At 73.8% G+C, this 57,489-nt stretch carries 49 protein-coding genes (2 of these 49 running past the window's edge); 25 read left to right on the forward strand and 24 right to left on the reverse strand.

Features of this window, described 5'->3' with window-relative positions; genetic code table 11:
* Window positions 1-440 carry the 5' portion of an SDR family NAD(P)-dependent oxidoreductase gene (locus BLW47_RS17500; RefSeq protein WP_091558507.1) on the reverse strand. The gene continues 367 nt to the left of window position 1, outside the view, so only the first 440 of its 807 coding nucleotides appear in the window; the start codon lies at window positions 438-440; its stop codon lies off the left edge, out of view.
* Between the two features lie 31 nt (window positions 441-471).
* Window positions 472-1,026, reverse strand: a complete 555-nt coding sequence (locus BLW47_RS17505; RefSeq protein ID WP_245736716.1) for a TetR family transcriptional regulator — start codon at window positions 1,024-1,026, stop codon at window positions 472-474.
* Between the two features lie 53 nt (window positions 1,027-1,079).
* Here BLW47_RS17505 and BLW47_RS17510 point away from each other — a divergent pair, with 53 nt between their 5' ends.
* The gene (locus tag BLW47_RS17510; RefSeq protein ID WP_091558824.1) at window positions 1,080-2,762 is read left to right on the forward strand and encodes an FAD-dependent oxidoreductase; all 1,683 of its coding nucleotides are present in this window, start codon (window positions 1,080-1,082) and stop codon (window positions 2,760-2,762) included.
* A gap of 72 nt (window positions 2,763-2,834) precedes the next feature.
* Here the strand turns inward: BLW47_RS17510 and BLW47_RS17515 are convergent, their stop codons facing one another.
* Window positions 2,835-3,866 carry an extracellular catalytic domain type 2 short-chain-length polyhydroxyalkanoate depolymerase gene (locus tag BLW47_RS17515; protein ID WP_245736717.1) on the reverse strand — a complete coding sequence of 344 codons (1,032 nt, stop codon included), beginning with the start codon at window positions 3,864-3,866 and terminating at the stop codon, window positions 2,835-2,837.
* Window positions 3,867-4,262: 396 nt separating this feature from the next.
* On the opposite strand from BLW47_RS17515, the gene BLW47_RS17520 reads away from it, so the two are divergent.
* Together BLW47_RS17520 and BLW47_RS17525 are read left to right on the forward strand one after the other, a co-directional pair.
* Complete coding sequence (locus BLW47_RS17520) at window positions 4,263-5,219, forward strand: LamG-like jellyroll fold domain-containing protein (RefSeq protein WP_091558517.1); 957 nt, start codon at window positions 4,263-4,265, stop codon at window positions 5,217-5,219.
* 33 nt (window positions 5,220-5,252) lie between these two features.
* Window positions 5,253-7,334: a PQQ-dependent sugar dehydrogenase gene (locus BLW47_RS17525; protein WP_091558520.1), complete on the forward strand. Its 2,082-nt coding sequence runs from the start codon at window positions 5,253-5,255 to the stop codon at window positions 7,332-7,334.
* A gap of 32 nt (window positions 7,335-7,366) precedes the next feature.
* On the opposite strand, the gene BLW47_RS17530 is transcribed toward BLW47_RS17525, so the two are convergent.
* Window positions 7,367-9,247, reverse strand: coding sequence for a hypothetical protein (locus BLW47_RS17530; RefSeq protein ID WP_091558522.1), 1,881 nt, complete (start codon window positions 9,245-9,247; stop codon window positions 7,367-7,369).
* Between the two features lie 361 nt (window positions 9,248-9,608).
* Here BLW47_RS17530 and BLW47_RS17535 point away from each other — a divergent pair, with 361 nt between their 5' ends.
* Entirely contained in the window at window positions 9,609-9,941 is a 333-nt protein-coding gene (locus BLW47_RS17535; RefSeq protein WP_091558526.1) for a putative quinol monooxygenase, read from the forward strand.
* A gap of 77 nt (window positions 9,942-10,018) precedes the next feature.
* Entirely contained in the window at window positions 10,019-10,981 is a 963-nt protein-coding gene (gene ligD / locus BLW47_RS17540) for a non-homologous end-joining DNA ligase (RefSeq protein ID WP_245736718.1), read from the forward strand.
* Here ligD and BLW47_RS17545 read toward each other — a convergent pair whose 3' ends face one another.
* Window positions 10,982-12,508 carry an FAD-dependent oxidoreductase gene (locus tag BLW47_RS17545; RefSeq protein WP_217634877.1) on the reverse strand — a complete coding sequence of 509 codons (1,527 nt, stop codon included), beginning with the start codon at window positions 12,506-12,508 and terminating at the stop codon, window positions 10,982-10,984.
* A gap of 100 nt (window positions 12,509-12,608) precedes the next feature.
* Between BLW47_RS17545 and BLW47_RS17550 the strand changes: the two genes are divergently transcribed.
* Both BLW47_RS17550 and BLW47_RS17555 read left to right on the forward strand, forming a co-directional pair.
* Complete coding sequence (locus BLW47_RS17550; RefSeq protein WP_091558534.1) at window positions 12,609-12,896, forward strand: hypothetical protein; 288 nt, start codon at window positions 12,609-12,611, stop codon at window positions 12,894-12,896.
* Window positions 12,893-13,327, forward strand: coding sequence for a hypothetical protein (locus BLW47_RS17555; protein WP_091558537.1), 435 nt, complete (start codon window positions 12,893-12,895; stop codon window positions 13,325-13,327). Before BLW47_RS17550 ends, BLW47_RS17555 begins: the two co-directional genes overlap by 4 nt.
* 47 nt (window positions 13,328-13,374) lie before the next feature.
* On the opposite strand, the gene BLW47_RS17560 is transcribed toward BLW47_RS17555, so the two are convergent.
* The 4 genes from BLW47_RS17560 to BLW47_RS17575 form a co-directional block, all read right to left on the reverse strand.
* Window positions 13,375-13,785 carry a nuclear transport factor 2 family protein gene (locus tag BLW47_RS17560; protein ID WP_091558542.1) on the reverse strand — a complete coding sequence of 137 codons (411 nt, stop codon included), beginning with the start codon at window positions 13,783-13,785 and terminating at the stop codon, window positions 13,375-13,377.
* Between the two features lie 91 nt (window positions 13,786-13,876).
* Window positions 13,877-15,400 carry a ricin-type beta-trefoil lectin domain protein gene (locus BLW47_RS17565; RefSeq protein ID WP_091558546.1) on the reverse strand — a complete coding sequence of 508 codons (1,524 nt, stop codon included), beginning with the start codon at window positions 15,398-15,400 and terminating at the stop codon, window positions 13,877-13,879.
* Window positions 15,401-15,528: 128 nt separating this feature from the next.
* Window positions 15,529-17,685 carry an amylo-alpha-1,6-glucosidase gene (locus tag BLW47_RS17570; RefSeq protein ID WP_091558550.1) on the reverse strand — a complete coding sequence of 719 codons (2,157 nt, stop codon included), beginning with the start codon at window positions 17,683-17,685 and terminating at the stop codon, window positions 15,529-15,531.
* 15 nt (window positions 17,686-17,700) lie between these two features.
* A complete protein-coding gene (locus BLW47_RS17575) occupies window positions 17,701-17,931 on the reverse strand; it encodes a hypothetical protein (protein WP_091558554.1) in 231 nt (76 codons plus the stop codon).
* A 294-nt stretch (window positions 17,932-18,225) separates the two neighbouring features.
* Here BLW47_RS17575 and BLW47_RS17580 point away from each other — a divergent pair, with 294 nt between their 5' ends.
* Both BLW47_RS17580 and BLW47_RS17585 read left to right on the forward strand, forming a co-directional pair.
* Window positions 18,226-18,852: an RNA polymerase sigma factor gene (locus tag BLW47_RS17580; protein ID WP_091558556.1), complete on the forward strand. Its 627-nt coding sequence runs from the start codon at window positions 18,226-18,228 to the stop codon at window positions 18,850-18,852.
* An 11-nt stretch (window positions 18,853-18,863) separates the two neighbouring features.
* Complete coding sequence (locus BLW47_RS17585; protein WP_175543678.1) at window positions 18,864-19,658, forward strand: hypothetical protein; 795 nt, start codon at window positions 18,864-18,866, stop codon at window positions 19,656-19,658.
* Window positions 19,659-19,664: 6 nt separating this feature from the next.
* Here the strand turns inward: BLW47_RS17585 and BLW47_RS17590 are convergent, their stop codons facing one another.
* Together BLW47_RS17590 and BLW47_RS17595 are read right to left on the reverse strand one after the other, a co-directional pair.
* Entirely contained in the window at window positions 19,665-21,815 is a 2,151-nt protein-coding gene (locus BLW47_RS17590) for a glycosyltransferase (protein WP_091558560.1), read from the reverse strand.
* A 2-nt stretch (window positions 21,816-21,817) separates the two neighbouring features.
* A complete protein-coding gene (locus tag BLW47_RS17595; RefSeq protein ID WP_091558563.1) occupies window positions 21,818-22,234 on the reverse strand; it encodes a hypothetical protein in 417 nt (138 codons plus the stop codon).
* Between the two features lie 811 nt (window positions 22,235-23,045).
* Between BLW47_RS17595 and BLW47_RS17600 the strand changes: the two genes are divergently transcribed.
* Window positions 23,046-24,524 (forward strand): serine/threonine-protein kinase, encoded by a 1,479-nt coding sequence (locus BLW47_RS17600; RefSeq protein ID WP_091558565.1) that lies wholly within the window; start codon window positions 23,046-23,048, stop codon window positions 24,522-24,524.
* A 65-nt stretch (window positions 24,525-24,589) separates the two neighbouring features.
* Here BLW47_RS17600 and BLW47_RS17605 read toward each other — a convergent pair whose 3' ends face one another.
* From BLW47_RS17605 to BLW47_RS17615, 3 genes are all read right to left on the reverse strand, one after another.
* Window positions 24,590-26,068, reverse strand: a complete 1,479-nt coding sequence (locus tag BLW47_RS17605) for a S8 family peptidase (RefSeq protein WP_091558569.1) — start codon at window positions 26,066-26,068, stop codon at window positions 24,590-24,592.
* A gap of 232 nt (window positions 26,069-26,300) precedes the next feature.
* Complete coding sequence (locus tag BLW47_RS17610) at window positions 26,301-26,951, reverse strand: response regulator (protein WP_091558831.1); 651 nt, start codon at window positions 26,949-26,951, stop codon at window positions 26,301-26,303.
* Window positions 26,952-26,977: 26 nt separating this feature from the next.
* On the reverse strand, window positions 26,978-28,234 hold the full coding sequence (locus BLW47_RS17615; protein WP_091558573.1) for a sensor histidine kinase: 1,257 nt from the start codon (window positions 28,232-28,234) through the stop codon (window positions 26,978-26,980).
* 131 nt (window positions 28,235-28,365) lie between these two features.
* Between BLW47_RS17615 and BLW47_RS17620 the strand changes: the two genes are divergently transcribed.
* From BLW47_RS17620 to BLW47_RS17630, 3 genes are all read left to right on the forward strand, one after another.
* Window positions 28,366-29,265 carry an ABC transporter ATP-binding protein gene (locus BLW47_RS17620; protein WP_091558576.1) on the forward strand — a complete coding sequence of 300 codons (900 nt, stop codon included), beginning with the start codon at window positions 28,366-28,368 and terminating at the stop codon, window positions 29,263-29,265.
* A complete protein-coding gene (locus tag BLW47_RS17625) occupies window positions 29,262-30,038 on the forward strand; it encodes an ABC transporter permease (RefSeq protein WP_091558580.1) in 777 nt (258 codons plus the stop codon). The genes BLW47_RS17620 and BLW47_RS17625 overlap by 4 nt, the downstream gene beginning before the upstream one ends.
* 126 nt (window positions 30,039-30,164) lie before the next feature.
* A complete protein-coding gene (locus BLW47_RS17630; protein WP_139307344.1) occupies window positions 30,165-31,694 on the forward strand; it encodes a diguanylate cyclase in 1,530 nt (509 codons plus the stop codon).
* Window positions 31,695-31,765: 71 nt separating this feature from the next.
* Here the strand turns inward: BLW47_RS17630 and BLW47_RS17635 are convergent, their stop codons facing one another.
* A complete protein-coding gene (locus BLW47_RS17635; protein ID WP_217634878.1) occupies window positions 31,766-32,650 on the reverse strand; it encodes an alpha/beta hydrolase family protein in 885 nt (294 codons plus the stop codon).
* Window positions 32,651-32,825: 175 nt separating this feature from the next.
* Entirely contained in the window at window positions 32,826-33,725 is a 900-nt protein-coding gene (locus tag BLW47_RS17640) for an AurF N-oxygenase family protein (RefSeq protein ID WP_175543679.1), read from the reverse strand.
* A gap of 89 nt (window positions 33,726-33,814) precedes the next feature.
* Between BLW47_RS17640 and BLW47_RS17645 the strand changes: the two genes are divergently transcribed.
* A complete protein-coding gene (locus BLW47_RS17645) occupies window positions 33,815-34,564 on the forward strand; it encodes a TetR/AcrR family transcriptional regulator (protein ID WP_342709426.1) in 750 nt (249 codons plus the stop codon).
* A complete protein-coding gene (locus BLW47_RS17650) occupies window positions 34,561-34,854 on the forward strand; it encodes a DUF4873 domain-containing protein (RefSeq protein ID WP_091558596.1) in 294 nt (97 codons plus the stop codon). Before BLW47_RS17645 ends, BLW47_RS17650 begins: the two co-directional genes overlap by 4 nt.
* A 15-nt stretch (window positions 34,855-34,869) precedes the next feature.
* Here the strand turns inward: BLW47_RS17650 and BLW47_RS17655 are convergent, their stop codons facing one another.
* The 7 genes from BLW47_RS17655 to BLW47_RS17685 form a co-directional block, all read right to left on the reverse strand.
* Complete coding sequence (locus BLW47_RS17655; protein ID WP_091558599.1) at window positions 34,870-35,490, reverse strand: FMN reductase; 621 nt, start codon at window positions 35,488-35,490, stop codon at window positions 34,870-34,872.
* On the reverse strand, window positions 35,487-36,599 hold the full coding sequence (locus BLW47_RS17660; protein ID WP_091558602.1) for an LLM class flavin-dependent oxidoreductase: 1,113 nt from the start codon (window positions 36,597-36,599) through the stop codon (window positions 35,487-35,489). The genes BLW47_RS17655 and BLW47_RS17660 overlap by 4 nt, the downstream gene beginning before the upstream one ends.
* 81 nt (window positions 36,600-36,680) lie before the next feature.
* Complete coding sequence (locus BLW47_RS17665; protein ID WP_245736719.1) at window positions 36,681-39,311, reverse strand: AMP-binding protein; 2,631 nt, start codon at window positions 39,309-39,311, stop codon at window positions 36,681-36,683.
* 38 nt (window positions 39,312-39,349) lie between these two features.
* Window positions 39,350-41,755, reverse strand: coding sequence for a hypothetical protein (locus BLW47_RS17670; protein ID WP_091558606.1), 2,406 nt, complete (start codon window positions 41,753-41,755; stop codon window positions 39,350-39,352).
* A complete protein-coding gene (locus BLW47_RS17675) occupies window positions 41,752-43,524 on the reverse strand; it encodes a hypothetical protein (RefSeq protein ID WP_091558609.1) in 1,773 nt (590 codons plus the stop codon). Before BLW47_RS17675 ends, BLW47_RS17670 begins: the two co-directional genes overlap by 4 nt.
* Window positions 43,521-44,834 carry an extracellular solute-binding protein gene (locus BLW47_RS17680; RefSeq protein ID WP_091558612.1) on the reverse strand — a complete coding sequence of 438 codons (1,314 nt, stop codon included), beginning with the start codon at window positions 44,832-44,834 and terminating at the stop codon, window positions 43,521-43,523. Before BLW47_RS17680 ends, BLW47_RS17675 begins: the two co-directional genes overlap by 4 nt.
* Complete coding sequence (locus BLW47_RS17685; RefSeq protein WP_175543680.1) at window positions 44,831-45,469, reverse strand: ATP-binding cassette domain-containing protein; 639 nt, start codon at window positions 45,467-45,469, stop codon at window positions 44,831-44,833. The genes BLW47_RS17680 and BLW47_RS17685 overlap by 4 nt, the downstream gene beginning before the upstream one ends.
* A gap of 343 nt (window positions 45,470-45,812) precedes the next feature.
* Between BLW47_RS17685 and BLW47_RS17690 the strand changes: the two genes are divergently transcribed.
* The 4 genes from BLW47_RS17690 to BLW47_RS17705 all read left to right on the forward strand — a co-directional run bounded on the left by BLW47_RS17690 (window position 45,813) and on the right by BLW47_RS17705 (window position 49,066).
* Window positions 45,813-46,814, forward strand: coding sequence for a zinc-binding dehydrogenase (locus BLW47_RS17690; protein ID WP_217634886.1), 1,002 nt, complete (start codon window positions 45,813-45,815; stop codon window positions 46,812-46,814).
* A 170-nt stretch (window positions 46,815-46,984) separates the two neighbouring features.
* The gene (locus tag BLW47_RS17695) at window positions 46,985-47,332 is read left to right on the forward strand and encodes a DUF3147 family protein (RefSeq protein WP_139307345.1); all 348 of its coding nucleotides are present in this window, start codon (window positions 46,985-46,987) and stop codon (window positions 47,330-47,332) included.
* 100 nt (window positions 47,333-47,432) lie between these two features.
* Complete coding sequence (locus tag BLW47_RS17700; protein WP_139307346.1) at window positions 47,433-47,795, forward strand: hypothetical protein; 363 nt, start codon at window positions 47,433-47,435, stop codon at window positions 47,793-47,795.
* A gap of 101 nt (window positions 47,796-47,896) precedes the next feature.
* A complete protein-coding gene (locus BLW47_RS17705) occupies window positions 47,897-49,066 on the forward strand; it encodes a site-2 protease family protein (RefSeq protein WP_091558848.1) in 1,170 nt (389 codons plus the stop codon).
* A 14-nt stretch (window positions 49,067-49,080) separates the two neighbouring features.
* Here the strand turns inward: BLW47_RS17705 and BLW47_RS17710 are convergent, their stop codons facing one another.
* Window positions 49,081-50,472 carry a hypothetical protein gene (locus BLW47_RS17710; protein ID WP_091558630.1) on the reverse strand — a complete coding sequence of 464 codons (1,392 nt, stop codon included), beginning with the start codon at window positions 50,470-50,472 and terminating at the stop codon, window positions 49,081-49,083.
* Window positions 50,473-50,547: 75 nt separating this feature from the next.
* Between BLW47_RS17710 and BLW47_RS17715 the strand changes: the two genes are divergently transcribed.
* The 6 genes from BLW47_RS17715 to BLW47_RS17740 form a co-directional block, all read left to right on the forward strand.
* Window positions 50,548-51,330, forward strand: coding sequence for an alpha/beta fold hydrolase (locus tag BLW47_RS17715; protein ID WP_175543681.1), 783 nt, complete (start codon window positions 50,548-50,550; stop codon window positions 51,328-51,330).
* Window positions 51,331-51,483: 153 nt separating this feature from the next.
* Window positions 51,484-53,499 carry a PAS domain-containing sensor histidine kinase gene (locus BLW47_RS17720; RefSeq protein ID WP_175543682.1) on the forward strand — a complete coding sequence of 672 codons (2,016 nt, stop codon included), beginning with the start codon at window positions 51,484-51,486 and terminating at the stop codon, window positions 53,497-53,499.
* Window positions 53,496-54,704 (forward strand): HDOD domain-containing protein, encoded by a 1,209-nt coding sequence (locus tag BLW47_RS17725; protein WP_091558640.1) that lies wholly within the window; start codon window positions 53,496-53,498, stop codon window positions 54,702-54,704. The genes BLW47_RS17720 and BLW47_RS17725 overlap by 4 nt, the downstream gene beginning before the upstream one ends.
* Window positions 54,705-54,745: 41 nt before the next feature.
* Window positions 54,746-55,123, forward strand: a complete 378-nt coding sequence (locus BLW47_RS17730) for a response regulator transcription factor (protein ID WP_091558643.1) — start codon at window positions 54,746-54,748, stop codon at window positions 55,121-55,123.
* Between the two features lie 194 nt (window positions 55,124-55,317).
* A complete protein-coding gene (locus BLW47_RS17735; protein ID WP_175543683.1) occupies window positions 55,318-56,991 on the forward strand; it encodes a S8 family serine peptidase in 1,674 nt (557 codons plus the stop codon).
* A gap of 1 nt (window position 56,992) precedes the next feature.
* Window positions 56,993-57,489, forward strand: the beginning of a protein-coding gene (locus tag BLW47_RS17740) for a sensor histidine kinase (protein WP_091558650.1). 1,798 nt of this gene lie beyond the right edge of the window; the window shows 497 of its 2,295 coding nt (coding positions 1-497); the start codon lies at window positions 56,993-56,995; its stop codon lies beyond the right edge, outside the window.

Below are 57,489 nucleotides of genomic sequence, written 5' to 3' on the forward strand. Positions count from 1 at the left end.
GGCAGGAAGCCGCCCATGCTCGCCACGTTGACGATGTGCGCCTCGGGCCGGGCGAGCAGCGGCGGCAGAAACGTCTTGGTCAGGTACAGGGTCCCGGACCAGTTGACCGCGAAGACCCGTTCGATCGCGGCGTAGTCGAGATCCCGCAGTTTCGCGAAGGGCTGGATGATCCCGGCGCAGTGCACCAGCCCGTCGACGGCGCCGTGCCGTTCGGTCACCTGCCCGGGCAGCGCCTCCACGGCCGCCCGGTCGGTGATGTCCAGCGCATGGGTCCAGACGCGGCCGTCGGCGGCGGCCAGATCGGCGGTCTCGGCGAGCGTCGTGGCGTTGAGGTCGACGGCGGCCACGGTCGCCCCGCGGCGCACCGCCTCCAGCGTCACGGCCCGACCGATGCCGCTGCCGGCGCCGGTGACCACGAGTATCTTGCCTGCCACCTTCATGACAGCCTCCTGAGGGTTTCTGGTCGTGACGTCAGCGGAAGATCGACGGGCGCAGCATCGCCCACGCCCGGTCGGCCAGGTCGCGCCGGCTCGGCGCGGGCGCCTTGGCCACCAGCGCGGCCACCATCTCGATCGCCAGCAGCAGGTGCCCGGCGGTCACCGAGTCGTGTACGTCGCCGTCGCGTCGCGCGCCGCCCAGCTTCCGGTCCAGCGCGTCGGTCACCCGGTCGAGGATGGCGCGCAGTCGCGAATCGTCGTCCGACGCGCGCAGCATGTCGATGAACGCGACCGACGCCACCGTCTGCTCGGTGAGCAGCTCGAGCACGTCGCGCAGGGACGCCTCCGGTCGCGCGGCGAAAGCCTCCAGTTGGGCGACGTTGTCGTCGAACACCGCCACGGCCAGGCTGATCCGGTCCGGGAAGTGCCGGTAGAGACTGCCCTGGCCGACGCCGGCCTGCCGGGCGATCGCGGTGAGTGAGGCGGCGAACCCGTCGGTGGCGAAGTGCTTGCGGGCGGCGCCCAGCAACGCCCGGCGGTTCGCCGCCGCGGCGTTGCGGCCACGATTTTCTCGACGCGCACCTGGCACGGTGCTAGCGTACACCGAACCGGACGGGGGTGTCCGGTTGAATGGAGCCCACCATGACGGAATCCTGGGACCGCGAGGTCGACGTGCTGGTGGTCGGCACCGGGGCGGCCGGCATGACCGCGGCGATCGCCGCCGCCGACGGCGGGCAACGCACGCTCATCGTGGAGAGCACCGGCAAGTGGGGCGGCACCACGGCGCTCAGCGGCGGCGGGCTGTGGATGCCGACGCATCCCGCAATGGCCGAGTTGGGGCTCGAGGACTCCGTCGACAAGGCGCTGACGTACATGGCCGCGGCCATCGGCGACGCCGGTCCGGCCAGCTCACCGGAACGACGGCGCGCCTTCGTGGAGACGGTGCCGGAGGTCTACCGGTTTCTCGAGCGCCTCGGCGTGCGGTGGGCGGTCGCCAAGGACTACCCGGACTACTACCCGGACCGTCCCGGCGGCATGGTCGGCCGCGGCATCGAGGCGGAGCCGTTCGACGCCCGCCGGCTCGATGACCGGTTCGCCACCTTCCGGGGCCGTGACAGCATCCCGGCGCCGCTGAAAACCGACGACGTGTGGCTGCTGTCGCGGGCCTGGTCGACCCCGAGCGGGTTCGTCCGCGGCGCGCGGTTCGTGTTCCGCACCCTCGGCGGCCTGATCCGCGGCAAGCGGCTCTACGGCATCGGCGGCGGGCTGACCGCGAACCTCATGGCCATCCTCATGCGGCAGGGCGTGGAGGTTCTCCTCGAAACGCCGTTGCGCGAGCTCGTCATCGACGCCGCCGGCGGCGTGACCGGTGCCGTGGTCGCGGGCCCGGACGGGCGTACGATCCGCATCCGCGCGGCGCGCGGCGTCGTGCTCGCCGCCGGCGGCTTCGCCCGCAACGCCGAGTGGCGCCAGCGGCATCACGGCGTCGCCGGGTACAGCTCGGCCGCCGAGGGCGACCTCGGCGAGCCCATCCGCATCGCCGAGGCGATCGGTGCGCAACTGTCCCTGATGGACGACGCGTGGTGGGGGCTGTCGGTGCCGATGCCGGACGGCGGCAGCCAGTTCGTGCTGTCGGAGCGGTCGATGCCGTTCAGCGTCATCGTGGACTCCGCCGGTGACCGGTACATGAACGAGTCGGCCAGCTACATCGACGTCGGGCACGCGATGTTGGAGCGGCACACGAGCGTGCCGGCGATCCCGAGCTGGCTGATCGTCGACGCCCGGCACCGCCGCCGATACCTGTTCAACGCCTTCATGCAGGGCACCAAGAAGCTCAGGGCCGCCGGCACGGTGCGTTCGGCGGACACGATCGAGGAGCTCGCCGCGGTCCTCGGGATGGAGCCGTCGCGGCTGCGCGCCACCGTCGATCGGTTCAACGGCTTCGCCCGCGCCGGCGTCGACTCCGACTTCGGCCGCGGCCGCACCGCCTACGACAACTACTACGGCGACCCGCGCGTCAAGCCGAACCCCAACCTCGGGCCGCTGGAGAAGGGGCCGTTCACCGCCGTGCAGCTGGTCCCCGGCGACCTCGGCACAAAGGGCGGGCTGCTCACCGACGCCGACGCCCGGGTCCTCGACACCGGGGGCACGCCCATCCCCGGCCTGTACGCCGCCGGCAACACGACCGCGTCGGTGATGGGCCGCACCTACCCCGGCCCCGGCTCCACCATCGCGCCCGCGGTCGTCTTCGGCTACCGCGCCGCCCGGCACGCCGCCGCCCGGACCGGAACGGCGACGGGCGGGTCCGCCACCGATCAGGCGTGAGCGCCACCGGGCGGTCGCGGCGGACGGCACGCCCCGCCGCGATGCCCGGTCGGGTCACCGCGGCGCGCGTGGTCAGTCGGCGACCTTCCTGACCATGTTCATGATGGTCTCGACCTGCGGGCCTCCCTTGATCGGATAGTTCGTCCCGCCGAGGTAGCCCCACCAGTCCCAGCAGCCGTTGGGGTTGACGCCGGACGCGATCGCCTGCGGATACAGCACGATCGTGGTGTTGGTGTCGGCGTACTGGTTGAGGTTTGCCCGGTCGACGAAGGCCGTGCCGACCGCGGCGTACCCCTGCTGGCAGCCGTGCAGCGCGACCAGCAGTCGGCACGACTGGCCCGCGGCGCATGACGCCGGCACGTACGCGAACCCGCTGGCGTCCATGCTCAGCCCGTTGGCGTAACCGTTCGTGGCGAACGTGTTCTGGTTGAACCGGATGAGCGTGCCGCCGAGCGGCCCGGTGTTCGGGGCGTTGACCGAGCCGAACAGCTTGCGCAGCATCGCGTTCTGCGGGTCGGTGCCGCAGTTGTTCAGGTACGGCGACGCGGTCGCCGAGCAGGAGTTGGTGCCGTACGGGGTGACCCAGCCGTGGCCGGCCGAGGAGCCGCTGTCGTACTGCACGCCGGCGCCGAAGTGCTGGTAGTAACGGACCAGATCGTCGGTGACGGACTTCTTGATGGTGGTGTCGCTGTTGCCGTGGAACACGTGGACCGGTTGGCCGGAGAGGTTTGCGACGGGGTCGATCCAGCCGTAGGACGCCCACGTCCTGGTGTTCGACTGCAGGGTGCTGAGGTAGGTCGGCCAGATGTTGTCCATGCACCCGTAGAGCGCCTGGCTCGCGTTGTTCTGGGCGCAGTAGTAGGGGCCGGCGGCGACGATCGCCGCGCCGCGGATGCGCCCGGAGTAGGCGACCTGGAGCTGGGTGGCGAGGTAGCCGCCGGAGGAGACGCCGGCGACGTGGACGCGGGAGACGTTGTAGCGGGTGAGGGAGCCGGAGACCGGCGTCTTGGTGTACGGGGTGGCGGCCCGGGCAGGGGTCGCGGTGGAGACCGCCACCAGCAGCGTCGCCGCGGCGGCTGCCGCGACGCGGACGAGGAACCTCATGAGCCCTCCTTCGACGTGCCGGCGCGGCAGGGGTGGCACGGGGCCGGCGTTGCCCGACGGTAGGACCGTCGCCGCCCCGGCCGGCATCCGTGCCCGCAACACATTTCGATGTCGCGGAGTGGTGCGAACAACTGCCCTCGACGGTCGGCGTGCCGTCGATGTCATCTCATCCAGCTATTGCCATCGACGTCGCACGCGGCATAGGTTGCGAAAGCGCTTTCCTAGCGCGTCCGTCGCTATTCGACAGGTCCACACTCGACTCGGCCGCCGAGACCGTGGTCCGGTCGCACCGTGCCGGATCACGATAGGGCGGCTGGGCCCATCGCACTCCGGGCCGGCCCGCGACCGATGTGGGAAAGCGGTTACCGGAGGCGCGGACACGAACCGAGGTACGCGATGACCAGAACCGGACCCGCCGCCGTCGCGACGGCCGCGCTGGTGGCGCTCGGCGCGCTGACCGGCGCCGGAGCGCCGCCGGCGCAGGCCGCCCCGACCGGGCCGCGCGACGTCCACCCGCAGCTGCGCCCGCACCTGGTCGCCTACTACGACTTCGACCATCCCGTGCCCGGCGACCCCGCGCTCGAACGCGACCGCGGGCGCTCCGGCACCGAGATCGAGCTCACCAACGGCGGTGCCGCCATGCGGGTGCCCGACCGCGCCTACCGAGGGGCCGGCCACGCGCTGCGGACCGGCCAGGTCAACCCCGCGCAGACCGGCAACGACGACTGGAAGGCGGGCATCTACTCGGCGGGCGGGGTACGCACGCTGCGCCCGTTCAGCGGCGTCGCGGGCACCACGGTGATGGGCTGGTTCAAGCTGGAGATGGACGCGCCCGCGCTCAACTCCAGCACCGCCGACCCCGCCGACCGGTTCAACGCCATCGGGCTGGCCGGCGTGCTGACCGGCGACTCCGACGGCCACGGCGTGCGCGCGCTGCTCGAACTCATCGACGTGAACGGGGAGCTGCGCCTGGTCGCGCTCGGCCGGCGGCTCGACGGTGGCAACTCGCAGACCTTCGCGGCCAGCCGGGACTGGCGGACGTTGCTGCCGAAGGGGGAGTGGGTGCACCTCGCCGCCACCTTCGACTTCGGCACCGGTGCCATGGCGCTGTACCGCAACGGCCGGCCGGTGGACGGCTTCTACACCCGCACCGACGACCCGTGGCTGGTGTCGGGGCCGGGGCCGCACGTGACCACCGCCTCCGACCCGCGCGGCATCAAGATCGGCGGCAGCTTCCCGCAGAACACCCTGGAACGCAACCCGTGCGACTGCCGGATGGACGCCCTGATGTTCCTCGACACCGCCCTCTCGGCGAGGCAGGTGCAAAACCAGTACCGCTACCAGACCCGCTGACGACCCTCGGCACCCCACCCTGGAAGGAGAAACGTGCGCACCATCCGCAGATCGCCCCTGACCGCGGGGCTGGCGGCCGTCGCCGTCGCCCTGTCCACCCTGGTCGCGGCGCCCGCCCGGGCGGGCGAGCCGGTCCACGACCCCGTCCCGGAGATGCCGAGCCAGTCCCGGCTCGGGCTGGTCCTCTCCGAGTACGCCAGCTTCCCCCAGTCATCCCCCAACCCGGCGCCGGTCGACCGGCGGCTGATGCGGACCGCCCGGATCAACACGATCATGGAGCTGCCGGACGGCTCCGGGCGCCGCGCCGTGCCCGACCTCAACGGCAACCTGTACCTCGTCGAGGGCGGCGTGCCGCACGTCTACCTCGACGTGGCCGCGGCGTTCGCGCCGCGGTTCTTCTCCGGCCGCGGCCTCGGCCAGGGCTTCGGGTACGTCGCCTTCCACCCGGAGTTCGGCGCCAACGGCCGCTTCTACACCCTGCACACCGAGGCGGCGTCGGCGACCACCAACGTCCCCGACTACGCGCAGGCCAACACGATCTACCACGGCGTCCTCACCGAGTGGACCGCGAGCGAACCGGCCGCCGACACCTTCGCCGGCACACAGCGCGAGGTGCTGCGCATCGGCTTCGGCGGCCAGATCCACGGCGTCCAGGAGATCAACTTCAACCCCACGGCGAAGGCCGGCGACGCCGACTACGGCCTGCTCTACCTCGCCGTCGGCGACGGCGGCCTGGGCGTGCGCAACACCGACCCGCAGAACCTGGCCATGCCGCACGGCAAGCTGCTGCGGATCGACCCCCGCGGCGCCAACTCCGGCAACGGCCGATACGGCATCCCGCCGTCGAACCCGTTCGTCGGGCGGTCCGGCGCGCTCGGCGAGATCTACGCGGTGGGCCTCCGCGACCCGCACCGGTTCAGCTGGGACCGCGTCACGGGCCGGATGTACCTCGGCCACATCGGCGAGCACGCCATCGAGGCGATCTACGAGGTCCGCGCCGGCGACAACTTCGGCTGGAGCGAGCGGGAGGGTTCGTTCGTCTTCGACCGGGCGGCCACGGACCCGTGCGCGAAGCTGCTGCCGCTGCCCGCCGACGACGCGCGCTTCGGCTACACGTACCCGGTGGCGGCGTACGACCACGACCCGGCGCCCGGCTGGAACTGCACCTCCGACGTGGGGGTCGCGGTGGCCGGCGGATTCGTCTACCGGGGCCACGGCCTGCCCGCGCTGCGCGGCAAGTACGTCTTCGGTGACCTCGTCGACGGCCGGGTCCTGTACACCGAGGCGCACGAGATGCGGCGCGGCCGGGGGCTGGCGCCGATCCACCGGCTCGCGCTCTTCGACGCCGCCGGCAACCCGGTCCGGATGCAGGACCTCTCCGCGCCCGGCGCCCCCGGCGACCCCGAGCGCGTCGACCTGCGCTTCGGCACCGACGCCGGCGGCGAGCTCTACCTGCTCGCCAAGGCCAACGGCAAGGTCTGGAAGGTGACCGGCACCCGCGCCTTCGCCGCCGGCGACGTCGGCGACACCCGCTTTCACCGGACCACGGGCGCCCGGAACTGGGCGCCGGTCACGCCGTCGAAGTGGCGGTTCGGCAAGGACGAGGTGATCCTCGCCGAGCCGGGCGTCAGCCGGCCGGGACCCCGGCGGCCGTTCGAGTACGCCGTGCTGAGCGCGGGACCGCGGTGGTCGTCGGTGGAGATCGAGGCGCGGGTCCGGCTCGACACGCCGGTCGAGGTCAGCAACCGGGACGTCATCATCGTCTTCGGCTGGCGTTCGGACACCGAGTTCTACTACGCGCACCTCTCCACCGACAACACGATCTACCCGCACAACGGCATCTTCAAGGTGGACAACGCCGATCGGCAGCGCATCGACCACCAGTGGAACGGACGGTCCCGCGGCGCGAACCCCGCGGTCGTCGACGCCGACTGGCACAAGGTGCGGGTGGTGCACCTGCCCGCCACCGGCGAGATCGCGGTCTACGTCGACGGCGGCAGGGACCCGTTGATGACCGCCAGGGACACCACGTTCGGCTCCGGGCGGGTCGGCTTCGGGTCGTTCGACAACGTCGGGCGGCAGCGGAAGCTGACGGTGACCGGCACGCCGGCCTGACCGCATCCGGCGCCGGGACGGGACGGGCGGGACTACCGCGCGCGGACCCGCTTGCGAACCTCCACCCAGAGCCGGTCGCCGAGCCGGGTCCGCCGGATCCAGCGCAGTCGGCTGATCACCGGGCGGCGGCGGGGCGGTGGTGGCGACGCGGTGATCCGGGCGTACGTGGCAGCCGTGGAGGGGCGGACGGAGGCGGGGTCCAGCTGGTGCGAGGCGAGCGCCAGCCAGGTGAACTGCGCCAGCGTCCGCGGGTCCGGTCGGCCACCCCGCGCCGCCGTCCGCAGCGCCTTCTCCACCGCCGGTCGCGCGATGAACCCGGTCATCGTGCCCTGCGCGGTGTCCAGCAGATCCGCGATCGTCTCGACGCCGTCGCCCTCCCACACCCGCGCCGCCGTGCTGGGGCCGGTCGCGGCGCTCACGTACGGCACCTCGGCCCACTCCGGCGCCAACCGGGCGATCAGCGCGGTGTGCAGCGCCCGGTCGCGCTTCTGCCGCGGTGTCAACGCGAAGGTGGCGGCGACGAACCCCGGCGCGAGGAACGGTGTGACCATCCCGGTGACCGCCGCCGAGGTGCACCATCGCCGCATCCGCTCGACCAGGTACAGGTAGTCGACGAGGTGCAGGTCGGCCAGGCCGATGTCGCGGGCGTGCCCGAGCACGGCGGTGATCCGGTCCCGCTCGGCGGCGACCACGCCCCCGGCGGCCGCCGCGCCCGGCACCGCCGCCAGCAGCCGCGCCTTGCCGGCCTGTTCCGGCGAGGGCGCCGCGCCCTCGTCCGGGGGATACCAGTAGCCGGTGGCGAGCTCGCCGGCGGCGCCGGTGAAGGAGGCCGTGCGGGGCTCGTCGCTGAGCATCGGAGCGACGGCGCGCCGGGTGAGGTAGCTGGAGGGGAACTGGAAGTCGTGCAGCCGTTGCAGCCGACGCGTCCGTTCGCGCAGACCCACCGCCAGCACGTTCGCGGGCGCGCCGGCGCGCCAGAGCCGGTGGTCGACCCGCAGGCCACGGGAGTCCCGCAGGATCCGCACGAGCTCCCGCGCCACCTCGCCCTCCGCCGGGGAGTCCTCGTTGGTGGCGAACCGGGGCGGATGGCCGGCGGCGATCAGCGACGCCGCGATGAGCCGGGAGTCCTTGCCGCCGGAGAGCCCGAGCGTGATCTCGTCCCGGTACAGCCGGGCGACACTGGCGGCGGTCGCGGTGAGCGACGCGGCCGCGCCATCCAGTAGATCGTCGACGCGTCGTCCCTGCGCGGTGAAGCCGCTCATCACGACGTCGTCGGTGCTGTACCCGGTCGCGGTGGTGACGTCCCAGCCGCCGCCGTCGCGGCGGCGGCCGGTCACCCGCTCACCCGGGCGGAGCAGTCGGGTGCCGGCGACCGGCGATCGGTCGCCGCCGAAGTGCCCGCAGAGGGTGTACGAGGCCCACCCGTCGAGGTCGGGCCGGATGTCGCCGTGCAGAAACGCGGCGAGCGGACTCGGCCGGGTGCAGAAGGCGGTCACGCCGCCCGCCGTGCCGGTGAAGACCCGGCACATGCCGAGCCAGTCCTGCTGCAGGGCGAAGCGACGGTCGCCGTCGAGCGCCAGCAGCCCGAACGGCGGCACCACCTCGCGGTGCACGTCCTCGCCGGCCAGCAGCCGCCGGGCGAGCGCCGCCGGGCCGCCGGTCACGTCGAGCCCGACCGGCAGCCCGAGCGAGACGGCGGTGGTCGGACCGGCGGTGGCGACCGTCGACCAGCGGTACGCCCCCGCGTCGCCGGGGTGCAGCACCGTGACACCCCAGTCGTCGCCCCCGAACTCGTGCCGCCGGAACGTCGCCGGCACCACCTCGCCCAGCAGCGCCTCGCAGCGCTCGCGCGCGGATCGCCGTACGCTCTCCGGCAGTGTCGTCTGCGCGTACCAGGCCAGCATGACGTGCATGGCATCTCCCCGGACGCGCGCCGTCGCGGTCGTCGTTCGTGACGCAAGCTAGCAGCGGGGTTGCGCGGCGCGCGGCCCCTGACGACAAATGCGGGAAACCACTCATGTCGTCCGTCCAATCAGGACTCGCTGGTTACGGTCGGGGACGGTCCGCTGCTGCGGGTGAAGCGCGCCGAGGGGCAGCGGGCGAGGGTGGACGAAGACGGTGCCGTCGATGACCCACCGCAGGAGCGGCATCGGCGCAGCCCGCAGCGCGCGAACCGCGGCCAGGCGTCAGTCATGGTGGTGAGCAGGCCGTACTACGATTTGTTCCGGAGTAATCGGGCGATATTCGTCCATCGGACCGACAAGAGAGCCGGACATGATCTTCATTACCGCGAAGTTCCGGGTGCTGCCGGAGCACGCCGACCAGTGGCCGCAGATCGCCGACGAGTTCACCCGGGCGACCCGCGCCGAGCCCGGCTGCATGTGGTTCGACTGGTCGCGCAGCATCGAGGACCCGACCGAGTACGTGCTGGTCGAGGCGTTCCGGGACGGCGAGGCGGGCGCCGCGCACGTACAGTCCGAGCACTTCCGCAAGGCGCAGCAGACGCTGCCGCCGCACCTGGCCGAGACGCCCCGGATCGTCAACTTCACGATCCCGCAGGACGACTGGTCGCTGCTGGGCGAGATGGCGGTGCCCGAGCGGGGCTGACCGCTCGATCGGGTGACCCGACGTCAACTTGATCGATAAGCCGGCGGCGGCGCCGCCGGCCGGATCACGATCATGGCGTGGGATCCCCGTCGACGGTGCCGGTCGTCCAGCCGATGCTGGCGACCGCCGGCGCGCTGCCGTCGGGTGCCGGCTGGGGCTTCGAGTTCAAGTGGGACGGGGTCCGGGCGATCGTCGCCGTGGCTGACGGCACGGTGCAGGTGATCAGCCGCAACGGCCGCGCTGTCAACGCCAGCTATCCGGAGTTGGTGGCGTGGGCCGGCCGGCTGGCCGGCCCCCTGCTGCTGGACGGCGAGATCGTCGCGTTGGACGAGGCGGGCCGCCCGTCGTTCTCGCTGCTGCAGCGCCGGATGCACGTCACCGCGCCGGGCCGTACGCTGCTGCGCGCCGTGCCGGTCCGGCTGTACCTCTTCGACGTGCTGCAGCTCGGCGCCGAGACGACGATGGCGCAGCCGTACCAGCGGCGGCGGGCGGTGCTGGAGGAGCTGGAGCTGCCGGCCGGGCCGGTGGACGTGCCGCCGCACTGGACGGGTGAGCAGGCGAGTACGGACCTGCTGGCCGCGGCCGGCGAGCTGGGGCTGGAGGGCGTGGTGGCCAAGCGGCTCGACTCGCCGTACCAGCCCGGCCGCCGCTCGGCCTCCTGGATCAAGGTGCCGCTCAACACCACCGTGGAGGTGGTGATCGGCGGCTACAAGCCGGGCGGTGGTCGGCGTACCGGGCTGATCGGGTCGCTGCTGCTGGGGATGTACGACCCCGACGGCGGGCTGCGCTACGTCGGCCACGTCGGCACCGGGTTCACCCACGCCGCGCTCGTTGAACTCCGGCGGCAGCTCCGGGTGCGGCCCGACGCGCCGTTCGCCGAAGCGGTGCCGCGGGAGCACGCCCGCGACGCGGTCTGGGTGGAGCCGGACAGGGTCGGCGAGGTGACCTTCCGGACCTGGACGCCGGAGCGGCGACTACGGCACGCCTCCTGGCGGGGACTGCGTCCGGACCGGGAACCCGCCGAGGTGCTCCTCGACTGACTACTCGTCACCCAGCGACCGCGGCGGCAACGGCTCGGTCGCCGGTCCCTGCAGCACGCTGCCGTCCACGCCGAACCGGGAGCCGTGGCAGGGGCAGTCCCAGGTGCGCTCGGCGTCGTTGAACGCCACCACGCACCCCAGGTGCGTGCAGGTGGCCGAGACCGCGTGCAGCGCCCCGGCCTCGTCCCGGTAGACCGCGCACCGCCGCCCCTCGACCCGGATCACGGCGCCGGCCCCGGGCGCCAGGTCGGCGGGGGAGTCGGCGTGGCTGGTGGGCCGGATGCGGTCGCCGACGAAGCGGCGGGCGACCGAGAGATTGGCCTTCACGAACGCGGGACCCTCGGCGACGGGGTGCAGACGACGCGGGTCGTACAGCCGGGCCCAGGGCAGCTCGCGCCCGTCGATCAGCGCCGCGAGCAGCCGGGCCGCCATCACCCCGTTGCTCATGCCCCAGGCGTTGAAGCCGGTCGCCACGTAGACGTGGTCGGCGCCGAGGTGCAGGGGCCCGACGTACGGCATCCGGTCGGCGGTGGTGTTGTCCTGGGCGGCCCAGTGGTAGGCCAGGGAGTCGACGCCGAAGCGGTCCCGGGTCCACGCGGCCAGGGTCTCGAACCGCCGCTGGACGCCGGGTGTGCCCGGCTTGAAGTGCTCGCCCGTGACGATCAGCAGCCGCCGGCCGTCCCCGTACGGCGCGGTCCGCACCGAGCGGGTGTTCTGCTCGGTTGTCAGGTACATGCCGCCGGGGTCGCGGTCGGCGTCGATGACGGCGGCCACCACGAGCTCGCGGCGCGGCACCAGCCGGGTGAAGAGGCCGGCGCGGTCGAAGATCGGGTAGTGGGTGGCGACCACGACGTCGCGGGCCCGGACGGTGGCGCCGGACTCGGTCGTCAGCCGGCACGGGTCGCCCTCGTCCAGATCGACGACCCGCGTCCGTTCGAAGATCTGCCCGCCGCGGGCGGCGAGATCGGCGGCGAGCGCGAGCAGGTAGCGCCGGGGATGGAACTGCGCCTGCCGCTCGACGCGGATCGCCGCCGCGACCGCGTACGGCAGGTCCGTGCCGGTGACCAGCGTGGCCGGCAGGCCCGCCTCCGCCGCGGCCTCGACCTCCGCGCGGATCTCGTCCACCCGCTCCGGCGAGGTCACGTACGTGTAGGCGGGCAGCCGCTCCAGGTCGCAGTCGACGCCCAGCTGCTCGGCCGTGGTCGCGACGTGTTCGATCGCGTCGAGCTGCGCGGCGGCGTGCAGCCGGGCGGTCTCGGCGTCGAACGTGGAGCGCAGATGCGCGTAGATCAGGCCGTGCTGCGCGGTGAGCTTCGCGGTGGTGTAGCCGGTGACGCCGGCGGCGACGCGGTCGGCTTCCAGGACGGCCACCCGCTGGCCCGCGCGGGTCAGCTCCCACGCCGCGCACAGGCCCGCGATCCCGCCGCCGATCACGGCCACGTCGACGTCGAGCTCGCCGGCGAGCGCCGGGAACGACGTGGCGGCGGTCGAATCCATCCAGTACGACTCCGCGGAACCAGACACCATCGGCATAACCGGCCGTATACCCACAGCCGGGCCGCGCCACCCCACGTGGAGTCGATCGGACCCGAGGTTTTCGCCCCCGGCTCACGGGAACCCCGCCGGCATGGCGGAGTCGTACGCGGATCAGGACCTGGCCACCCTGCGCGCCATCGCGCACGGCGCGGGGCTGCCGGGCGCCGACCGGATGGGGCGCGACGAACTCGTGACGGCGTTACGCGATGCCGGGGTCGCCGAACCCGGCGGCCGGCCGATCGACGCCGACCTGTCGGACCCGGGCGATCCCGGACCCGGCGTCTACCACGGGCGGGGCGTCGGGCGGCGGGAGACCGTCGGCGGCGTCGGGGCCCGGGCCGGTGATCCGCGGCCGCGCCGCTCCGGGCCACCGCGGTGAACCCGTCCGCCGCGCTCGGGCGTCGGCTGCTCATCGCCAGTGCCCTGGCCATGACGTTCGGGCAGGGCGCCGCGGACTGGAACCGGAGCCACACCTTCGGGCCGGGGTACGGGCCGCACGCCCGCTGGCACGGGGTGAACGAGGTGGTGAGCGCGGCCCTCGACGGGGGGTTGATGCTCTGGCTGTTGACGCGGACGGGTCCGCGGGAGCGTCGGCTGGCGACCACGGTGGCGGCGTTGCTGCCGGTCGTCCGGTACGGCCCCTCCAACGTGACGCTCGCCGTGCCCGGCGCCTCCCCGTACGCCGAGGGGGCGCGCCGGACCCGGCTGCTCGGGCTGCCCGCCGCGTTGGTCGCCCAGGACACCGTGATCGCGCTGGCCGCCGCCGGTTACTGGCTTCAGCGGCGTTCCGGGGCGCTGAGACGCCGGTGAGCGGAGACGCCGGTGAGCGGAGGCGCCGGTGAGCGGCGGCGTCGCTCTCAGCCGGGGCGGGTGCCGTCGGCGCGCACGATGACCCGGCCGGAGCGGTCGAGCACCGTGTAGTGAATCGTCTGGTAGACGATCAGGCCGTTCTCGATGACGAACGAGTCGGCCCCGTCGTTGACAATCGCCTCGTCGGATTCGACGGTCCACTCGATGAACGCCATCCGCCCTTCGGCGAGCCGGGTCGGATACTGCCACACGCCACTGGGGACCTCCTCGGCGAGCGCCCGTGCCAGCGTCCGCAGCCCGTCGTGGCCGCGGTACACGCCGCGGCCGGTGAGCACGACGCAGTCCGGCGCGCAGTTGCGCGCGATGTCATCGTCGAAGCGCCGCTCGTCGGAGAGGCGCAGGTGGTCGTCGAGGACCTCCCGCGCCGAGCGTTCCCGCAACCGCGAATCGTCGGCCATGCCCCGACGTACCCGCGCGGGGTGCGGCCATGCGGCAACGGGCCGTGGAAGGTCTTCCCGGTGACCTTCCACGGCCCGCCACAGCGAACGCTCAGCCGCGCCGCCACTTCTGGTTGGCGCCGCCGGTGCAGTCCCAGGTGATCAGCCGCGCGCCGTTGGCCGAGCTCCAGTCCTTGACGTCGACGCACTTGTTGGCCTGCGGGTTGACCAGGTCGCCGGCGGCGGTGAGCACGAACTGCTGCGCCGGGTTGCCGCTGCAGTTTGCGAGCTGGATGGTCGCGCCGGGGGCGGTCGAGCCCCAGGCGACGTCCATGCACATCCCGAACGCGCGCACGGTGCCGTCGCCGGGGAACGTCCAGGCCTGCGCGGCGGTGCCGTTGCACTCCCACAGCTGCAGCGCGGCGCCGTCGACGGCGTTGGAGTTGGGCACGTCGATGCACTTGTCGGCGTAGCCGATGATCCGGCTGGTGCTGCCGCCGCCGGTGGTGACCAGCGACAGCCCGTACGCGCCGAGGATCTCGTTGACCGGCTGGAAGAACATCGTCCCGCCGGTGCTGCAGTTGCCGGAGCCGCCGGAGGTGACGCCCTGCGCCTGGTTTCCGGAGATCCAGGCGCCGCCGGAGTCGCCGCCCTCGGCGCAGGCGTTGCTCTGGGTCAGGCCGTAGACCGCGCCCTGCGCGTAGTTGACGGTGACGTTCTTGGCCTGGATCACGCCGCACCGCCAGCCCGTGGTGCGGCCCGACCGGCACACCGAGCTGTTCACGGCGGCCTCCTGCGAGCCGGCGACCGCGACGTTGCCGCCGGAGTAGTTGTTCACCCACGGCTGCGGCGTCCAGTTCGAGTTGACCTGCACCCAGCCGTAGTCGTTGCCGGGGAAGGACGAGCCACGCACGGTGCCCTGGCCGACGCCGTTGTAGCCGGCGGTGCCGCTGCCCACGCCGCCGCAGTGGCCCGCGGTGACGAAGCCGCCGACGACGGAGAACCCGACCGAGCAGAGCGTGTTGCCGTTGATGACGTACTGGTCGCCGCCGCGCACGTCGTACAGCGGTCGCGGGGCCTCGGTCGCGGCGACGGTCCGCACCAGGGCGGCGGCGGCACCGCTGGCCCGGATGAAGGCCGTGGCGTCGGCGGGCCGCTCGGCGGTAACGACGACGCTGTTGGTGGCGACGTCGACGTACCAGGCGTGCACCCGGCGGGTGGCGCTGCCGGCCCCGCGGTCCAGCGCGGACTTGGCCGCGGTCAGCTGCCGCTCGCTGCGCCCGACCACGCGCGGCTCGGCCCCGGCGGCGCGGACGGCGGCGGCACGGGCGGGGTCGGTGATCCCGACGATCAGCGCGCCACCGTCGCCGTCGAGCCAGGCGCCGCCGAACGTGTCGCCGAGCGTCGCCCGCAGCTTCGTCTCGACCGCCGGGGCGGCGGCCTCGGCGGCCAGCCGGGCCCGCGCCTGGTCGGCGGTGAGGTGCAGGTCGCGCTGCAGCGCCGACAGCATCGCGGGGGCGAGGTCCGGCGCCGGGGCGGGGGCGGGAGCGGGGGGCGCGGCCGAGGCGGGGGAAACCGGGCCGGCGGCGAACGCCGCGAGGGTCAGGGCGGCGAGCGCCCTCAGGCTCCGTCTCATGTGGGGGGTTCCTTCCGGATACGGCGTCGAGGGGTGTGAGAGCGCTCTCTGGAAGGATTGTTTCCGGAAAACGAGATGGGTGTCAATACATGTCAGCCCGGGCTCGAGGGCGGTGCGGGCGCCGCCGCTCAGCGGCGCGTGACGGCGGCCCGGCCGGCGAGGAGCGACTGCAGCGTCGGGCGCCGGATCACGGTGATGCGGTCGCCGCGGGTGCGCACCGACGTGCGCCGCCCGCGCCGGCGCCGTACCTCCAGGTCGAAGGTGGCGTCGCCGACGCGGACGCCTTCCAACGCGAGGTCGGGCAGCCAGTCGGGCAGGTGCGGGTCCACGAAGACCGTCCGCAGCGGCGCGGCGGGGCGGAACGTCAGCAGCGCCTGGACGATCGCCACCACCGCGCTGGCGGACCAGGCCTGCGGCGAGCAGGAGTTCGGATAGACGCCGGGATGCGGGTGCGCGTCGCGCGGCAGCCCACTGAGCACCTCCGGCAGCCGGTGCCCCTCGAACAGCGCCGACGCCGCGAACGCGCCCTCGGCGAGCCGGTGCAGCTGCGACCAGCAGCCGTAGCGCGCCAGGCCCAGCGCGATGGTGCCGGCCTCGACCGGCCAGACGCTGCCGCGGTGGTAGCTGAACGGGTTGTACGCCGGGTGATCGGCCGAGAGGGTGCGGATGCCCCAGCCGCTGAACATGTCCGGCGCGAACAGTCGATCGGCGACCATCGGCGCGATCCGCGCCGGAACGATCCCGGTGGCCAACAGGTGCCCGTCGTTCGAGTTCGTCGACCGGACCGGCCGCTTGTCCGGGCCCAGCGCCATCGCGTGACACCGCCGCTCGGGCAACCAGTACGCGCGGTGGAACCGCCGGCGCAACGCGCCGGCGCGCGCGACCAACGCCGCCGCGCGACGCGGCTCCCCGACCGCGGCGAACACCAGCGCGGCGTGTCGCAGCGCCGCGTACCAGTAGCCCTGCAGCTCGCTGGTCGCGATCGGGTCGGCGACCACCCGGCCCCACTCGTCGACGATCGCCGTTGCCGAGTCCTTCCAGCCCTGGTTCTTCAAGCCCGCCGGCGAGCGGGACCGGTATTCCAGGAAACCGTCGCGGTCCGGGTCACCGTGGCACTCGATCCAGTCCAGCACCCGGCGCGCCGCCGGCAGCAGCTCCCGCAGCGTGTCGCGGTCGCCGGTCCAGGCGAAGTACTGCCCGAGGAAGCTCAGGAAGTCCGGTCCGGTGGCCCAGTCGCCGTAATAGGCGGTGAACGGGTCGAGTCCGAGCGCCGACACCGGGCCGTGCCGCGCCTCGTGCAGCGGCTTGCCGGGCTGCTCGTCGCGCCAGTCGTCGACGCGCCGCCCGATGTGGGCGGCGTTGAGCCGCAGGCTGTCCCGCAGCATGGTGGGCCCGGCGAGCAGCGCCTGCCACGACGCGGTCATCGTGTCCCGGCCGAAGATCTCCTGATAGATCGGCAGGCCCGCCATCGGCGCCGCCGGCCCGGGCGGCTCACCCAGCGGCAGCACCGTGAGGTCGTCGATCGCGGACTGCCAGGCGCCGGCCACGGTTACGTTGGTGCTGCGCAGCCGGGCGAACTCCCCGGCCAGCACGGCGCGGGCCCGCGCCGCCGGATCGCCGGGCTGGGCGAACTCCGGCGACGGCGCGCCGAGGCGCTCCCCGTCGAAGACCGGCTCGACCAGGAAATCGACGCGGGCGTCACCGCGGGCCGGCACCACGAGGTCGACCGTGACGGTGCGGTCGGCGTACCCGACCGGGTGCACGGTGCGGACCTCGATCGCCACCGCGACGTCCAGGCGCTCGTGCCGGTACGTCACGCGCAACTCCCGGCGCTCCGGATGCCAGCGCGTGTCGACCGGGGCGCACTGCCGTCGATCGCGGTTCTCCGCCTCGTTGATGTCCGCGAAGTCGGCGTCGAGCAGCACGCCCAACCGCATGGTCAGCGGCGCGTCGGCGTAGCTGACGACGGTCAGCCGGGTCCACAGCCCCTCGCCGAGGAACCGTTCCGTCAGCAGGTACGCCGCCCGCGACGGCAGCGTCTCCCCGTCACCGAGCGCGGCGTAGCACAGCTGGGCGTGGCCGTGCACGTTCGCCGCGCTGAACGCCAGCGGCTCCCGGCCGTCGACGGTGACGATCTCCTCGCTCAGCACCCGCGTGTTGCGGGCGAAGAAGCCGTACGGGTCGGCGTCGGTGATCCGGCCCCGCACGTCGGTGATCAGCGTGCTCCACCCGCTCGCGATGTAGAGCTGATCCGGGCGGACGCGCAGGTTGCGGACGGGGCTCATCGACCCGGGCCGCGGTTACTGTTCGTCGTCGGTCCTCGCGGTCTCGCCGGCGGCGCTGCCCTTGCTGGCGTCGCTGATGCCGCTCACCAGCGGTCCACCCGGACCGGTGCCCGGCTGGCCGGCGCCCGCGGTCGCCCGGCCGCCGCGATCGCGCTCGTAGACCTTGTGCTCGTCCTGGCGGCCGGGCGTCACGTTCATCCCGCCCTCGGCCGTCGACGGAACCCGGTCACGCTTCTTGCTGCCCATGCTCGCCTCCCGATCGTGGGGTTCGCACTCCGGCCGGCTGCGTTCCCCGCCGTCCGGCGGGCAAACCCGCCGCTCCCGCGGCGACGGGCCTGCCGTTAGCATTGCGCACCGCAGCGCAGGTGCGGGGTCGCCGACGCAGGTCAGGTTCGTGCAGCGTCGGCGCGGGATCGGCGTGCCGCCCCTCGAAGAAACGCCGGCCCGGGAGGACGATGACGTGGCAGCAGGGTTGTTCGGTCCGCCGGGCCGGTCGACGGCGCATCGCGGGGACCATCGACCGGACCCGTCCTGCCGATCATGACCGCTGACCTGTCCGAGTCGGTGCGGGCGGCACAGGCCGGTGACGAGGGGGCGTTCCGGGTCCTCTACCGGGCGGTGCAGCCGGGGCTGCTGCGCTATCTGACCGCGCTGGTCGACGCCGACGCCGAGGACGTGGCGTCGGAGACATGGCTGCAGGTGGCGCGGGACCTCCACACGTTCGACGGTCGCTCCGGTTTTCGGGCCTGGGTGGTGACGATCGCCCGGAACCGCGCGCTCGACCACCTCCGGTACCGGCGTCGCCGTCCGAGCTTGTCCGTGCCGGTGGACGCGCTCGACCACCTCGCCGGGGGCGAGGACACGGCCCAGCGGGCCCACGAGGCGCTCGGCACCGACAACGCGATCGCGCTGATCGCCACGCTGCCGCGCACCGAGGCCGAGGCGGTGCTGCTGCGCGCCGTCGTCGGCCTCGATGCCGACAGCGCCGCCCGGGTGCTGGGCAAGCGCCCCGGCGCGGTCCGCACCGCCGCGCACCGCGGACTGCGGCGGCTGGCGCAGATGTTGGAGCGGCGTGAGGCCCCCGGCGCGCCGGAGCCGGAGCGGACCGCCGCGTCGGCGACTGCCAGGACCGTGCCGCCACCCCGGACGCCCGGGACAGGACGGTGAGGGGAATGAGGATGTGGAGCAGTCGACGTGGGCGCCCCGACCGTGGCGCGGCCGAGCAGCTGCTCGACGCGGCCGCGGGCGGCGACACCGGGGGCGGTGACACCGGGGGCGGTGACACCGGGGGCGGTGACACCGGGGGCGGTGACACCGGGGGCGGTGACCCGGTCGCGAGCCTGCTCGCCGCCGCCGCCGCGCCGCGACGGCCCGGCGAGTTGGCCGGCGAGGACGCCGCCGTCGCCGCGTTCCGGGCCGCCGCGCAGGGTGGCGTGCGACCGTCGCCCACCCCGCGGCGCCGCCGCCGGCGTTCCACGGTCCGCGCCGCAGCGTGGGCCGCCGCGCTCGCGGCCACCGCGACCGCCGGCGCGGCGCTCGCGGCCACCGTCCAGCTGACCGACGACGGCCCGCAACCGCGGACCTCCACCGCCGTCCCGACCGCACCGCCGCGCTCGCCGGACCCGTCGCCGTCGCTCGCCGCGCCGACGGCATCGCCCGCGCCGACGCCGTCCGCGGCACCGTCGTCCGTCCGCGTCCCCGGCCCGGCCACCACCGGGCTGTGCCGGGCGTACCTGGCGAAGAAGGGCGCGGAGCGGGGGAAGTCGCTGGAGACCCCGGCCTTCCGGGCGCTGGTCGCCGCGGCCGGCGGGCGGGACCGCGTCGACGCGTACTGCGCCCGGGTGGTGGCCGGGCCGGCGACGCCGGACAAGCCCCGGCACACGCCGGCACGCCCGCCGACGCGCACCCCGGCGCACGGCGCCGACGACGCCCCGGCGCACGGCCGCGCGAAGACGCCCGGACCGAAGAACTGACCGCGCTCAGGACGCGGGCCGCACCCCGGCGTCGACGAGGACGGCCGCCTCGCCCGTCCGCGTCACCCGCTGCCACCGCAGCCGGTTGCCGACGAGCGCGGTGACCACCGACTGCACGACGACCAGGTACATCACCTGACGGTAGAGGACCTGCTGGAACGGCAGACTCCACAGCGGGCCGAAGCGTTCCCGGTCCAGACGGAGGGCGTACGCGGCGGTCAGCGCCTGCAGCGCCAGCAGCCCGAACCAGGCCAGCGCGAGCTGCGACCACGGCAGGAAGAGCAGGCCGTAGAGCGCGAACACGTCGACGGCCGGCGCGGTCAGGGGCAGCACGACCTGAAAGATCATCAGGTACGGCAGGCCGCGACGGCCCAGCCGCCCGCCCGGACCGCGTTCGGCGAGCGCGCCGCGGTGCTTCCACATCGCCTGCATCGTCCCGTAGCACCAGCGGTAGCGCTGCCGCCACAGCTGCCGCAGCGACGAGGGGGCCTCGGTCCAGGCGACCGCGCTCTCCTCGTAGATCACCTTCCATCCCGACCGCAGCACGCTCATCGTCAGGTCGGTGTCCTCGGCGAGGGTGTCGGTCGGGACGCCGGCGACGTCGACGAGCACCTCCCGACGGAACGCGCCGATCGCCCCCGGGATCGTGGGCATGCAGCCGAGCACGTCGTACATGCGGCGGTCGAGGTTGAAGCCGATCACGTACTCGAGGTGCTGCCAGCGGCCGAGCAGCCGGCGCCGGTTGGCGACCTTGGTGTTTCCGGAGATCGCGCCGACCGCCGGGTCGGCGAATCCCTGCACGAGCCGGTGGACGGTGTCGGGCTGGAACACGGTGTCCCCGTCGACGAGCACCAGCAGGTCCGCGCGGGCGTGCCGGATGCCGGTGTTGAGCGCGGCGGGTTTGCCGGCGTTCGCCTGGCGGATCACCCGCACCCGCGGCAGCCCCAGGGACTCCACGATGTCGGCGATGCCGTCGGTGGAGCCGTCGTCCACGACGATCACCTCCAACGCCGGGTAATGGCTGCCGACCAGCGAACGCACGGTCGCGGCGATGTTGGCGGCCTCGTTGTACGCGGGCACGATCACCGTCACCGAATCGAGGATCTCCACCGGTCGCTGCCACCTGCGCCGGACCCGGCGCAGGTGGATCCGCGCGCAGACCAGCTGCACGGCGAGGCGGAGCAGGCCAAGGACGAGCGCGACCCCGAGCAGCACGGCCATCGCGGCGCTCACCCAGCCGGCGGCCGTCTGCGCGTACCGCAGCGCCGTGCCGCGCAGTTCCGCCGCCCCGCCCGCCGGCAGGTCCGAGCGCGCCGCGCCCAGCCCCGCCGACACCGTCGTGAACCGGTAGCCCTGCTTGCTCAGCGTCGGCAGCAGCCGATCGAGCGCGGCCAGCGTCTGCGACCGGTCGCCGCCGCCGTCGTGCATCAGCACGACCGCGCCGCCGCCGCGCTCCGGCGTCGCCGAGGCCACGATGCGGTCCACGCCCGGGCGCTGCCAGTCGCGCGTGTCGAGATCGGCGAGCACCGCGAAGTGCCCGGTCTCGGCGGCGTCCCGCAGCGCGCCCATGCCGGCCGCGTCCAGCGCCGCCGGGGTGGACGAGAACGGCGGCCGGAACGACGTGACGTGGCGGCCGGTGGCGCCGGCGATCGCGTTGCGGGTCAACGCGAGCTCCACGTCGCGCCGCCAGTCCGGCAACGCCGCGATGTCGGCGTGGGTGAACGTGTGGGATCCGAGCTCGTGTCCTTCGGCGAGAATCCGGCGCACCAGTTCCGGGTGCGCGTGCACCCGGGACCCGACCACGAAGAAGGTGGCGTGCGCGCCGTGCCGGCGCAGCACGTCGAGGACACGGGGCGTCCACACCGGGTCCGGGCCGTCGTCGAAGGTGAGCGCGATCGTGCGCCCCGGCATGTTCCTACTGGCCGGCGCCGCGCCGTCGAAGCGGAGCACCGGCCCGCCCGCGGCGCCGCTCTCCGACGCCGCCGGGGCGTCCGTTGCCGGGCGCGCCGCCGGGCCGCCCGTTGCCGGGCGTCCCGTGCCGCCGCTGACGCCGGAGACGTAACCGTGGAAGGAGAGCGCGGCGAAGAGCGCCAGGATCCCGAGCAGGAGCAGCAGCCAGTGGGCGCGCGGATCGGGGCGCGCGATGTGGCGGCCCACCGTCAGTTCGGCTTCCCGGGCGACTTGCTGGGCTTGGCGCGCTGCGTCGGTGTTCTGCGGCGCTCGTCGCCGAGGCCCCGATTTCCGGCCGCCTTCGCGGACGGCCTCGCGACCGGCGCGCTCGGACGCACGGTCGGCGTCGTGACGGCGGAGGGCACGGTCGCGGGGGCCGGGGCGCGAACCGCCGTGGGGGAGGGCCGCACCTCCCGCTTCGCCTCCGCCCGGTTCTGCTGCGGCCGCGGGCCGGCCTCCGGCCACCCCGGCAGCGGCAACGGCCCGCCGGTGACCAGGCCGGAGAGGAGCAGGCCGAGCCAGGCGACCAGGCCCGCCGCGATCCCGGTGCCGCCGAACACGGCGAGCCGGCGGCGGCGTCCGGTCCGGTCGACGAAGACCGGCTGCCCGGGATTGTCGTCCCCCACGCCACGACGTCGCCCACGCAGGTCGATGAGGACCGCCCGCCTTGCCCGATGGGTGCGCCTCACCCGCTCTGTGTCCCGCGTCCCCAGCATCGCGCCTTTTCTCTCCTGGCGGTCGTTTTCGATCCGGTGGTGATATTCGTCCTGTGGTCGCCCACAAAATGTGCTACATATCCGAATGGGCGTCCCGCCAGCGACGAGTGGTGAATGTGTCGGCGGCGCGAGCGCTGACCCAAGGTAGGAGATGAGCCTGGCTTCATCAAGACGACGGGCGCGCGGAAAAAGAGATGTATCTCCACCGGCGGGGGCAGGGTGTCCGTGTAACGGAACGGGCCGACGAAGCGCTGCGAAGTGCGGACCCCGCCGAAAGCCGAATAGCAGCGAATTTGTTTATCACAGACGGTCGTGCAATTAAATATGATCGGACCTGCGGATGATGTAACGATCTGACCTTTGCCGGCGCTGTACGTGATGGGGAGGGCTGGGCGACGTACGCGCGGATCGCGTCGCGGGCCCGCGATGGGAGGAGCGACGTGACAGCGACTGGTGGCTGGAACCGGCCCGCATCCGGGCGGTACCGCCGGGAAGCCAACCGCAAGGGGTGGCCCCTCGTGTCGAACCGGTCGAACCGCCCCGGGCTGGCGGACTGGGCCGCCAGGGACGCGCAGTCGGGCCCCCGGTGGGGGGATGCCGAGGAGCAGCGGCCGATGAACTGCCCGTACCACTCCCGCGACACCGGCCCGGCCGGGCGAGCGTGATCCCACCCGGCCACCCCCGCTGAAGCGCTGCTCAGACGCGTCAGGACACTGTTCGGATGTCTTCGTTCACTCCGGGTCTACGCCTACATGATCGGTTCACCCTCGTCGAGTTGCTCGGCACGGGTGGGATGTCGCAGGTGTGGCGGGCCGTGGACGAGGTGCTGGGGCGGACGGTGGCCGTCAAGGTGCTCGGGTCGACCCTGGCGGCCGATCCCGTGCTGCGCCAGGCCACCTGGCGCGAGGCGCGCGCGGCGGCGCGGCTGGCACACCCCCACGTGATCCAGGTGTACGACTACGGCGAGGCCGCGATCGGCGGCGACCCGCCCGTTCCGTACCTCGTGATGGAGCTCATCGAGGGCCGGACCCTCGCCGACCGGCTGGCCGACGGCCCCCTGCCGTGGTCCGAGGTGTTGACGATCGGCGCGCAGGTGGCGGCGGCGCTGGCCGCCGCGCACCGGCTCGGCGTGGTGCACCGTGACATCAAGCCGAGCAACGTGATGCTGACCCCGGGCGGGGCGAAGGTGCTGGACTTCGGCATCGCCGCGCTGGCCGGCCACCGGTCGGACGACGGCGGGTTCCGGGTCGGCACGCCGGCGTACATGGCGCCGGAGCAACTCGGATCGGCCCCGCCGCAACCCGCCGGCGACGTCTACGCGCTGGGCGTGCTGCTCTACCGCGCCCTGACCGGGCGGGTGCCGTTCGCGGCGACCAGCTGGGAGGAGGCGCAGGCGTTCCACCGCGGCGGCCACCCGGTGCCGCCGCCGCACCTGCCGGGGCTGCCGGCAGCCGCGACGCAGCTGGTGATGGCGGCGATGGCGCCCAACCCCGCGCATCGGCCGTCGGCCGAGGAACTGGCCGCGCGGCTCGCCGCGGCGGTGGGGCTGCCCGATCCGACGACCGCGCTGCGCGAGCGCACCACGGTGCTGCCGTTGCCGCCGCCGCCCGACGCGTCGGCGCGCGGCGCGGCGCGTCCGCCGTCCCCACCGACCATGGTCCAACCGCTCGACGCGGCGTTCCACGCCGGGCCGGCCCCGGCGCCCGGGCGGGCCCGTCGGCTGCCGGTGGTGGCCGGCGTGCTGGTCGCGGCGGCACTCGCGGTCGCCGTCGGCGCCGTGGCGCTGCGCCCCGACGAACCGGCCCGGGTGCCGGCCGCCGCGGCGCCGCCGGCGACGAGCTCCGCGCCCGCGCCGACGTCACCCACGGCGCCGACCACCGCCCCGACGCGGCCGGTCCCCACGGACCGGGCCGGGATCCTCGCCGAGTTGCACCGCACCCTCGACGACGCCGTCGAGACCCGTGCGATGAGCGGCGACGTCGCGGACGAGCTGCGCGACAAGGTCGACAAACTGCGTGACACCGCTGGTCGGGGCAAGGGCAACCCGCGCAAGCGCGCCGAGGAGTGGCAGAAGAAGACCGACGACCTCCGAAAGGCCGTGACCGAGCTACGAGATGACGACGACGTCGATGCCGCCACCGCGACCCGCCTGTTCGCGCTGCTGCGTGCCCTGTCGGCGGCGCAGCCGGCTGCCGAGTAGCGCCGCGGGCGCACACGAAAGGGGGGCTCGCAGGCGCGAGCCCCCCTTTCACGACCGTGGGTCGGTCACTTCACGGCGTTGTACGCGTTGACCTCGCCTGCGCCGTAGAAGCCGTTGCGCTGCCCGCCGGAGCAGGTGGCCTCGTAGCCGGTCAGCGCGGGCACCGGGTTGTAGACACCCGCCGGGCACGGCAGCGCCTCGGCGGTGCGCTCCAGCAGCGACGCGAGCTGGCCCGGCTGCAGGCCCGGGTGGGCCGACAGGGCGAGCGCGGCGACACCGGCGGCGTGCGGGCCCGCCATCGACGTGCCCTGCTTGTAGCCCCAGCCGTTGGTCTTCGTCGTCGTGTTGAACGTGGTCGACAGGATGCCGTCCGACGACGTCGAGCGGGTGCCCCCGGTGCGGAAACGGGTGTCGCCACCCGGGGCGGCGACGTCGACGACGCCCTGGCCGTACGAGGAGTAGTAGCTCTTCTGCCGCGTCGGGCCCGTCGCGGAGACGGTCACCACGCCGGGCGCCTCGGCCGGCAGGTCCAGGCAGGCGCTGTTGATGTTGCGCTGCTCGACGGGGTAGCTGCCGTCGTTCGGGCTGCCCTCGTCGACCGTCTTGTGCTGCAGGTCAACGTTGGAGTTGCCCGCCGAGGCGACGTTGAGCACGCCCTTGTTCTGCGAGTAGCGGATCGCCCGCTGCACGGCCTGCCACACCGGGCGCTGCCGCGCGTCGTTACGGCAGTTGAACTCCCACGGGTCGATGTAGTAGCTGTTGTTGGTGATCTGCATGCCGTGCTCGGCGGCCCAGATGAACCCGCAGACCGCCGCCTCCGGGTAGATGAAGCCGTCGTTGTTGACGACCTTCACCGCGGCGACCTTCACGCCGGGGGCCACGCCGGTCACGCCGACACCGTTGATCGCGGCCGCGATGGTGCCGGCCACGTGGGTGCCGTGGTCGGACGTGGTCGGGTTCCACGCCGCCTCGGCGGTGTCGACCACGCCGCCGAGGCAGGACGCGCTCTTGTCCTTCGCGATCTGCGTCGCCAGGTCGGGGTGGCTGCTGGAGATGCCGCTGTCCAGTACGCCGACGACGACATCGGAACTGCCGGTGGTGACCGCGTGCGCCTGGGGCAGGTCGATCTGCCGCATGTCCCACTGCTGGCCCCACAGCGGCTCGCCGGCGGGGTCGCCGGCGACGGCCTGCGCGGTGGCGGCCGCGACCTCGACGGTCTCGCCCTCCTCGAGCGCGGTGCCGAGCCCGGCGGTCGACGCGACGGCCTCCACCCCGGCGCCGGCGGCGTCAGTGGCGAAGTTGGGGTTGCTGGAGCGGGCCACGAGGACGCCGATCTGCCGGTAGTCGGCGACGACGCGACCGTTGGCCGCGGCGATCCGGGCGGCGGCCTTGGCGCTCGATCCGCCCTGCGGCGCGAGGACGAGGAACGTCGTGTCCGGACCCGCGGCCGACGCCGCGGGGGCCGACACGGTGCCGGCCGCCAGCCCGGCGCCGAGCGCCATGGCGGACGCCGCGGCCAGTGTCTTGCGACGACTGAATCTCACGAAGTACTCCGATCAGATGATGGGGCCCTGGACCGGGGCGGACGTCGACGGGAGGTCGCCCGCCCCGGTCCAGGACGTGGGAGGACGTGCAACCGGTCCCACCACCTCAGCGCCGCGGCGCGCGGATGCGTTACATCCCGTGTACGGACTGTCGTGACGACGGCGGGAGCGGCAACTGGAAGGTGCGACCCGGGATCCAGGCCGCCCCCTGGCGGTCCCCGACCGTTCGGGGTCAGACCAGGCCGGCGTCGTGCACGAGCAGCGCGACCTGCACCCGGTTATTCAGGTCGAGCTTGGTGAGCAGCCGCGACACGTACGCCTTGACCGTGGCCACGCTCATGAAAAGCTCCGCGGCGATCTCCGCGTTCGACCGGCCCTGTCCGAGCGCCAACGCCACCTCGCGCTCGCGAGTGCTGAGCCCGTCGAGCAGCCGCAGCGCCCGCTCCCGCCGGCCCTGCCCTGGAGCGGTCGGACCGGGGCCGGTCACGTGCGCGATCAACCGACGCGTCACCGCCGGCGACAGGGTGGCCTCGCCGGCGGCGACCCGCCGCACCGCGTGCACGATCTCCGCCGGGGGAGTGTCCTTGAGCAGGAACCCACCGGCTCCGGCGCGCAGCGCGCGCAGCACGTGCTCGTCGGCGTCGAAGGTGGTCAGCACCAGCACCTCGGGCGGGTGCGGGGTCGCGCGCAGCGCCTCGGTCGCGGCCAGCCCGTCCATCCGCGGCATCCGGATGTCCATCAGCACCACGTCCGGCGAGTGCGCCCGCACCGCCGCCGCGACCTCGGCGCCGTCGGCCACCTCGGCGACCACCCGCAGGTCCGCTGCCCCGCCGAGCATCATCGCCAGCCCGGCCCGGACCAGCGGGTCGTCGTCGACGATCATGACTCGGACCGGGGCGGTCTCCGTGCTCACGCCGACCACGGCAGCCACGCGCCCAGCCGGTAGTCGCCGGACTCGGTCCGCCCGTGCTCCAACCGGCCGCCGGCCAGCGTCGTCCGTTCGGCGAGTCCGATGAGCCCGGTCCCGGCCCCGGGGATCTCCGGCGGCGGGCCGACCGGGCGTCGGTTGCGCACCTCGATGGCCAGCCCGGCCCCCGGCGCGCCCTCCACGGTGACCGTCACCGCCGCGCCCGGCGCGTGCTTCCGCGCGTTCGTCAGTCCCTCCTGGACGATCCGGTACGTGCTGCGCCCGATCGCGGCCGGCGTCGCCGCCGGATCGGCGACCCGGTTCCGGACGGTGACCCGCATCCCGGCCTGCCGCGACTCCTCCACCAGCGCCGGCAGGTCGGCCAGGGTCGGCTGCGGGCGCTCCGGCGTGGTGCCGGCGGGGCTCCGCTCCGCCGCCGCGCCGGTGTCCGCACGCAGGACCCCGATCACCTCGCGCAGGTCCTGCAGCGCCTGGTGCGCGCTGGACCGCATCACACCCGCGGCGCGCACGATCTCGTGCGGCGGGGCGTCCGGACGGAACTCCAACGCGCCGGCGTGCAGGCTCAGCAGCGAGATCCGGTGCGCGAGAACGTCGTGCATCTCGCGGGCGATCCGGGTGCGCTCCAGGTGCCGAGCCTGTTCGACCCGGAGTTGTTGTTCGGCCTCGGCCCGGTGCGCCCGCTCGCGCAGCGACACGACCAGCTGCCGGCGGGCCCGCACGAACATGCCCCAGGCGAGCGCCGACAGGCAGAGCACCGCCCCCCAGGCGGTCACGACCCAGTACGGCAGTTCGGGGTCCGGTCGGACGTAGCTGAAGGCGAAGTTGGTGAGGAGACCGCCGGCCGTCACCGCCAGCGCGACCGCCGTCCGGCGGTGCACCACCACGGTGAAGTAGATGATCAGCAGCGGGACGGCTCCCGCCATCGAAAAGATGGTCAGCGGCAGGGTCGCCACGGCCAGCCCGAGCGGCCACCGGCGCCGTACCCAGAGCAGGGCGCAGCAGACGAGCCCGATCACGGCGTCCACCGGCACCATCCAGGGCTGCGGCAGCGGGGCGGCGAACTTCGGATCGGGGGAGAGCGCGTCGCCCGTCGCCAGCAGCACCCAGCCGAGGCCGAGCAGGAAACAGAGGCTGTCCACCACCCAGTCGCGGGTGGTGCGCCGGGTCGCGCCGACCGCCCCGGTCAGCGATCCGGGCAGTAGCCCGGGATGGTCCGGTGCGGCGGCGGCGCTGGTCACGTCCTCATGCTACGCAGCGTGACCGGGTGCGGGACAGCGACCAAAGTCGACAGCTGACATAGACCATCGTCCCGCACGTCTCGACCGCCGGCCGCCGCGCGGGCCCGGCGGCCGCGCGCACGCTGAACCGCATGATTGCCGTCGAGCACTTGAGCAAGCGGTACGGCCGGCACGCCGCGGTCGAGGACGTCTCATTCGTCTGCGAGCCGGGCACGGTCACCGGGTTCCTCGGCCCGAACGGGGCCGGCAAGTCCACCACCATGCGGATGATCTGCGGACTCACCCCGCCGTCGTCCGGCGGCGCCACGGTCTGCGGCGTCGGCTACCGCCACCTGCCCAACCCGGGGCGGCAGGTCGGCGTGTTGCTCGACGCCGCGGCGCAGCACGCCGGCCGCACCGGGCGCGAGGCGTTGACGCTGTCGGCGCAGCTCATCGGGGTCGACCGGCGTGCGGTCGAGGAGAAGCTCGACCTGGTCGGCCTGAACGCGGTGGCCGCCAAGCGGCGGGTCCGGGCGTACTCGCTGGGCATGCGCCAGCGGCTCGGCCTGGCGCAGGCGCTGCTGGGCGACCCGCGGGTGCTGATCCTCGACGAGCCGGCCAACGGACTGGACCCGGAGGGCATCTACTGGATGCGCGGCCTGCTGCGCGAGTTCGCCGACCGGGGCGGGACCGTGCTGCTCTCCTCCCACCTGCTGCGCGAGGTCGAGGCCGTCGCCGACCAGCTGGTGGTGATCGGCCGTGGCCGGGTCGTGGCCCGGGGCAGCAAGAGGGAGCTGCTCGCCGGGGCCGGCACGCTGGTGCGGGCCCGCGATCCGCAGACGCTGGCCGGCGCGCTGCGCCGCGCCGGCCTGGCCGTCACCGCGGCGACCGACGGCGCCCTGACCGTGCCGGCGGATGCGGGGGCGGTGGGGCAGGTGGCGGCGGACGCCGGCGTCGCGCTGCTGGAGCTGCGACCCGCCGGCGGCGGTGGTCTCGAGCAGATGTTCCTGACCCTGACCGCCGGCGACTCGGTGAAGGAGGCGGTCCGATGACCACGACGACCACTGCCCGGGCGGGCGCGCCGCGGATGGCCCCGCCCTCGCTGGTCCGGCTGACCGGGGTCGAGCTGCGCAAGCTGGCCGACACCCGCGCCGGATACTGGTTGCTGATCACCATCGGCCTGCTGGCCGCCGCCATCGCCACCGTGCAGCTCGTCGTGCCCGACGCCCGGGCACGCAGCTTCGCGGACTTCTTCTCCGCGTCGCTGCTCCCGGTCGGCGTTCTGCTGCCGGTGCTCGGCATCCTGTCGGTCACCAGCGAGTGGTCGCAGCGCACCACGTTGACGACCTTCGCCCTGGTGCCCCGGCGGCACCGCGTGGTGCTCGCGAAGCTGGCCGCCGGCACGGTCGCCGGGGTGGCATCCGTCGGGATCAGCCTGGCGGTCGCCGCGGCCGGGACGGTGATCGGCAACGTCGCCGGTGGTGACGTCAGCTGGTCGTTCGAGGCGGCCGCGATCGGGCACGCCGCGGTGCTGCAGGCGACCGGCGTCCTGACCGGCCTGGCGTTCGGCATGCTGCTCCTGCACACCCCGCTCGCCGTCGTCCTGTACTTCCTCCTGCCGACCGTGTGGGGCCTGCTCGGCGACATGATTCCGGCGCTGCGCGCCCCGGCGCAGTGGCTGGACACCGGCGTCACGCTGATGCCGTTGGCGACCCCGGACGTGACCGCCGGGCAGTGGGCCCGGGTCGCCGTGTCGCTGGCGGTGTGGATGCTGGCGCCGCTGCTCGCCGGCGTGGTCCGGGTCGTGCGCGCCGAGGTGTGCTGAGACGGCGTCCTTCCACCCCTCCGGGCCGGACGCGTCCACGTCGGCCGACCCGACCCGGGGGGGGTGTGACGGAGCCGCCAAGGTCAACTTCTTCGGTCCCGCCCCGGTGCGCCGATGTTCCCCGGTATGAGCGATGACCAGACGGTCGGGCGGAGGGCTCTCATCGGGCTGTTGCGCGCGGCGGGTGGCACGGTTGCGGAGCAGATCACGCGTGCGCTGGAGCTACTGCTCGAGGAGCTTCGGATGGAGATCGCCTTCGTCGGCGAGTTCCGCGACGGGCAGCGGGTGGTGACGCACAGCGTGAGCGCGCCCGGGGCCCCCGTGCTCCCGGTCGGCACCGCGCACCCGCTGGAGCAGACCCTGTGCCACCTCATCTTCTCCGGCGACCTGCCGGCCCTGGTGCCGGACGCCGCCGTCGATCCGCTGCTGGCCGCCCATCCCGTCGCCTCCGCGTACGGCGTCGGCGCCCACGCCGGCGTGCCGCTCTCGGCGCCGTACGTGACCGGCACCCTGTGCTGCCTCTCCCGGCGGCCCGGCGCCACGCTGAACGAACGGGACGAGGCGACGCTGCGGGCCGTCGCGGACTACGTCAGCGAGCTGCTCGCCCGCTCCACCGTGCCCGCGCCGCCCGGCACGCCGGTCGACCTGACCCGACTCGCGGGCGTGGTCGCGGACGGCGACGACCTGGAGGGCCTGACCCGGCCGCTGCTGGAGCTGATCCGGCAGGTCACCCACCTCGACACCGCCTTTCTGTCGATCGTCGACTGGGAGGCGGAGGAGCAGCGCGTCCTCTACTCGCTGAACGCCGGCGAGATGAACATTCCGGAGGGAATCAGCGCCCCCTGGTCCGACACGCTCTGCCGGCGCGCCTTCGAGCAGGGCAGGCCGATCACGACCAACGTTCCGGAGGTCTGGGGCGAGTCACAGGTGGCGCGCGCCCTCGGCATCGTGACGTACCTGACCGTGCCGGTGCACGACGCGCACGGCGCGGTGGTGGGGACTCTGTGCGGCGCGAGCAACACCTCGCAGGAGGTGGATCACCGCCACGTGGCCTCGCTGGAGATGTTCGCCCGGCTGGTCTCCGGTCAGCTGGCGCGGGAGGCGGCGAGGGCATCCGAGCGGGCCCGGATGGCGGCGCTCGAGGAACGGATGAGCAAACTGCGTGAGCTCGCCGAGCGTGACCCGCTGACCGGTCTGCTCAACCGCGCCGGCATCCAGGGCTGGCTGGCCACCGCGCTGCTCGAGCTGCGCCCGGACGTCGAGCAGCTCGGCGTGGCCTTCGTCGACCTCAATGACTTCAAGCCCGTGAATGACACGCGCGGACACGCCGTCGGCGACGAGGTGCTGCGGCGGCTCGCCTCGTCGCTGAGCGCCACCGGGCGCCCCGGGGACCTGTACGGCCGACTGGCCGGTGACGAGTTCATCGTGGCCACGATGCTGCCGCCCACCGCGGCGGCGCTGGCCGCGTGGACCGGCCGCCTGCGGCGCGCCGCCGTGGCGCAGGTCGGCGACGTCCGGGTCACCGCCAGCGTCGGCGCCGTCGGCATCACCGATCCCGAACTGACGACCACCGAGGTGCTGCACCGGGCCGACGAGGCGATGTACCGCGCCAAGGCGGCCGCCCGCGACAACGCCGCGACGGCCGGCACGGCCTGACGACACCGGCGCCGACGTCCGGGCGGGGCCGGGCGCGCGACCTGCGGCACGCCGACCCCGCCCGGGCCCGGTCAGACCGGACAGGTGCTGCGGAACTGCGAAATCGAAGCGCCGCCGAAGTCGCAGGCGAACGGGGCGAACCGGGTGTCGTCGTCGAGGAACCGCTTGAACCACGACACCGCGGCCCTGGAGACGATCGGGTTGGCGCTGTTGGGGAAGTTGTGCCCGGCGCCCGCCAGCTCGACGTACGCCTTTTCTCCGGAGGCCACGCCGGTGTACATCGGGATCGCGTGGGACGACACCGGCGCGATCCCGTCGTTCTGGCCCCCCAGGATCATGACCGGGTTCGTCACCCTCGGCCACGAGGTGGTGGTGTGCCACGGGGCCAGCGGCACGCCGGCGCGCACGGAGGGGCGCTGGTCCATGGCCGACAGCGTTCCGCCACCGCCCATCGAGTGCCCGGACACTCCCTGCCGGGTGGCGTCGACGCGGTCCCGCACCGCGGCCGGGGCGGAGGAGCTGGCCCAGTCCAGCGCGCGCAGCAACTGGGTACCCCGGCTGTTCGGCTGGTCGAAGAGCGAGTTCGTCTCGATGCCGACGACCACGAATCCCCACGAGGCCAGCCGCCGCCCGAGCCACGCGAACGATGACCAGCGTTCGGTGTAGCCGGGCGAGATGGCGACGACCGGGAACCGTTCGGTGGCGTTCGGGTAGTAGACGACGCCGCCACCGAACCCGCTGGCGCCGGTGATGGTCGCGGAGACGACGCCGTAGCTGCCGTCGCCGGTGATGTTCGCCGCGGTCGGGGCGAGGCCGCGCTCGGTGGCCGACGCGGGCGGCGCGGCCACTCCGAGCGTGGTCAGGGCCATGGCCGCGGCCACCGCGATCGCGGTCAGCCGGTGCAGCCCCCGGGGGCGGCGATGGGACGGTCGGGGAATGGTCTCGTGTCGCTGCATCTGATGTGCTCCCTGATGGCCGGGAGGGAGCCGCACCGGTGGCGCGATGACCCGCTACCGCTGCGACGCCGCAGGTTGGTAGCGGTCAGCATCAGATGTCGGACCGGTGTCGCGAATCGGTGAATTCGCCAGTCCCGCAGCGGTGTCACCGACCGGGGTGACGCGCGGTGGGCCGTCAGATCAGGCCGGCGCGCGACCACAGCGCGCGGCCCGGACCGGCGATCAGACCCAGGTCGGAGAGGTAGCCGGAGACCCGCTGCGCGGACCACCGCAGGGTCGCCCGGAAGTGCGGGTTCGCCCGGGCGGCGGCGCGTCCGACGCGCGGCGGGATGCCGACCGCGGCGTAGACCCGAGGGTGGACCAGACGGTTGGCGATCGAGTACGCGGCGCGGCCGATGGTGACCCGCGCGTACGCCATGGTCAGCGGGCCGGCGGCCTCGACCTGGCGGACCAGCTCCTCGCGGGCGAAGCGGACGTGCCGGGCCTCCTCGACGACGTGGATGCGGGAGACCATCCTGATCAGCGGCTGCAGCGACTCGTCGGCCATGATCTCGCGTTGCAGCGCGTCGAGGATCTCCTCGGCGATCAGGATCGCGGCGTACATGTGCGGGCCGGTGGCGGTCGTTTTGAGGTAGCGGCCGAGCAGGTGGTCGAAGGTGCTCGCGGTGTAGACCGGGCAGTCCAGCGCCTCGATCAGCCGGCCGAACATGATGGAGTGCCGGCACTCGTCGGCGACCTCGGTCAACATGTACTGCGCGTGCCGGCTCGTGGGGTCGGCGTCGTAGTAGTGCCGGATCAGCATCTGCATGAGGATGGTCTCGAACCAGAGGCCGGCGCTGGCGGCGCTGACGACCTCGTGCTTGGTCAGCTCGATGCGCTGTGCCTCGGTGAGCTGGTGCCACAGCTCGGTGCCGTAGAGGCTGCTGCGGTGCGGGGCGAGCCAGTACGCGTCCGGGCGGTGCGGCGCGTCCCAGTCAATCTCCACAGTGGGGTCGTAGTTGGTGCGTACCGACGCGGTGAGCAGCCGGTCGGCGACGCTCTCGCGGGTGGACGGGGTGCCGGACAGCGCCTCCATGACCGTCTCCTATGAACCGTCTGGTATTGACGTTACCGCTATTGACGTTACCGCTGGTAACTGTTACGAGTAGTAGCATGCAAGCGGACGTGACGGATGTCAATGGCCCCGATCGGGCCCATGTCAGTGGCCCCGATCGGGCCACCGGGGATACCGGCCGACCCGCCCCGGCGACCCCGCCCACCGGTGGAGGCGGCCGCAAGGCGCGCTGGGCCGCGCACCGCGAGCACCGCCGGGTGGAGCTGATCGGCGCGGCGATCCAGGCCGTCCTGGAGTACGGACCCGACGTCGACATGGACCAGGTCGCGTCGGCCGCCGGGGTCACCAAGCCGGTGCTCTACCGCTACTTCGCGGACAAGGCGCAGCTCTGGCTCGCGGTCGGCGAACATCTGGCGTCCGTCGTCATCGACGCGGTGACACCCGCGATCGAGAAGGTGCGCGAGGAGCGCGACGTCATCGAGGCCGCCATCGACGCGTACCTGGGGGTGCTGGAGACGCACCCCCGGCTCTACCGCTTCGTCATGCGGCAGTCGGAGTTCTCCGGCGTGCACCAGATGATCGTCGCCACCAGCCAGCAGGTGTCGGCGGGTCTGGCCCGGGTGATCGGCGACCGGCTGCGGTCGCTCGGTCTCGACGCCGGTCCGGCCGAGCCGTGGGCGTACGGCCTGGTGGGTTTCGTGCAGGCGGTCGGGGACTGGTGGGTGTCGCACGGGCAGCCGATCCGACGTGCCGCGCTCACCGACTACCTCACGACCCTGCTGTGGAGCGGCATCGACGGGGTACGCCGCACCGCCGACCTGCCGCGCACGTTCACCGACGCGGTAGGGGGGACCCGGTGAGTTACGACGGACCCGCGCTGATCGGCGCGACGCCGGTGCGGCTGCGGCTGGCCGGACGGTGGGAGCCGATCGACGGCCGCTACCACTGGGGTGGCCGCGTCGCGCCCGACCCGGCGATCGCCCAGCTCGTGCGGGCGGGGCGGCGCGACGTGCGGGTGACCATCGCCGACCGGTCCGCGCCGGCGCGGCTCGCCGAGGTCGACCCGTGGGGCGGCGTGCGGATCACCGGAGTGGGGACGCCGCCCTGGCCCGCGGAGGAGGAAGACGACGACGGCGCCGGTTCACCGTAGCGTCCACATCGGAGCCTAACGGCCGGGGAGCAGGTCCTCGAACGGGGTCGGGTTGTCGAACGGGTCGACCGGCTCGCCGGCCCGGCCCGCCGCGACCAGCGGCGCGAACTCGCCGGCCGCCCGTTCGATGCGCTCGCCCAGGGCCCGACTCGTCGCGCCGCCGCCGGCGCCCCAGTCCTCGGCGGCCGCGAACACCCCGGTCGGCACGACCAGCGCGCGCAGGTAACTGAACAACGGCCGCAGCGCGTGGTCCAGCACCAGCGAGTGTCGCGCCGTGCCGGCGGTCGCGGCGATGAGCACCGGCGCGCCGACCAGCGTGTCCTTGCCGAGCACGTCGAAGAAGGTCTTGAACAGGCCGCTGTACGAGGCGGTGAAGACCGGCGTCACGGCGATCAGCCCGTCGGCGCCGGCGACGGTGTCGATGGCGGCGCGCAGCGGCGGGGCCGGGAAACCGGTCAGCAGGTTGTCGGTCAGCTCGTGGGCGTGCCCGCGCAGCTCCACGACCTCGGTCCGCGGGGTGACGTCCCGGTCCCGCAGCGCGGCCTCGGTCGCGGCGGCGAGCCGGTCGGCCAGCAGTCGGGTCGCCGAGGGCTGGCTCAGGCCGGCGGTGACGACCGCGACGGTCCGCTCCGTCATCGGCCCGGTCCCGCCGTCGCCCCGCCGTTCGTCCCGGCCGAGGCCGCCGCCACCCGGCTGGCGTGGGTGGGCGCGTCCGGCACGTGCGCGGGCCTGCGGGCGGCGAACTCCTTGCGCAGCACCGGGACGACCTCTTCGCCGAGCAGGTCGAGCTGTTCGAGCACCGTCTTGAGCGGCAGTCCGGCGTGGTCCATCAGGAACAGCTGCCGCTGGTAGTCGCCGACGTACTCCCGGAACCCCAGGGTCCGGTCGATCACCTGCTGCGGGCTGCCCACGGTCAGCGGCGTCTGCGTCATGAAGTCCTCCAGCGACGGGCCGTGGCCGTAGACCGGCGCGTTGTCGAAGTAGGGCCGGAACTCCCGGACGGCGTCCTGGGAGTTGCGGCGCATGAACACCTGTCCGCCGAGGCCCACGATGGCCTGGTCGGGAGAGCCGTGGCCGTAGTGGGCGAAGCGGCGGCGGTACAGCTCGACCATCCGGCGGGTGTGCTCGGCGGGCCAGAAGATGTTGTTGTGGAAGAAGCCGTCACCGTAGTAGGCGGCCTGCTCGGCGATCTCGGGGCTGCGGATCGAGCCGTGCCACACGAACGGCGGCACGCCGTCGAGCGGCCGCGGGGTCGAGGTGAAGCCCTGCAGCGGGGTGCGGAACTTGCCTTCCCAGTCCACGACCTCTTCGTCCCAGAGCCGACGCAGCAGCGCGTAGTTCTCGATGGCCAGGGGGATGCCGTTGCGGATGTCCTGGCCGAACCACGGGTAGACCGGGCCGGTGTTGCCGCGGCCCATCATCAGGTCGACCCGGCCGTCGGCCAGGTGCTGCAGCATCGCGTAGTCCTCGGCGATCTTCACCGGGTCGTTCGTGGTGATCAGCGTCGTCGAGGTGGACAGGATCAGGCGCTCGGTCCGGGCGGCGAGGTAGCCGAGCATCGTCGTCGGGGACGACGGCACGAACGGCGGGTTGTGGTGCTCGCCGGTCGCGAAGACGTCCAGCCCGATCTCCTCGGCCTTGAGCGCGATGGTCACCATCGCCTTGATCCGCTCCGCCTCGCCCGGTGTCCGACCGGTTGTCGGATCCGGGGTGACGTCGCCGACGGTGAAGATCCCGAACTGCATGTGCGCTCCTCAGCTGTCCTTAACCCCATACATTAGTTGACGCGGCAACTAATGCGGCGGCGCACCGCCGGCCGGCCCGGATCACCCGCCCGCTGGGGAATTCCCGCCGCCGGCGACCGGAAACGACGTCCGTGCCCGGCGGACAACGCGGCCGGCCCGCTCACGCAGCGGGCGCAGCGCCGCGGACACCCGTGCGGCGGCGCTGGCGGCCACCCGGGCGTAGCCGATCCCGAGCGCCAGCGAGGCCAGCAGGGCCAACAGCTTCGAGTGCTCGTCGAGGCGCGGGTAGACCTGCCAGTGGACGAGATAGATGTAGAGCGAACTGCCGGCGAGCACGCCCGCCGCCCGGTTCAGCGCCGGCAGGCTCGGCAGGCTCGGCACCCAGACCAGCAGCCACAGCCCGGCGATGATGAGCGCTTCCCGCTCCGGCGCGCCGAAGAAGCTCGGCACGGTGGCCAGCACCGCCACGCTCACCGCCAACCGCTGCCACCGCTCGGTCGCCTTCCCCGCCGCCCAGCCCAGCGCGAACAGCCAGAAGACGACGACCGGCGAGGAGATCGGCACGTCGGGGCGAAGCCCGCCGATGTCGTAGCGGGCGACCAGCGCCGCCGTCATCAGGGCCATCGGCAACCCGAACGGGATGCGTCGCTCCAGCCGGTCCACGAACGGCAGCGCCATGACCGCGGCCAGGGTCAGCAGGATGGCGACCAGCGCCTCGATGAACCAGAAGTGCCATTCCGAACGGCCGTCGCGGGGCCCGAGAACGTGGTTCAGGAGGAACACGTTCGTCAGTCGATAGTCGTCGGTGGCCAGCAGTGCCAGGGCGATCCAGGTCATGCTGGGCACCGCGATCCGCGCCACGCTGCCCGCGACGTGCCGGACCCGCTGCCGCCGCTTCGCGTCGGTGAGGTGGAACCGGGCGAAGTTGAAGCCCGCGAGACCGAGCAGCACGTGCGCGCCGCCCTTGATCGTGAACAGCGGGATGTGCGAGCCGACGATGAGCACGATCGCGACGGCGCGCAACGCGACACTGGTCTCCAGCGCCCGACCTCGGGTGCGCGCGGGGCGCGGCGGCTGGCGCAGCTCGCGGATCGGCAGCGCGTGCCAACCGACGGGCAGCCGGCCGAGCGCCTGTTCGAGGCGGAGCGACATCTCCACATACGACAGCGAGTCGCCGCCCAGGCTGACGAAGCTGCTGTCCGGGGTGACATCGTCGCGGTCGAGCAGCTCGGCGTAGAGCCGGCACAGGTCGACCGGGCCGGGCGCGGGTGCCGGCGTGGACCGGGGCGCAGGCGCTCCGGCGGTGCGGGCGAGCTCCCGTACGGCGACGTGGTCCGGCTTGCCGGTGGGCAGCCGGGGCAGTTCGGTGACGAAGCAGACCCGTACCGCCCGGGCCGGCGCCCCGCACTCGCCGACCACCAGCCGTCGGACCCGACCGACGTCGCCGTCACCCCCCTGGACCGCCACGATCAGCTCGTCGTCCGCCCCGACACAGCACGTCGTCAGGCCGTGCCGGTCGAGCGCCGCCTCGACGCGCTGCGGATCGATCCGCACCCCGAGAATCTTCGCGAACCGGCTCCGACGCCCGATCAGCTCATACAACCCGTCCGGGGTGCGCCGCGCGATGTCCCCGGTGCGCAGCTCGTCGACCGTGCGGCCCAACCCCAGGTCCGCACGCGTCTCGGCGTACCCGAGCATCACGTTGGGCCCGGTGTAGACGAGCTCGCCGGCCTCCGGGTCGGGGTGGTCCGGCAGCGGCGCCAGCCGGAAGGCGCCGCCCGGCACCGGCACGCCGATCGCCTCCGGATGCGAGGCCGCGAGCTCCGGTGGCAGGTACGCCATCCGCGCGGTCGCCTCCGTCTGCCCGTACATCACGAACAGGTCCCAGCCGTCCCGCCGGCCGACCGTCGCCCAGTGCCGGACCCGGTCGGGCGCGAGCCGGCCGCCGGCCTGGGTGACGTAGCGCAGGTGCGGCAGCCGCATGGCGGCGAAGCCGACCCGGTCGAGCAGCTCGAAGGTGTACGGCACGCCGGCGAACGTTGTGCCCCGCCGATCCCGGAACAGCTCCCAGAAGCACGCGTCGGCCACGGACAGCTCGGTCAGGATCAGGCCGGCGCCGCGCGCCAGGTGGCTGTTGATGACGGACAGGCCGTAGCAGTAGTGCATCGGCAGCGTCGTCGCGGCGCGGTCGCCGGGCCGGATGTCGAGGTATTCCGCGATCGCCTCCGCGTTGGCCCGCACATTGTCGTACGAGACCCGGACCAGCTTGGGTGAGCCCGTCGACCCGGAGGTGCTCAACAGCAGCGCGAGGTCGGGGTGCAGGGCGTGCGTGGAGATCGCGCGTCGCTCGTCGACCTGCCACCGGCCGTCCGTCGGCCCCGCGACGACGTCCGGGTCGTACGCCGCGATGAGGGATTCCATGGCGGCGGGGTTGTCCCCGGGGACCAGCAGCACGGGGTGCCCCGCGGCCAGCGCCGCGAGGTACACCACGACGGCGTCGACCGTGTTCGCCCCGGCCAGCAGCACCAGCCGTCGGTGCCGGCCGAGGCGCTGCGCGGTGTCGGCGACCCGCGCCGCGAGCGCGCGATAGGACATCTCACCGTCGGCCGTGATGATCGCCGGTCGGTCGCCGTGTCCGGCCAGGTCGCGCGCGAAGGGCACGGTCGCGGTGTCCGGGAGCAGGTCCGGGAGCAGGTCAGGGAGGGGTGCCACGGCCACACCCTAAAGTAAGGCTAGCCTTACCCGCACCCTCACCCCACCTCCGCCGGCGGCGGCTCGCCGGACGGGTGCGGCGCGCGCAGCTGGCGCGAGTCCGCCGCGGCCGCGCCCGCCGCGTCCCCCACCGCCTCGCACACCCCGGCGGCGTCCGCCCAGTGCCGCCGCGCCTCGTCGACGCGGCCCAGCGCGTGCGCCGCGTCGCCCAGATACAGCAGTGTCCGGCCGAGCCCCGCGGTCGGACGCCACTGCTCCCGCAGCCGCCGCGCCTCGACCAGCAGGTCGTACGCCTGCTTCGCGTGGGACGGTGCCGTGGTCACGAGCGTCGCCGCCGCGTTGAGCAGCGCGGCGGCCCGCCCGCCCAGGTCCGGCACCCGCTCGTACTCGCCCAGCGCGGCCCGCCAGGCCTGCGTCGCGTCGAGGTGCTCGCCGAGGCGGGAGTGGACGAGGGTCAGGTTGGTCAGCGCGGCGGCGTACCCGCGGGCCTCGCCGAGGGAGCGGAACGTGTTGGCCGCCCGGACCAGATGGTGATGCGCGGTCTCCGGCTCGTCGCGGGCCAGGTGGGCGGCGCCGAGCGCCAGGTCGGTGAGGGCCTGCCCCGACCGGTCGGCGCTCGACCGATGCCGCCGCGACAGCTCCAGGTGCTCGATCGCGTCGTCGACCTGGCCGAGGTCCAACAGGGCGAGCCCCAGGTTCATCCGGGCCTGCGCGGTGCGCCGCCGCCCCCGCTCGGCGACGGCCAGGGTCAGGGCCGCCGCGGCGCCCCGGGGGTCGTGCTGGCGCCGCCGCAGCACGCCCAGTTCGTTGTGCGCCCAGCCGGCGATCTCCGGGCGGTCCTCCGCGGTCGGGGTGGCCAGCACGAGCCGGCACACCTCGGCCCACTCCTCGAGCCGGTCCTCGTGCGCGTACCAGCCGCAGACCGCCACCGCGAGCCGGAACCACCATCGCCGCAGCCGCCGCGGCAGCGCCTCCGAGGAACCGGCCGGGGTCCGCACGACAGCCAGCAGCAGCTCCTGGTTCAGCTCGAACCAGCCGGACGGATCGTCGTCGAGGGGCAGCGCCTGTTCCCGCCCGGCGAGCGCGGCCGCCGCCGTCAGGCTCGCGGCGTGTCGTTCGGCACGGCGCGCCAGGTGCCGGGTGAGCCGCGTCTGCGCGGCGATCCGGCCGTGGTGGGTGTCGCCGTCGCGCAGGTGCAGCCGGGCGTACGCGGTCAGCAGCGGGCGGAGCTCGTACCGGTCCCCGGGCGCGCCCACCACGAACGCGCCGGTGGCCAACTCGTCGAGCAGCCTCGCGACGCGGTCGGGACGTCGTCGGGCCAGCGCCGCGATCGCCGTCCGGTCCAGCGGGGCCGGCCCCAGCGACATCAGCCGGTACAGCCGCCGGGCCCCGCGGGACAACGCGCGGTACGCCGTGTCCCGTTCGGTGAGCAGCCGCACCGCCGGGGACAGGGCCACCCGTTGGTGCGGCGGCGCCTCGATGGCACGGCGCAACCGCTCCCGCAGGTCGGTGGAGCGCCAGCCGTGCCGGGCGCTGAGGTAGCCCAGGGCGCGGATGGTGCGGGGCTGGCGACCGCACAGCTCCGCGATCTCCCGCACCGCCGGATCGGTCCGCGGATTCGGCCGCCGCGTCCACGCCCCCGGCGCCGCCCGGCCGGCATCGGCGAACAGCTCCACCGCGTCGTCCGGGTCGGGCTCGCTCAACCAGTGCGCCCGCACTCCATCCAGCCGGGTCAGCGCCGGGGCGCCGGCGAGCAGCAACCGGCAGGTGCGGGCGGTCGGCGGCAGCAGCGGCCGCACCTGCGCCGGGTCGTCCACGTTGTCCAGCACCAGCAGCATGCGCCTGCCGTCGAGGTATCCGCGCAGCGCGTCGGCCGCCTCGGCGAGGCCGTCCGGCCGACCGGACCGGGGCGGCGTGGTGCCCAGGATGCGGGCCAGGGCCGTGAGGGTCCCGTACGCCGAGCGCGGTCGGTCGCGGCCGCGCAGGTCGAGGTAGAACTGGCCCTCCGGGAACTCGTCGCGGCACGCGTTGGCGGCCTGGAGAGCGCAGGACGAGGTGCCCACACCGCGGCGGCCCACCACGGCGACGGCGTGGTCGTACCGGACGGCGCGGACGATCGCGGCGACGTCGTCGACGCGGCCGGTGAAGCCGGACAGGTACGGCAGCGTGGGCGCGCCGGTGGACGGCACGGCGACGATGTCGACCGGGTCGGTGGTGGTGTCCCGCTCGGCCCGGCGTCGCCGCACCTCGAACACCGCGGAGGCGACGCCGCCGAGAACGGCCACCACGATGGTCGCCGGCCCCAGCACGGTGCGCGCCAGATCGGAGAGCAGACCGCTGACCATGTTGGCCACGATCCCGCCGATCAGCGTGCTGAGCGCCAGCAGCACCGGCCAGCGCGACGGCCGGCCGAAGCGCCCGCCCGGCGCCCCCGGCCTGGTCACCGGAGCCCCCCGGAGACCAGGCCGGCGATGACGTGCCGGCGGGCGAGCACGACCAGCAGCACGGGCAGGATCGAGGCGAGCACGGAGGCGGCGGCCAGCGCGCCGCTGTTGGCGACGAACTGTCGGGCCTGCCCGTAGAGGAACAGGCCCAGCGGCGCCGCGTCGGAGCCGCTGAACAGCAGTCCGACGACCAGATCGTTCCAGACCTGCACGAACTCGAGCACGGCCACCGCGATCAGGGCGGGCACGTTGGGCCGCGCGAGACGCCGGGCGCGACCCCACCACCGCCGCCCGTCCACGCGGGGGCGGCGGACCTGCTCCGGCGACAGGTCGGCGAAGGAGTTGCGCAGCACCAGCACCGCGAAGGGCACCCCCAGGGCGATGTGCACCAGCGCGAGACCGCGGGTGGTGCCGGCGGAGAGCGCCACGCCGAGGACCTCGTTGACCGGTCCCGCGATCACCTGGATGGGGACGATCGCGGCGAACATCAGCAGCACACCGGTGACCTGCGCGGGCGGGCCGGCCACGCCGGCGAGCGGGTACGCGGCGAGCACGGCGACGATCAGCACGGCCACGGTGACCGCGGCGGCGAGCAGCAACGTGAAGCCGAACGACCGCAGCAGTTCCACGTTGCCCAGCACCTCCGCGTAGGAGTTCAGCCGGGGCCGCGCCTCCCACCAGCCCCGGGCGGCGGCGTCCCCCGGCGCGTGCAGCGAGGTCGCCGCGAGCACGCCGAGCGGCACCAGCCAGGCGATCGCGGCGGCGCCCGCGGCGAGCCGGGGCAGACGCCGCGGCGGCGCGGGCCGGGGCGCCGGCGGCACCGGGTGCGAACGGCGTGGCGGCGGCCACCCCTGCCGGACGAAGAGCGCGGCGCCGAGCACGCCCACGGCCACCGCCGCCAGCCAGATCACGCCGAGCGCGGCGCCCGGGCCGCTCGTCGTGCCGCCGGAGGTCTGCCAGACCCGCAGCGCGAGCACGGACGCCTCGTCGCGCACCGAGCCGGGAGTCATGACCAGGATCAGGTCGAAGGTCCGGGCGGTCGCGAGGGCGACGAGGGTGAAGACCACGGCCGCGGTACGCAGCAGCAGGGGCCGCCACTGCGCGTCCCAGAGGACGTCCCAGCGGGTGCCGCCGAAGGCGCGCACCGCGTCGGACAGGCTCGGGGGAAGGGCGTCGAGCGCGGCCCGGAACAGCAGCACCGCCAACCCGACCCAGGCCCACACGAACGCCGACATCAACGAGACCGTGACCAGGGCGGGGCCCAGGAACTGGGGGGCCTGCCCGCCGGTCGGGGCGAGCAGCCCACCGGCGAGCAGCGTCACCAGGCCGCGCGCCGGGTCCGGGTCGTAGACGAGCCGGAACGTCACGCCGGTGACCACCAGCGGGATCCCGATCGGCACCACGAGGATGAGGCGGACCAGCCAGCCCTCCTGGGAGCGCCGGGAGGCCGTCGCGAGCAGGTACCCGAGCGCGGTGACGACCGCGGGCACCAGCAGCGCCCAGACCAGTGTGCGCGCGACCACCGCGCCGGCGCCGGGCTCGCCGAGCGCGGCCTGGAAATGCGCCAACCCGACGAACCGGCCGTCGCCAGCGGTGACGCTGGCGTGCAGGGTCCGCAGCACGGGCCAGAGTACGAGGCCGCCGAGCAGCAGCAGCGCCGGCAGCAGCAGCACGGAGGTGGCGGCGGCTGCGGGGTGCGCACGCCCCCGCCGCGCCGGCCCGACGTCGTCGATCACCACGACCTCACCGAGGACCCGGGCGTCGGTCATCGCGGGCTCCGGGCGTGCCGGGCCGCGCGATCGAGTTGCGCGGTGGTGCGATCGACGGCGCCGCGGACCCGTCCGCCGGTCACGTCGGCGAAGAAGTCCTGCATGATCTGCCAGATCCCGACCCCGTCGGCGCCGGTGAACGGAGCACGCAGCCGGTCGGACAGATCGAAGCGCAGGTCGGTGGCGTTGAGGATCTCCCGGGCGAGCCCGGCGCGCAGCCGGTCGCGGTACTCCGCGGGTGACACCGCCAGGTTGGGGGAGAGGTAGCCGCCCGCCCGCACCCACGGCTGGAAGGCGTCCGGGCCGGTGAGCCACGTGACGAGGTCGGTGCCGGTGCGGGAGCCGGCGAGCACCACGGCCACGTCACCGCCGATCACCAGCGGCCGGTCGCGCCTCTCGTCGGGCACGTCCGGGTCGGCGGGAGCATCCGGGAACCGGGACGGGGTGAGCGGCTCGTCGCCACGGCGGAACCGTCGTGCGACTCCGTCGACGAAATCCGCCTCGAACACCATCGCGGCCCGCCGCCGCGCCACCACCTGGATGACCGACTCCTCGTGCTGGGTCAGCAGCGCCCGGCGCCCGCCGTCCGGGAACGCGCCGTCCACGCTCCACAGCTCGGCGAGCCGGTCGAGCGCGGCGCGCACGGCCGGCCCGCGCCAGTCCGCACCCGCCCCGGCCAGCGCGTCGTACGTGTCGGGCTGCGCCACGTCCGCGAGGACATTCTCGAACCAGTCGGTGAGGACCCAGCCGTCGGCCGCCCCGATCGACAGCGGCGCCGGGCCGCCCGACCGGCGGGCCGCACGGGCCAGCTCCTTCGTCGCGGTCAGCAGCTCGCCCCAGGTTCGCGGAGCGGCTGGCGCCAGCGACGGGAGACGCCACAGCAGCGACTTGTGCGCGGCCTTGACCCAGAGGCCGTAGAGCCTGCCGCGGTGGCGCAGCAGCCGGCGGAGCTTCGTCGGAAACCGGGTGGCGAGCGTGCCGTCCAGCTCGGCCAGCCAGCCGCGCCCCGCGTACTCGGTGAGCAGTCCGGGCCGCGACAGGATCGCGACGTCGGGGCTGGTGCCCGCGAGTTGCCGGGCCCGCAGGAACGCGTCGATGTCGTCGCCGGCGCTGAGGACGTGGACCGGTTGGCCGTAACCGCGGAGGACCTCTCGGAAGCGTTGCAGCTCCGCCCCGCTCCAGACGACCGCCACCTGCGTGGACGGCACACCGTCGCCGCAGCCGACGAGGGTCTGCGCGGTGGACGCGGCGGTCGCCGCCGCGGCGATCCGCAGCATGGCGCGGCGGGAGACTCCGCCGCGCACAGTCATCCGGACCCCGTCGCGGGCCGTCCGGTCACCTCGACCGTGACCTGGGCGGAGATCTCCCCCAGCAGGGCGGGATCGGCCGAGCAGACCAGCGCCGCGACGCCGGCCGAGTCCGGCGGGGCCACCCGCGGCAGCAGCTCGGTCAGCCGGTCCGTGCCGCCGGCGGTGACGGGCAGGTCGATGACGAGCACCTCGGGCAGGCACGCCGCGGCACGCGCCAGCGCGGCCCGGAACCGTTGCGCGTCGGAGAGCAGGTGCGGACGCAGTCCGAGGGTCGGGCCCAGCTCCAGGCGCTCGATCACCGTCGCCAGCCAGTCGTGTGCGACGGCGTGCACCCGGGCGCGCTTGAGCTGGCCGTACTCGATGTTCTTCCGCACGGTCAGGTGGGGCAGCAGCGCGGCGCCGGCCGGGACGTATCCGATCTGCCGTTTCGGCGGTGGGAGGTCTGTGACATCCCGTTCGCCGACCCGGATCCGGCCCGACAGCGGAGCGGTGAGCCCCGCGGTCACCCGGGCCACCGTGGTGCCGATCGCCGGCGGTGCCACCAGCGCCATTGCGTCGCCCGCCGCCACCCGGAGCGTGACCGGCTCCATTGCCGCGGCGACTGTCAACCCGTCCAGCTGTAACGTCGCGATCACCTCCGGTGGTGGCGAGCGATATTAACAACCGTGCCATGTGTCGGCAATTGCAGTCACGGCCCATCGTCGTCTGTGGACGGTGCTGTTACCGCCGCGCGGTCAAACTGCTATTTCGGTAATAGACGTGCGCATTGGACGTTGATCTCGATGATTGGCGTACCGGCGGACCATGCGCTGATTTCCCGTGGCGGTCCGGGTGGAAGGCGGTGGCGTCGTTGGGAGCGCCGCGTAGGCTCCGGAATGCCCGCGGCCCGCCAGCGTCTGCGATCCGAGACGCTGACGGGGAAGCGAGATGCGGGTGAGGAACCGAGTTGCTGGCGAGGAAGGACGCGCGGTGGCGGAGATGTTGGCGGGACGGCTGCACGTGCGGAACCGGCGATTCGCGCTGGAGACGGTCCCGGTGCCGGCGCCCGGACGCCGACAGGTCCGGATCAAGGTAGCCGCGGCCGGGGTCTGCCTGTCGGACGTGCACCTCATCGACGGCACGCTCACGCCCCGGCTGCTGCCGGGCGATGTCGTGACGCTCGGGCACGAGATCGCGGGCACGATCGACGCGCTCGGCGAGGACGTCGACGACTGGAAGCCGGGACAGCGGGTGCTGTTGCAGGCCGGGGAGCGGGACCGGCGGGGCACGGTGTACACCCGCGGCGTCGACTACGACGGCGGCTGGGCGGAGTACGCGCTGGCCTCCGAGCAGACCCTGGTGGCGATCCCCGACGACCTCCCCTTCGAGCAGGCCTGCATCATTCCGGACGCGGTCTCCACCCCGTGGGCCGCGGTCACCGCGACCGCCCGGACCGCGCCCGGCGAGGCGGTCGGGGTCTGGGGAGTGGGCGGCCTGGGCGCGCACGCCGTGCAGTTGCTGAGGCTGGTCGGCGCCGCGCCGGTGATCGCGGTGGACCCGCTGCCCGCCGCGCGCCAGCGGGCGCTCACCCTCGGGGCCGACGCCGCGCTCGACCCCGGCGACCCCGGTTTTCGCGACGCCCTGCTGGGGCTCACCGGCGGCGGTCTCGAGGTGGCATTCGACTTCGCGGGTGTGCCGGCCGTGCGGGACCAGGCGTTGACGCTGCTCGCCCGCAAGGGGCGGCTGGTGCTGGCCGGCATCGCCAACCGGCCCGTCACGATCGGCTCCGACGCCCCGTTCAACTACCTGCAGCAGTCGGTGCTCGGGCACTACGGTTCCGACCCCGAGCACGTCGAGCAGCTCGTCGCGCTCGCCCGGCAGCGCCGGCTCGATCTGGCCCCCTCGATCAGCGGCGTGCTGCCGCTGGCCGAGGCCGAGCAGGCGGTGCGGCGGCTGCAGACCAAGCAGGGCGACCCGATCCGGCTCATCCTGCGGCCGTAACGCTCCTGCCCGAACGCTCCGTGCCCGCGGTACCGTCGCGCCCCACGCGTCACGTGACGGGATGCGCCGCGGCGGCGTCGCGCGGTGTTTACCCGCCGGCTGCCCGGGGATACGTCCTGCTGTCCACGCACCCGTCGGGGCGCGTCGAGCGGGAAAGAGGGTTCGCGTCCATGGGCCCAGTAGTCATCGAAGTGGCGGTGAAAGCCCTGGCCGGCGGCGTGTTCGTGCTGGCGTTCGCCGCGTTGGTTCGGGCGCTGCCCCCCACGTGGTTCGCCGGGATGTTCTCGGCCGCGCCGTCGGTGGCGCTGGGCAGCCTGCTGACGACAGTGGCGTTCGACGGCGCCGCCGAAGCCGCGGCGTCGGCGCGCGGCATGCAGATCGGCGCCGTCGCGTTCACCGTCTATTGTCTCGTCGCGGCGCCCATGCTGCGGCGGTGGGGCGCCTACCGGGGGTCGTGGATCGCTCTGGTGGTCTGGGCGTCCGTCGCGGTCGTCGGATACCTGGTGGTGCCGTACTGATCGCGGCAGCGGACCCGTGGAGCGCCGCCGCGGTGATCGCCGGGGGCGGCGGCCGGGCTCGGTCGGGACGCCCCGCGTCGCACCGGCAACGCCGGGCTGGTTGATCCGGTTCAGCTTCGGCGCCGGGGTGTCGGGTCTCGCCGGTGCGGTCTCCGCGCTGACCGTGCCCCGGCTGGGTGGGGTGTTCCTGGCGTTTCCCGCGATCCTGTTGGCCAGCCTCACGCTTCGTTCCCGGGATGAGGGCGTGCGTCCCGGGCACAACACCCATGGGGCGGCGGCGGGCGCTCTCGGCCTGTTCGCCTTCGCCGTCGTCGCCGCCGCGACGCTCACCCGGTGGCCGGTCTGGCTGGCGATGACGGCGGCATCGGCGTCGTGGGTGATCGTGGGACTTGGCGGTGACCTCATCGTCACGCGACGCGGCCTCGGCAAGGGTGAGCCGCCGGCGCACCGTCGCGAAAGGTAGTGGTCCGTCGACACGCGCGCTTCCGCGCGGTCATATCCACCACGACCGCGGGTAGGCGCACGGATGGCGACGGCAACGGACGGGTACGGGGGGTGGGGCGGGTGCGTGCCAACGTGCGACTCGGCAGGGTGGCCGGAATCGAGATCAGCGCGAACGTGGGAGCGCTCGTCATCGTCCTGCTCGTCGGGCTCGGGCTCGCCGGCGGCCAGTTCCCGCAGCAGTATCCCGGGCGGCCGTTCCTGGTGTACGCGTCCGCCGGCCTGATCGCCGGTCTCCTGATCACCGCGTCGATCCTGATCCACGAGCTCGCCCACGCGCTCGTCGCCCGGGGCGCCGGTATCGACGTCGAGGGCATCACGCTGTGGCTGCTCGGCGGCGTCGCCCGGCTGCGCGGTGAGCCGCGCAGTCCCGCCGCCGAGCTCGCCGTGGCGCTGGTGGGGCCGCTGACCAGCCTCGCGCTCGGGGGTGTCTTCGCTGCGGCGGCGTTCGCCGTCCGGGCCGCCACCGGCGGCGGCCTCGCCGTCGCCACGCTCGGCTACCTGGCCGGCGCCAACGTGCTGCTCGCGCTCTTCAATCTGGTGCCCGCCGCCCCGCTCGACGGTGGGCGGGTGCTGCGCGGGGTGCTGTGGTGGCGCAGCGGTGACCGCGACCGCGCCGCGATCTCGGCGGCGCGCGCCGGACGGGTGTTCGGGATCGGGCTGATCATCCTCGGCTTCGCCCAGCTCCTGCTGCTGCGCGGTTTCGGCGGGCTGTGGCTGGCGCTGATCGGGTGGTTCCTGGTCCACGCGGCCTCCGCCGAGGAGAACCAGGTGCGGCTCGGGCAGCGACTGAGCGGGGTACGGGTGCGCGACGTGATGTCCGCGTCGGCGGTGACGGCACCCGCCGAGGCGAAGGTGTCGGAGTTCATCGACGACGTCGTGCTCCGGCAGCCGTACTCGACGTATCCGCTGGTCGACGACGAGGGACGGTTGACCGGCCTGGTGACGCTCAACCGGATCCGCGCGCTGCCGCTGGACCGCCGCGCCGAGACCCGGCTGGCCGACATCGCCTGCCCGCCCCCGGAGGTACCGACGGCCGCCCCCGACGACGCCGTCACGGACCTGCTGCCGCGGATCGACGGCTGCACCGACGGCCGGGCGGTGGCGCTCGACGAAGACCGGCGGGTCGTCGGCGTGGTCTCGCCGCGCGACGTCGCCCGGCTCGCCTCCGCCGCCGAGTTCCGGACGCCGCAGTCCCTGCAGGGCGCCGACCTGGCCACCACGCGGGTGTGACCGGCGGGCGGGCGCTAGTTCGCGTCGACGACCGATGCGGGATATCGGTCACGACTGTCCGTGAGGAACGCGTCGAACATCCGCATCGGCAGCGGGTCGGCCGGCGGGCATCGGTCGGGCACGCGCCGACAGCGGTGATAGCGGAAGAGGTTCGCGAGGTCGCTGGGGTAGCGGCGGACGTCCACGCCGGCGAAGGTGCCGCTCACCCGTGCCCGCTGCAGCAGCGCGCGCCACTGGTCGACGGTGACCAGACCGACCGACTCGACACCGTGGCAGAACAGTGCCAGGTGGATGCCGTCGTAGCCGTCCGACCGGTCGAGGTACCGCGCGAGCGCGTCGGCGGAGCTCTGTACCGGGAACACGCTCCAGTACGGCACGGCGCCGGTGAGCAGGGTCCGCCGTGGATCGAGCAATATGAACGAGTCGACCAGGAGTTGATCGGCGGGTAGCCCCCGCTCGCGATACCACCAGCGGTACAGGTCGGCGACGAGCGGGCTGAGATCCTCGGGGTCCTCGAAGACCAGCCGGCGGACGCGGTAGCCGTGCCGGCGGGCGAACGCGATCACGTCGTCACGCAGCGCCGGCTCGAACCCCCACTCGGCCTCCGGGCTCTCCCCGTCCGACTCCGGGACGTCCCAGCGCTGGCGCGCGATCCCGTAGCGCCGCAGGTACGCGGCGACGCGCGGCCCCCCGGCGCGGTATTCGGCCGGTTCCAGGCCGCCGACGGCGCCGAACTGGAAGACGTGCCGCTCTCCGACCCGCGTCGTGGGCCAGCGTCGCGTGCACTCGGCGATGAACAGGACGGCGCCGGGATCGAGGCTGTCGACGAGGAACCGTTGGTACGCCGGGCCGAGCCGGGTGCGCTTCACGCGGAAGTACGCCATCCGCCGTGACGTGAGCCGGTCCTGGTTGGGATCGTGCATGTGGTGCAGCACGAGGTCCGGGTTGCGGTCGAGCAGTCTCCGGGCGGTCTCGTCGAAGGCGTGCACGGCCCGCATCGGTTCGTCGGGGGGCACCCGACGCTGGCGTAGCGGCAGCAGGACGGTCTGCGGCAGCCAAGGAATGCCGAGAGCGGCGCACAGGTGCATCAGAGCGCCGTTGGAGGAGCCGAGCATGACCGCCGGATACCGCCGGCGCGGATAGAGCCGGACGATCGAGGTCGCGATCTCCTCGAAAGCCACCGCGGCGAGCCGCCGCGGTGGCCGCGCCTCAGCGGCGCTCGCGGCGCTGTAGATCGACTCCCGCAGCCGGACCGGGAGCCGGTTGGCGGCGGCGGCGAGCGGGAGCAGGGCGCGCGCGGTCGGGGCGCCGAGCGGCGCCGTGTGGCGACCGTGCAGAAACCGAGCGATCGCGGTGGTCATGGCGGTGGCCGAGTCGAAGCTCGCCACGTCGCGGGAGAGTGTCATGCCTCCTCCGCCACCGGTCGTACCCTCCGACTCGATTGCTATGCCGGGACGGGCCAGACGTGGGTAAGCGACGGCGTGGGGCAGAAGAACGAGGACTACGCGCCGCCGTTTCCGACCGACGTCACGACCTCCTTCCACGACGGGCCGCTGGGGCGGATGCGCAGCCGGTCGGTGGGCCGGCCGCGGCCGGGCGCACCCGAAGTGGCGCTCGTGCAGGGCATGGGCGTCGCCGACTACCTCATGCCGGGGCTGGGCGCCTTCGGCGGATGGACCCGGGCGCACCTGGTCGAGTTGCCCGGCTTCGCCGGCAGCGGTGACCCGCCGCACGAGCTCACCGTGTCGGAGTTCGGCCGGGCGGTCGCCGGCTGGCTCACCGCCCGGCGGCTCGACGGCGTGGTGCTGATCGGCCATTCCAGCGGCAGCCAGGTCGCCGCCGAGGCCGCGGTGGGACAAGGCGGGGTGCGGGGCCTCGTCCTGGCCAGCCCGACGATAGATCCCGTGGCCCGAGGCCTTGGCCGGCTGTTCCTGCGGTGGCGCTGGGACGGGCGCCGGGAGCCGCCCGGATTGAGCCGGTCGCACCGCCCCGAATGGAAACGGGCGGGACTGCGCCGGCTCGCGCATCTGGTACGCGCGCACCTCGATCACACCATCGAGGAGCCGCTGGCCCGGCTGACCATTCCGTTGCTGGTCATGCGGGGGCGCGACGACGTGATCAGCACGCGTGGCTGGGGGCAGCGGTTGGCGACGTTGTCGCCCGCCGGTGAGTACGTCGAACAGCCCGGGGCCCATACCTTCCCGTGGCGTGATCCGCACGCCTGGTCCGGCCCGGTGCGCCGCTTCGCCGCCTCGGTCAGCTGACACCGTCGACGAGAAGTCCCGTGCCTCTTCCCTCAAGTCGTTCATCCGTACGCCGATGGACGCGCGAGACGAATCGTCGCGTCACGAGGTGAATCGGTCATGACAACAGGTACGGCGTCGCCGCGGTCTACGGACGCGGCTGTCGGATCGCCCGTGGTGGCCCCATTCGCCGCCGGCATCCACGGCGGCTCGCCGCTGACGTACGACGATCTGTACGCGATGGCCGACGCGATCCCGCACATCCTGTGGGCGACGGACGCCGCCGGCGAGGTCATCTACGTGAACCGTCGCGGCGTCGAGTACACCGGGTTGCGACCGGAGGAACGTCGCGACTCGGAGTGGCACTCGTTGATCCACGCCGACGACGCGGACGAGGCGCGCCTCAGCTGGGAACAGGCGGTCCGGACCGAGACCCCCTACGAACGTGACCTGCGGCTACGCCGCGCGGACGGCGAGTACCGCTGGCACGGATTCCGGACCATCCCGGTACGCGACGCCGACGGCCGGGTCGTGCGGTGGATCGGCACCGCCACCGACATCCACGACCAGAAAGCGCTCGAGGACAGCCTGCGTCGCTCGGAGCGGCAGACCAAGGAGATGCTCACCCTCCTGGAGAGCCTGCAGGCCGCCGCGCCGGTCGGGTTCGGCTTCGTCGACCGGGACCTGCGGGTCGTCCGCGCGAACGACGTGCTGGCGACGCTCGGCCACGGCACGATGGAGGAGCAGATCGGCCGACCGCTGGCCGAGGTGCTCCGGGAGGGCTGGCCGTTGGTCGAGCCCATCTACCGGCGCGTGCTCGACACCGGCGCGGCCGTGCTCGGGCTGGAGGTGGCCGCCCCCACCGTCAACGATCCCGACCAGGTCCGCTCCTGGTTCATGAACTTCTACCCCGTCCGGGTTGATGGCGAGATCATCGGTGTCGGCCTCGTCGTGGTCGACATCACCCGGCGCGCGATGGCGGAGGAGTTCCGCTCGGTCGTGATGGACAACATGGCCGAGGGTCTCTACACCATCGACGCCGACGGGCTTCTGACCTCCATGAACCGGGCGGCCGTCCGGATGCTCGGCTGGGAGGAGGCGGAGCTGCGGGGACGCGATGTGCACAGCGTCGTGCACTTCCAGCGGGCCGACGGCACTCCGTTTCCGCCCGACGACTGCCCGCTGGCGAAGACGCGCCGGCAAGGCCGGCCGGTGAAGGTCGCCGATGACACGTTCACCCGCAAGGACGGCTCGATCTTCCCAGTCTCGTACTCCGCCGCCCCGTTGCGCATCGGGTCGCGGGACCGGGGAGCGGTCGTGGTCTTCCACGACAACACCGAGTCGCGGGAACGGCAACAGCGGGAGCTGGAGGCGCGGCACGCGCAGAAGCTGGAGTCGCTGGGCCGGCTCTCCGCCGGCATCGCGCACGAGATCAACACCCCGATCCAGTTCGTCGGCGACAACACCCGGTTCCTGGCGGAGGCGTACGAGGAGATGCTGGCGTTGCTGCTGGTCTACCGGGAGTGCCTGGACGGCACGGGGCAGGAGGTCTCCTGGGACGACCGGGTCGCGCGCGTGTCGGAGGCGGAGCAGAAGGCGGACATCGACTACCTGGCCTCCGAGGTGCCGCTCGCGGTGGCCCAGAGCCTGGAGGGCATCGAGCGGGTCGCGTCGCTGGTGCGGGCGATGAAGTCGTTCAGCTACAAGGAGTCCAACGACCGCTCGTACGCGGACCTGAACGAGGCGTTGCACACGACGCTGACCGTCGCCCGCAACGAGGTGAAGTACGTCGCCGACGTCACCCTGGACCTGGGCGAGATCCCGGAGGTCCTGTGCAGCCTCGGCGATCTGAACCAGGTGTTCCTGAACCTGCTGGTGAACGCGGCCGACGCGATGCAGGGCAAGGGGAAACGCGGGCAGATTCGCGTCAGCACCCGCACCGAGGGTTCGATGGTGGTCGTCAGCATCGCCGACAACGGATGCGGCATCCCGTCCCAGCTGCAGCAGGTGATCTTCGAGCCCTTCTTCACGACCAAGGAGGTCGGCAAGGGCACCGGACAGGGGCTGGCGCTGGCGCGCGCGGTCGTCGACCAGCACGCCGGCACGATCGAGGTGAACTCGCGGGAAGGCGAGGGCACCGAGTTCGTGCTGCGCCTCCCGATCGACGGCAAACGGTCCGGCCCGGCATGACCCGCGCGCGCGTCCTCTTCGTCGACGACGAGCCACGCATCCTCGACGGCCTGCGGCGGTCGCTGCGCGGCAAGCGGGGGGAGTGGGAGATGTCGTTCGTGACCAGCGGCGCCGACGCGCTGGAGCTGCTGGCGGCGGCGCCGCACGACGTGGTCGTCTCCGACATGCGGATGCCCGGCATGGACGGCGCCGAGCTGCTGACGCACGTGAGCGACCGGCACCCCGAGGTGGCCCGGGTCGTGCTCTCCGGCCACACCGAACCGGAGGCGGCGATCAAGGTCGCGATCGCGGCGCACCGCTTTCTCACCAAGCCGTCCGATGCCGAGAGCGTCATCGGCGTGGTCGAACAGCTCACCGTCCGTACCTCCGCGACGCACCCGGCCGAGGCGCGCCGGATCGCCGGCGGCGTCCGGTGCCTGCCGATGGTGCCGGCGTACAGCGACCGGATGATGGCGCTGCTGCGTCGGCCCGACATCGAGCTCACCGACGTCGTCCGGCCGCTGGCTCACGACATCGGTTTCACCGCCAAGCTGCTGCAGCTGTCGGCGTCGGCGTTCTTCGGCGCCCGGCCACGGATCGCGGCGTCGGTGAACAGCGTCGTCAACGCGCTGGGGCTGCCGATGGTCCAGGCGCTGGCCGAGGCGAGTCAGGCGCGGTGGTCCCCGGTGGCCTGGCAGCCCGCGATCGCGGCGGAACTCGCCGTGTCGTGGCGGCACGCGGCCGCCACCGCCATCCTGGCCGATGCGATGGCTTCGCCCGCCAACCGCCCCTACGCCCAGGCCGCGGCGCTGCTCCAGGACGTCGGCCGGTTCGTCTGCCTCGCCGGGGCGGCCGGTGACGCCTGCCCGGGCGGCGCCGACGCCGCGGCGCAACGGTGCTACGGGGTGCCGTACCGGGAGATCGCCGTGGAGTTGCTGCACCTGTGGGGCCTGCCGACCCCGATCCTCACCGCGGTGGCGCAGCGGGACCTCGACCACCGCCCGCCCTGCTCCGGCCTGGGCGTCGCGGCGGCCGTGCGGGCCGCGCACCTGCTCCTCCAGCAGACCGAGTCGCGGGACCCGTCCGACGGCACCCACGACGACGAGTTGGCGCTGCTGTTGACGCACCCCCAGTTGACGGCGCAGGCCGTGGACTGGCGGGCGGCGGCCGAACGGGCATCGGCGGAGGCCGGACGCCACCTGGCCGGCGACGGTGGCGGCGCCTGAGATGACAACAACGACCGGATCGAGACGACAAGGAGGCGGTCGTGGCGCACATTCTGGTGGTTGACGACGACCCGGCGATCCGCCAGCTCCTCACGGACGTGCTGGAGCTGGAGGGACACGAGGTACGGGTGGCCGTGGACGGCCTGGCGGCCGTGCGCGCGATGGAGATCTGCCAGCCCGACTGCGTCGTGCTGGACGTGATGATGCCGGGGCTGGACGGCTACGGCGTGCTGCGCACCATCCGGGCGCAGGAGGGGGAGCCGGTCCCGGTGATCATGCTGACGGCCGCTGCCGAGCCGGATTCGGCCGTGCGGGCGTGGGCGGACGGGGTCGACTACTACCTGGCGAAGCCGTTCGGCGCCGACGAGGTGCTCAGTCTCATCGACGGCGTGCTCGGCTACCCGCTGCCCGCGGCCTGATCCCGGCCGCGTCGACCCGGCGCGGTGGCCCGGGTGACGGTTAGAAAATCCTCAGCTTCGGCCCGCCCCCGCCGATATCCCCGCCGATTGGAGTAACGGGACTACTGCGATCGGTGAGGTGAGAACTACATATGAGACTCCATGGAACGGCGGCGGCCGTCGGGACCGGGCCTGCCCGCGTCCGACGTGCCGTCGTGCTCGCCACGGCCGCCGCGGCCGTCGTGGCGACGGCGCTGCCGGGTGCGGCGCGCGCGACCGACGCCGGTGGGAGGGCGTGGCAGGACGTGGTGGTGACGGGTTCGGGCGCGGAGGGCGCGGCGAGCGCGGTGACCGCCGTCGGTGGTCAGGTTGTCGCGTCGCTGCCGCTCGTGCGCGGCGTCGCGGCGCGACTGCCCGCCGGCGCGACGCTCGGCGACCAGTGGCTCGTCGCCCCGCAGCGCGAGCTGCGGGTGGCGGCGGCGCCGGCCGCGCTGACCGACGGCCCGGCCTCCACCGTACGGGCGACGCTGGGGCTGCCCGCGAACGGCGACGAGGGGCGGGGCGTCACGGTGGCCGTGGTCGACACGGGCATCGCCGACGTGCCGGACCTCGCCGGCCGGGTCGCCCGGCGGATCGACATCACCGGCTCCGGCGGCGGTGACGGCTACGGTCACGGCACCTTCATGGCCGGCCTGATCGCCGGCTCCGGCGCCGCGTCGGGCGGGGCCTACCGGGGCGTCGCCCCGGCCGCGAAGCTCGTCGATGTGAAGGTCGCCGACGCCGACGGCCGCACCGACCTGATCACGGTGCTGCGCGGCCTGCAGTGGGTCAGCCAGAACGCCCGGGACGTGAAGGTGCTGAACCTCTCGCTCTCGTCGAACAGCCCGCTGCCGTACCAGATCGACCCGCTGACCCAGGCGCTGGAGGCGCTCTGGCGTCGCGGTGTCACGGTCGTCGTGCCCTCCGGCAACGACGGTCCGGGCACCGGCTCCGTGACGTCGCCCGGCAGCGACCCGGTGCTGCTCACCGCGGGCGGCCTGGACGAGTCGGGCACGGCCCAGCGCCGGGACGACGTCGTGGCGACCTGGTCGGGTCGCGGACCGTCGTGGCAGGGGGACGCGAAGCCGGACCTCGTCGCGCCGGGCGCACGCGTGGTGAGCCTGCGCTCGCCCGGCAGCGTCGTCGACGCCGCCAACCCGCAGGCGCGGATCGGCGGCGGCTACTTCCGCGGCTCCGGCACCTCGATGGCCACGGCGGTGACCTCCGGGGTGGCCGCGGTGGTGCTGGCCGAGGAGCCGAAGCTGCGGCCGGACGCGGTGAAGAACCTGTTCACCGCCACGGCGTACAGCGCGCCGGGGCTGAGCCGGGCGGCCGGCGCCGGGGCGGGCGGGCTCGACGCCGCCCGCGCGCTCGACGCCGCGTCCGAATGGCGCAAGTCGCCGTCGCAGGCGCAGTTCGACCGGGACACGGCCGCCATCGGCCGGGACGCGAAGGACTGGGCGGCGCTGGAAGAGGCGATCCTCGCCGGCGACCGGGCGGCCGCGGCGGCCGCCTGGGCGAAGCTGAGCGCCGGGTCCCGCGACTGGGCCGCGCGCGCCTGGGTGCAGCTCGACCCCGCCACCCGGGACTGGGCGGCGCGGGCCTGGGTGACCGAGGGCTGGGGCGACGGTCCCGACGGCACGGCCGAGCAGTGGGCCGCGCGGGCGTGGGTCGCCCGGGCGTGGGTCGCCCGCGCCTGGGTCTCGGACGAGTGGGCCGCCCGGGCCTGGGTCAACGGTGACTGGTCGGCGCGGGCCTGGGTGGCCCGGGCCTGGGTCTCCCAGGACTGGGCCGCACGCGCCTGGGTCTCCGACAAGTGGAGCGCCCGCGCCTGGACGTGGCAGCTCTGACGTGAGCGCACCCTCCACCGACACCGGCCGCCGGGGCACGTCCCCGGCGGCCGGTGCCGCGCTCTCCTGGTTGCGCGACCCCCTGAACCGGTTGATCGGCGCGGTCTGCCTGCTCGGCGCCGTCCTGGCCACCGCCGTGGTGCTGTGGTTCCCCGAACCGCACGGCGTGCTGCGGTCGCACCACATCGACGGTTGGTGGCTGCTCCCGGCGCTGATCGTCCTGACCGGCGTCGCCGAGATGACCGTGGTCAAGCTGCGGCACGGGGAGGCGGAAGAGGAGCTCAGCCTCTACGAGGCGGCGATCATCATCGACGTCCTGCTGCTGCCGGCCAGCCACGCGCTCGCCGCCGCCGCGCTGGGACTCGTGATCGCCAGCGCGCTGCGGCGGCGGCCGCTGCTGAAGTCCGTGTTCAACCTCGGCACCTACACGGCGGCGGTCTCGGTGCTGGTGGCCGTCGTGCACGTCGTCGCGGGCAGCCCCGGCAGCGTCACCTGGCG

Source organism: Micromonospora pattaloongensis (assembly GCF_900107255.1).
Taxonomy (GTDB): domain Bacteria; phylum Actinomycetota; class Actinomycetes; order Mycobacteriales; family Micromonosporaceae; genus Micromonospora_I; species Micromonospora_I pattaloongensis.

What these genes read in the sequence shown, in the direction of transcription:
- BLW47_RS17675 (WP_091558609.1), bottom strand. Translation starts at nt 43,524, where the DNA reads ATGACCGACGCCCGGGTCCTCGGTGAGGTCGTGGTGATCGACGACGTC.
- BLW47_RS17680 (WP_091558612.1), bottom strand. Translation starts at nt 44,834, where the DNA reads ATGACTGTGCGCGGCGGAGTCTCCCGCCGCGCCATGCTGCGGATCGCC.
- BLW47_RS17710 (WP_091558630.1), bottom strand. Translation starts at nt 50,472, where the DNA reads ATGACACTCTCCCGCGACGTGGCGAGCTTCGACTCGGCCACCGCCATG.
- BLW47_RS17725 (WP_091558640.1), top strand. Translation starts at nt 53,496, where the DNA reads ATGACCCGCGCGCGCGTCCTCTTCGTCGACGACGAGCCACGCATCCTC.
- BLW47_RS17570 (WP_091558550.1), bottom strand. Translation starts at nt 17,685, where the DNA reads ATGAGCCCCGTCCGCAACCTGCGCGTCCGCCCGGATCAGCTCTACATC.
- BLW47_RS17695 (WP_139307345.1), top strand. Translation starts at nt 46,985, where the DNA reads ATGGGCCCAGTAGTCATCGAAGTGGCGGTGAAAGCCCTGGCCGGCGGC.
- BLW47_RS17515 (WP_245736717.1), bottom strand. Translation starts at nt 3,866, where the DNA reads ATGAGGTTCCTCGTCCGCGTCGCGGCAGCCGCCGCGGCGACGCTGCTG.
- BLW47_RS17520 (WP_091558517.1), top strand. Translation starts at nt 4,263, where the DNA reads ATGACCAGAACCGGACCCGCCGCCGTCGCGACGGCCGCGCTGGTGGCG.
- BLW47_RS17635 (WP_217634878.1), bottom strand. Translation starts at nt 32,650, where the DNA reads ATGCAGCGACACGAGACCATTCCCCGACCGTCCCATCGCCGCCCCCGG.
- BLW47_RS17565 (WP_091558546.1), bottom strand. Translation starts at nt 15,400, where the DNA reads ATGAGACGGAGCCTGAGGGCGCTCGCCGCCCTGACCCTCGCGGCGTTC.
- BLW47_RS17620 (WP_091558576.1), top strand. Translation starts at nt 28,366, where the DNA reads ATGATTGCCGTCGAGCACTTGAGCAAGCGGTACGGCCGGCACGCCGCG.
- BLW47_RS17610 (WP_091558831.1), bottom strand. Translation starts at nt 26,951, where the DNA reads ATGATCGTCGACGACGACCCGCTGGTCCGGGCCGGGCTGGCGATGATG.
- BLW47_RS17530 (WP_091558522.1), bottom strand. Translation starts at nt 9,247, where the DNA reads ATGCACGTCATGCTGGCCTGGTACGCGCAGACGACACTGCCGGAGAGC.
- BLW47_RS17510 (WP_091558824.1), top strand. Translation starts at nt 1,080, where the DNA reads ATGACGGAATCCTGGGACCGCGAGGTCGACGTGCTGGTGGTCGGCACC.
- BLW47_RS17535 (WP_091558526.1), top strand. Translation starts at nt 9,609, where the DNA reads ATGATCTTCATTACCGCGAAGTTCCGGGTGCTGCCGGAGCACGCCGAC.
- BLW47_RS17625 (WP_091558580.1), top strand. Translation starts at nt 29,262, where the DNA reads ATGACCACGACGACCACTGCCCGGGCGGGCGCGCCGCGGATGGCCCCG.
- BLW47_RS17560 (WP_091558542.1), bottom strand. Translation starts at nt 13,785, where the DNA reads ATGGCCGACGATTCGCGGTTGCGGGAACGCTCGGCGCGGGAGGTCCTC.
- BLW47_RS17690 (WP_217634886.1), top strand. Translation starts at nt 45,813, where the DNA reads ATGTTGGCGGGACGGCTGCACGTGCGGAACCGGCGATTCGCGCTGGAG.
- BLW47_RS17545 (WP_217634877.1), bottom strand. Translation starts at nt 12,508, where the DNA reads ATGGTGTCTGGTTCCGCGGAGTCGTACTGGATGGATTCGACCGCCGCC.
- BLW47_RS17580 (WP_091558556.1), top strand. Translation starts at nt 18,226, where the DNA reads ATGACCGCTGACCTGTCCGAGTCGGTGCGGGCGGCACAGGCCGGTGAC.
- BLW47_RS17640 (WP_175543679.1), bottom strand. Translation starts at nt 33,725, where the DNA reads ATGGAGGCGCTGTCCGGCACCCCGTCCACCCGCGAGAGCGTCGCCGAC.
- BLW47_RS17630 (WP_139307344.1), top strand. Translation starts at nt 30,165, where the DNA reads ATGAGCGATGACCAGACGGTCGGGCGGAGGGCTCTCATCGGGCTGTTG.
- BLW47_RS17660 (WP_091558602.1), bottom strand. Translation starts at nt 36,599, where the DNA reads ATGCAGTTCGGGATCTTCACCGTCGGCGACGTCACCCCGGATCCGACA.
- BLW47_RS17550 (WP_091558534.1), top strand. Translation starts at nt 12,609, where the DNA reads ATGGCGGAGTCGTACGCGGATCAGGACCTGGCCACCCTGCGCGCCATC.
- BLW47_RS17585 (WP_175543678.1), top strand. Translation starts at nt 18,864, where the DNA reads ATGTGGAGCAGTCGACGTGGGCGCCCCGACCGTGGCGCGGCCGAGCAG.
- BLW47_RS17575 (WP_091558554.1), bottom strand. Translation starts at nt 17,931, where the DNA reads ATGGGCAGCAAGAAGCGTGACCGGGTTCCGTCGACGGCCGAGGGCGGG.
- BLW47_RS17600 (WP_091558565.1), top strand. Translation starts at nt 23,046, where the DNA reads ATGTCTTCGTTCACTCCGGGTCTACGCCTACATGATCGGTTCACCCTC.
- BLW47_RS17655 (WP_091558599.1), bottom strand. Translation starts at nt 35,490, where the DNA reads ATGACGGAGCGGACCGTCGCGGTCGTCACCGCCGGCCTGAGCCAGCCC.